At 65.2% G+C, this 56717-nt stretch carries 53 protein-coding genes, 1 tRNA gene and 1 riboswitch (2 of these 55 only partly in view); of the genes, 30 read left to right on the plus strand and 24 right to left on the minus strand.

Going from position 1 to position 56717, the window contains the following annotated elements:
* Positions 1-298: the 3' portion of a retropepsin-like aspartic protease family protein gene (locus G7044_RS14230; RefSeq protein ID WP_166330018.1), read on the plus strand. Its footprint begins 272 nt before the window's first position; only the last 298 of its 570 coding nucleotides appear in the window; the start codon falls outside the window, past its left edge; the stop codon is at positions 296-298.
* Positions 299-310: 12 nt separating this feature from the next.
* Here G7044_RS14230 and G7044_RS14235 read toward each other — a convergent pair whose 3' ends face one another.
* The 3 genes from G7044_RS14235 to G7044_RS14245 form a co-directional block, all read right to left on the minus strand.
* A complete protein-coding gene (locus tag G7044_RS14235) occupies positions 311-757 on the minus strand; it encodes a GNAT family N-acetyltransferase (RefSeq protein ID WP_166330020.1) in 447 nt (148 codons plus the stop codon).
* A gap of 101 nt (positions 758-858) precedes the next feature.
* The gene (locus tag G7044_RS14240; RefSeq protein WP_166330022.1) at positions 859-1311 is read right to left on the minus strand and encodes a DNA polymerase III subunit chi; all 453 of its coding nucleotides are present in this window, start codon (positions 1309-1311) and stop codon (positions 859-861) included.
* A gap of 9 nt (positions 1312-1320) precedes the next feature.
* Entirely contained in the window at positions 1321-2916 is a 1596-nt protein-coding gene (locus tag G7044_RS14245) for a leucyl aminopeptidase (protein ID WP_166330024.1), read from the minus strand.
* A 131-nt stretch (positions 2917-3047) separates the two neighbouring features.
* Here G7044_RS14245 and lptF point away from each other — a divergent pair, with 131 nt between their 5' ends.
* Genes lptF through rsmA form a run of 6 tightly spaced genes read left to right on the plus strand, consistent with a single transcriptional unit; the run spans position 3048 to position 10785 of the window.
* Positions 3048-4229, plus strand: coding sequence for an LPS export ABC transporter permease LptF (lptF, locus tag G7044_RS14250; protein ID WP_166330026.1), 1182 nt, complete (start codon positions 3048-3050; stop codon positions 4227-4229).
* Positions 4226-5323, plus strand: coding sequence for an LPS export ABC transporter permease LptG (gene lptG, locus G7044_RS14255; protein WP_166330029.1), 1098 nt, complete (start codon positions 4226-4228; stop codon positions 5321-5323). Before lptF ends, lptG begins: the two co-directional genes overlap by 4 nt.
* Entirely contained in the window at positions 5323-7668 is a 2346-nt protein-coding gene (locus G7044_RS14260; RefSeq protein ID WP_235931323.1) for an LPS-assembly protein LptD, read from the plus strand. Before lptG ends, G7044_RS14260 begins: the two co-directional genes overlap by 1 nt.
* Positions 7669-7701: 33 nt before the next feature.
* Positions 7702-8970, plus strand: a complete 1269-nt coding sequence (locus tag G7044_RS14265) for a peptidylprolyl isomerase (RefSeq protein WP_166330033.1) — start codon at positions 7702-7704, stop codon at positions 8968-8970.
* Positions 8971-8974: 4 nt separating this feature from the next.
* A complete protein-coding gene (gene pdxA / locus G7044_RS14270) occupies positions 8975-9940 on the plus strand; it encodes a 4-hydroxythreonine-4-phosphate dehydrogenase PdxA (RefSeq protein WP_166330035.1) in 966 nt (321 codons plus the stop codon).
* Positions 9937-10785 carry a 16S rRNA (adenine(1518)-N(6)/adenine(1519)-N(6))-dimethyltransferase RsmA gene (gene rsmA / locus G7044_RS14275; RefSeq protein WP_166330037.1) on the plus strand — a complete coding sequence of 283 codons (849 nt, stop codon included), beginning with the start codon at positions 9937-9939 and terminating at the stop codon, positions 10783-10785. Before pdxA ends, rsmA begins: the two co-directional genes overlap by 4 nt.
* A 168-nt stretch (positions 10786-10953) precedes the next feature.
* Here rsmA and G7044_RS14280 read toward each other — a convergent pair whose 3' ends face one another.
* The 4 genes from G7044_RS14280 to speB form a co-directional block, all read right to left on the minus strand.
* The gene (locus tag G7044_RS14280; protein WP_166330039.1) at positions 10954-11763 is read right to left on the minus strand and encodes a DUF4167 domain-containing protein; all 810 of its coding nucleotides are present in this window, start codon (positions 11761-11763) and stop codon (positions 10954-10956) included.
* Positions 11764-11992: 229 nt separating this feature from the next.
* Positions 11993-12823, minus strand: a complete 831-nt coding sequence (gene prmC, locus G7044_RS14285; protein ID WP_166330041.1) for a peptide chain release factor N(5)-glutamine methyltransferase — start codon at positions 12821-12823, stop codon at positions 11993-11995.
* The gene (gene prfA, locus G7044_RS14290; RefSeq protein ID WP_166330043.1) at positions 12820-13872 is read right to left on the minus strand and encodes a peptide chain release factor 1; all 1053 of its coding nucleotides are present in this window, start codon (positions 13870-13872) and stop codon (positions 12820-12822) included. The genes prmC and prfA overlap by 4 nt, the downstream gene beginning before the upstream one ends.
* 9 nt (positions 13873-13881) lie before the next feature.
* A complete protein-coding gene (speB, locus tag G7044_RS14295) occupies positions 13882-14844 on the minus strand; it encodes an agmatinase (protein WP_166330045.1) in 963 nt (320 codons plus the stop codon).
* 128 nt (positions 14845-14972) lie between these two features.
* On the opposite strand from speB, the gene G7044_RS14300 reads away from it, so the two are divergent.
* Complete coding sequence (locus tag G7044_RS14300; RefSeq protein ID WP_166330206.1) at positions 14973-16055, plus strand: cytochrome-c peroxidase; 1083 nt, start codon at positions 14973-14975, stop codon at positions 16053-16055.
* A 53-nt stretch (positions 16056-16108) separates the two neighbouring features.
* Here the strand turns inward: G7044_RS14300 and G7044_RS14305 are convergent, their stop codons facing one another.
* The gene (locus tag G7044_RS14305; protein ID WP_235931324.1) at positions 16109-16858 is read right to left on the minus strand and encodes a YceI family protein; all 750 of its coding nucleotides are present in this window, start codon (positions 16856-16858) and stop codon (positions 16109-16111) included.
* Positions 16859-17077: 219 nt separating this feature from the next.
* Between G7044_RS14305 and rpsF the strand changes: the two genes are divergently transcribed.
* From rpsF to G7044_RS14360, 11 genes are all read left to right on the plus strand, one after another.
* A complete protein-coding gene (gene rpsF, locus G7044_RS14310) occupies positions 17078-17479 on the plus strand; it encodes a 30S ribosomal protein S6 (protein ID WP_166330047.1) in 402 nt (133 codons plus the stop codon).
* Positions 17480-17491: 12 nt separating this feature from the next.
* Positions 17492-17719 (plus strand): 30S ribosomal protein S18, encoded by a 228-nt coding sequence (rpsR, locus tag G7044_RS14315; RefSeq protein WP_090520233.1) that lies wholly within the window; start codon positions 17492-17494, stop codon positions 17717-17719.
* Between the two features lie 12 nt (positions 17720-17731).
* A complete protein-coding gene (gene rplI / locus G7044_RS14320) occupies positions 17732-18310 on the plus strand; it encodes a 50S ribosomal protein L9 (protein ID WP_166330049.1) in 579 nt (192 codons plus the stop codon).
* Between the two features lie 166 nt (positions 18311-18476).
* Positions 18477-19214, plus strand: a complete 738-nt coding sequence (locus G7044_RS14325; RefSeq protein WP_166330051.1) for a hypothetical protein — start codon at positions 18477-18479, stop codon at positions 19212-19214.
* An 8-nt stretch (positions 19215-19222) separates the two neighbouring features.
* On the plus strand, positions 19223-20287 hold the full coding sequence (locus G7044_RS14330; RefSeq protein WP_166330053.1) for a YihY/virulence factor BrkB family protein: 1065 nt from the start codon (positions 19223-19225) through the stop codon (positions 20285-20287).
* Positions 20288-20531: 244 nt separating this feature from the next.
* Positions 20532-20616, plus strand: a tRNA-Leu gene (locus G7044_RS14335).
* 16 nt (positions 20617-20632) lie between these two features.
* Positions 20633-21967, plus strand: coding sequence for a trigger factor (gene tig / locus G7044_RS14340; protein ID WP_166330055.1), 1335 nt, complete (start codon positions 20633-20635; stop codon positions 21965-21967).
* Between the two features lie 87 nt (positions 21968-22054).
* Positions 22055-22456 carry a nuclear transport factor 2 family protein gene (locus tag G7044_RS14345; RefSeq protein WP_166330057.1) on the plus strand — a complete coding sequence of 134 codons (402 nt, stop codon included), beginning with the start codon at positions 22055-22057 and terminating at the stop codon, positions 22454-22456.
* 149 nt (positions 22457-22605) lie between these two features.
* Positions 22606-22944 (plus strand): P-II family nitrogen regulator, encoded by a 339-nt coding sequence (locus G7044_RS14350; protein ID WP_166330059.1) that lies wholly within the window; start codon positions 22606-22608, stop codon positions 22942-22944.
* 80 nt (positions 22945-23024) lie between these two features.
* Positions 23025-24431 carry a type I glutamate--ammonia ligase gene (gene glnA / locus G7044_RS14355; protein ID WP_166330061.1) on the plus strand — a complete coding sequence of 469 codons (1407 nt, stop codon included), beginning with the start codon at positions 23025-23027 and terminating at the stop codon, positions 24429-24431.
* 268 nt (positions 24432-24699) lie between these two features.
* A complete protein-coding gene (locus G7044_RS14360; protein ID WP_166330063.1) occupies positions 24700-25122 on the plus strand; it encodes a glyoxalase superfamily protein in 423 nt (140 codons plus the stop codon).
* Between the two features lie 83 nt (positions 25123-25205).
* Here the strand turns inward: G7044_RS14360 and G7044_RS14365 are convergent, their stop codons facing one another.
* On the minus strand, positions 25206-25775 hold the full coding sequence (locus tag G7044_RS14365) for a histidine phosphatase family protein (RefSeq protein WP_166330065.1): 570 nt from the start codon (positions 25773-25775) through the stop codon (positions 25206-25208).
* Positions 25776-25778: 3 nt separating this feature from the next.
* Entirely contained in the window at positions 25779-27245 is a 1467-nt protein-coding gene (locus G7044_RS14370) for an inorganic phosphate transporter (protein ID WP_166330067.1), read from the minus strand.
* 154 nt (positions 27246-27399) lie between these two features.
* Between G7044_RS14370 and G7044_RS14375 the strand changes: the two genes are divergently transcribed.
* Positions 27400-28047: a DsbA family protein gene (locus G7044_RS14375; RefSeq protein ID WP_235931325.1), complete on the plus strand. Its 648-nt coding sequence runs from the start codon at positions 27400-27402 to the stop codon at positions 28045-28047.
* Positions 28048-28123: 76 nt separating this feature from the next.
* Here G7044_RS14375 and G7044_RS14380 read toward each other — a convergent pair whose 3' ends face one another.
* The 3 genes from G7044_RS14380 to G7044_RS14390 form a co-directional block, all read right to left on the minus strand.
* On the minus strand, positions 28124-29380 hold the full coding sequence (locus G7044_RS14380; RefSeq protein ID WP_166330069.1) for an MFS transporter: 1257 nt from the start codon (positions 29378-29380) through the stop codon (positions 28124-28126).
* 122 nt (positions 29381-29502) lie between these two features.
* Positions 29503-29949 (minus strand): hypothetical protein, encoded by a 447-nt coding sequence (locus G7044_RS14385; protein ID WP_166330071.1) that lies wholly within the window; start codon positions 29947-29949, stop codon positions 29503-29505.
* A gap of 174 nt (positions 29950-30123) precedes the next feature.
* Entirely contained in the window at positions 30124-31212 is a 1089-nt protein-coding gene (locus G7044_RS14390; protein WP_166330073.1) for an alkene reductase, read from the minus strand.
* 193 nt (positions 31213-31405) lie between these two features.
* Here G7044_RS14390 and G7044_RS14395 point away from each other — a divergent pair, with 193 nt between their 5' ends.
* The 3 genes from G7044_RS14395 (at position 31406) to G7044_RS14405 (ending at position 35714) form a co-directional block, all read left to right on the plus strand.
* Positions 31406-33046, plus strand: a complete 1641-nt coding sequence (locus G7044_RS14395) for an acyl-CoA synthetase (protein WP_166330075.1) — start codon at positions 31406-31408, stop codon at positions 33044-33046.
* 246 nt (positions 33047-33292) lie between these two features.
* Positions 33293-35044, plus strand: coding sequence for a PHA/PHB synthase family protein (locus G7044_RS14400; protein ID WP_166330076.1), 1752 nt, complete (start codon positions 33293-33295; stop codon positions 35042-35044).
* A gap of 139 nt (positions 35045-35183) precedes the next feature.
* Positions 35184-35714, plus strand: coding sequence for a GNAT family N-acetyltransferase (locus G7044_RS14405; RefSeq protein ID WP_166330078.1), 531 nt, complete (start codon positions 35184-35186; stop codon positions 35712-35714).
* Positions 35715-35719: 5 nt separating this feature from the next.
* Here the strand turns inward: G7044_RS14405 and G7044_RS14410 are convergent, their stop codons facing one another.
* On the minus strand, positions 35720-37330 hold the full coding sequence (locus G7044_RS14410; protein WP_166330080.1) for a hypothetical protein: 1611 nt from the start codon (positions 37328-37330) through the stop codon (positions 35720-35722).
* Positions 37331-37494: 164 nt separating this feature from the next.
* Between G7044_RS14410 and G7044_RS14415 the strand changes: the two genes are divergently transcribed.
* Positions 37495-38442: a DUF4123 domain-containing protein gene (locus G7044_RS14415; RefSeq protein ID WP_166330082.1), complete on the plus strand. Its 948-nt coding sequence runs from the start codon at positions 37495-37497 to the stop codon at positions 38440-38442.
* A 31-nt stretch (positions 38443-38473) separates the two neighbouring features.
* Here the strand turns inward: G7044_RS14415 and G7044_RS14420 are convergent, their stop codons facing one another.
* The 3 genes from G7044_RS14420 to G7044_RS14430 are packed head-to-tail and all read right to left on the minus strand — an operon-like array spanning position 38474 to position 41229.
* Positions 38474-39904, minus strand: coding sequence for a T6SS phospholipase effector Tle1-like catalytic domain-containing protein (locus G7044_RS14420; RefSeq protein ID WP_166330084.1), 1431 nt, complete (start codon positions 39902-39904; stop codon positions 38474-38476).
* 3 nt (positions 39905-39907) lie between these two features.
* Positions 39908-40540, minus strand: coding sequence for a hypothetical protein (locus G7044_RS14425; protein ID WP_166330086.1), 633 nt, complete (start codon positions 40538-40540; stop codon positions 39908-39910).
* Complete coding sequence (locus G7044_RS14430; RefSeq protein ID WP_166330088.1) at positions 40537-41229, minus strand: GAD-like domain-containing protein; 693 nt, start codon at positions 41227-41229, stop codon at positions 40537-40539. Before G7044_RS14430 ends, G7044_RS14425 begins: the two co-directional genes overlap by 4 nt.
* Positions 41230-41453: 224 nt before the next feature.
* Positions 41454-41649: riboswitch (cobalamin riboswitch) on the plus strand.
* A 131-nt stretch (positions 41650-41780) separates the two neighbouring features.
* Here G7044_RS14430 and G7044_RS14435 point away from each other — a divergent pair.
* From G7044_RS14435 to G7044_RS14450, 4 genes are read left to right on the plus strand one after another with little or no spacing between them, the layout of a single operon-like run.
* A complete protein-coding gene (locus G7044_RS14435; protein ID WP_235931326.1) occupies positions 41781-43649 on the plus strand; it encodes a TonB-dependent receptor plug domain-containing protein in 1869 nt (622 codons plus the stop codon).
* Positions 43643-44410, plus strand: a complete 768-nt coding sequence (locus tag G7044_RS14440) for an ABC transporter substrate-binding protein (protein WP_166330090.1) — start codon at positions 43643-43645, stop codon at positions 44408-44410. Before G7044_RS14435 ends, G7044_RS14440 begins: the two co-directional genes overlap by 7 nt.
* The gene (locus tag G7044_RS14445) at positions 44407-45381 is read left to right on the plus strand and encodes a FecCD family ABC transporter permease (RefSeq protein WP_166330092.1); all 975 of its coding nucleotides are present in this window, start codon (positions 44407-44409) and stop codon (positions 45379-45381) included. The genes G7044_RS14440 and G7044_RS14445 overlap by 4 nt, the downstream gene beginning before the upstream one ends.
* Positions 45378-46124 carry an ABC transporter ATP-binding protein gene (locus tag G7044_RS14450; RefSeq protein ID WP_166330214.1) on the plus strand — a complete coding sequence of 249 codons (747 nt, stop codon included), beginning with the start codon at positions 45378-45380 and terminating at the stop codon, positions 46122-46124. Before G7044_RS14445 ends, G7044_RS14450 begins: the two co-directional genes overlap by 4 nt.
* Before the next feature lie 46 nt (positions 46125-46170).
* On the opposite strand, the gene katG is transcribed toward G7044_RS14450, so the two are convergent.
* Entirely contained in the window at positions 46171-48348 is a 2178-nt protein-coding gene (gene katG / locus G7044_RS14455; protein ID WP_166330094.1) for a catalase/peroxidase HPI, read from the minus strand.
* Between the two features lie 141 nt (positions 48349-48489).
* Between katG and G7044_RS14460 the strand changes: the two genes are divergently transcribed.
* Positions 48490-49401, plus strand: coding sequence for a hydrogen peroxide-inducible genes activator (locus G7044_RS14460; RefSeq protein ID WP_166330096.1), 912 nt, complete (start codon positions 48490-48492; stop codon positions 49399-49401).
* A gap of 3 nt (positions 49402-49404) precedes the next feature.
* On the opposite strand, the gene G7044_RS14465 is transcribed toward G7044_RS14460, so the two are convergent.
* From G7044_RS14465 to G7044_RS14490, 6 genes are all read right to left on the minus strand, one after another.
* The gene (locus G7044_RS14465) at positions 49405-50202 is read right to left on the minus strand and encodes a siderophore-interacting protein (RefSeq protein ID WP_166330098.1); all 798 of its coding nucleotides are present in this window, start codon (positions 50200-50202) and stop codon (positions 49405-49407) included.
* A gap of 18 nt (positions 50203-50220) precedes the next feature.
* On the minus strand, positions 50221-50961 hold the full coding sequence (locus tag G7044_RS14470; protein WP_166330100.1) for an ABC transporter permease: 741 nt from the start codon (positions 50959-50961) through the stop codon (positions 50221-50223).
* The gene (locus G7044_RS14475) at positions 50958-51923 is read right to left on the minus strand and encodes an ABC transporter ATP-binding protein (RefSeq protein WP_166330101.1); all 966 of its coding nucleotides are present in this window, start codon (positions 51921-51923) and stop codon (positions 50958-50960) included. The genes G7044_RS14470 and G7044_RS14475 overlap by 4 nt, the downstream gene beginning before the upstream one ends.
* Entirely contained in the window at positions 51920-53053 is a 1134-nt protein-coding gene (locus G7044_RS14480) for an ABC transporter permease (protein WP_235931327.1), read from the minus strand. Before G7044_RS14480 ends, G7044_RS14475 begins: the two co-directional genes overlap by 4 nt.
* 118 nt (positions 53054-53171) lie before the next feature.
* Complete coding sequence (gene osmF, locus G7044_RS14485; protein ID WP_166330104.1) at positions 53172-54080, minus strand: glycine betaine ABC transporter substrate-binding protein OsmF; 909 nt, start codon at positions 54078-54080, stop codon at positions 53172-53174.
* A complete protein-coding gene (locus G7044_RS14490) occupies positions 54077-55666 on the minus strand; it encodes an aromatic amino acid lyase (protein ID WP_166330106.1) in 1590 nt (529 codons plus the stop codon). The genes osmF and G7044_RS14490 overlap by 4 nt, the downstream gene beginning before the upstream one ends.
* Positions 55667-55871: 205 nt before the next feature.
* On the opposite strand from G7044_RS14490, the gene G7044_RS14495 reads away from it, so the two are divergent.
* Positions 55872-56717, plus strand: partial view of a siderophore ABC transporter substrate-binding protein gene (locus tag G7044_RS14495; RefSeq protein WP_166330108.1) — the 5' portion only. It continues 54 nt past the right edge of the window; only the first 846 of its 900 coding nucleotides appear in the window; the start codon lies at positions 55872-55874; its stop codon lies beyond the right edge, outside the window.

Here is a 56717-nt window from a genome sequence, read left to right on the forward strand (position 1 = left end):
GGTCGATTTCATGGTCGACACCGGCGCATCCGATATCGCGCTGAACCGCAGCGACGCCGAACGCATCGGACTGGAGTTGGATGCGCTATCCTATACCGGCTTAGCCTCGACCGCGAATGGCACCGTGTCGACCGCGCCGGTGCGCATCAACCTGATCCAGATCGGCGAGATCACCGACGAGAATGTCCGCGCCGATGTGGTCGAGGGCGATCTGGGCATCTCGCTTCTGGGCATGTCCTACCTGCGCCGCTTCACCCGCGTGGGGTTCGAGGGCGAGACGATGGTGCTGGAACGCTAGCCGCCGCCCCTTTCAACCGTCCCAGCGATAGAAGCTGATCGGGTGTCCCGCCCGAGGATGTGCACCGTCACGATCCCAAACCAACCCTTCACGTTCATAGAAATGCCGCGCTCGCGCATTGCGCGACGTTGTGTACAGCGTAAAACCGTCGGGCATCGCGCGCTTCGCAAAGTTCATCAGCGCCGTGCCGATCCCTGCCCCCAGATGGCGGGGGCACACGAATAGCTGGTCCAGATAGCGCTGCTCGGGCTTTATCGCCAGGAAGGCTATAAGGCCGGTATCGCCCTCGGCAACGGTCACCACCCAGCCGGTCGCCATTTCCTCATCCACGCGGGCACGCAAATCGTCGAAGCTGGGCATGGTCGGCGGGCCGACATCGGGCAGGCTTGCGCTGGAATGCCAGATCTTGGCGATGCGATCACGGTCGCCGTCATTTGCTGCACGAAACTGATATGACATCACTGCCCCCCTATCAGATGCGCCCCCTTGCCGCGAAGGCTACCCACGACAGGATGGTGGGACTGCATCCGGCATGGTGGCAGGCACCTCGCGCCCACGTCTCAGCGCTTCTTCTCCCAGCGTCCCCCGGCCTCGGACCAGTATTCTGCCGGGACGCCGCCGCCGGTCAGCGCGCGCCACTGGTCCCGCGCGCGGTCGACGGCCATGGAATCATTGCCGTCGAAGATGATGCAGACGCGGGACAGCGCCTGCGCCTCCTCGGGGGCGACCTCGGTGCCATCCAGCGCCATCAGGCAATCGGGCGTATTGGCTGCGGGCGGCGCATCCGCCGCACGCAAAAGTACCGGCTGGCGCGCGTCATGGGGACCACCGGCAAGGCCGTGGGGCAAGAACCCCTCGGCCTGCCAAAGACCGGCATCCAGCGCCTCCATCCGGGTGGCAGTCGCGCCGCGCAATTCCACCCGCCAGCCCGCAGACAACGCCTTGCCCAGCAATTGCGGGACAAGCGTTTCCGCATTGGAACGCGTCAGGTGATAGAACAGCGCATTGCCCATCGCCCGCGATCAGCCTTCGTAATTGTCGCGGATCATCCGGTTCAGGGTCATCACCCCCCAGCCGGTGGCGCCCTTCGGGGCCAGATCGGTCGCGCCGGGCGGCAGCGCCACACCGGCGATGTCGATATGGACCCACGGCTGACCCTCGCGGATGAAGCGCTGCAGGAACTGCGCCGCCGTGATCGAGCCGGCGGGACGCCCGCCGGTATTCTTCACATCCGCCAGCCGGCTGTCGATCAGCCCGTCATATTCGGGCGACAGAGGCAGACGCCACGCGCCCTCGCCTTCGGCCCCGGCGGCTTTCAGCACCCGGTCCGCCAGCCTGTCGTCATTCGAAAAGATTCCGGCATTTTCATGGCCGAGCGCGATGATGACCGCCCCGGTCAGCGTCGCCAGATCGACCACGGCCGAGGGCTTGAAGCGTTCCTGCGCGTACCAAAGCACATCTGCCAGCACCAAGCGGCCCTCGGCATCGGTATTGATGACCTCGATCGTGTCGCCCTTCATGGATTTAACGATGTCGCCCGGCCGCTGCGCGCGCCCGTCCGGCATGTTTTCGACCAGACCGACCAGACCGACGACATTGGCCTTGGCGCGCCGCAGTGCCAGCGTACGCATGACGCCGGCAACCACGCCCGCGCCGCCCATGTCCATGGTCATCTCCTCCATCCCAGCCGCCGGCTTGATGGAGATCCCGCCGGTGTCGAAGACCACGCCCTTGCCGACAAGCGCCAGCGGTGCGTCCTTCTTCTTGCCGCCGTTCCAGCGCATCACCACCACTTTCGACGGCGATTCGGACCCCTGCCCGACGCCCAGCAGCGCGCGCATGCCCAGCTTGGCAAGCTCGTCTTCCTCCAGCACCTCGACCTCCAGCCCCAACGCCTCCATCGCCTTCAGGCGGTCGGCGAAATCGCTGGTGGTCAGGACGTTGGCGGGTTCGTTCACCAGATCGCGGGTGAAGAACACGCCCTCGGCCACGGCGGCCTGATCGGCGGCGGCGCGGGCCAGTTCCTCGGGCTTGGCGGCCATGAAGGTCACGCGAGCCTTGGCCGGATCGACGGGCTCGGCGGGTTTGTCCTTGCCGCGCTTGCCCTTGCCGCCGGCGGCATCGCCCAGCACCGCGTCGTCGCGGCTGCCTGCCAGCGATTGCGGGGGCACGTCGCCGCCGCCCTCGGCGCCGTCGTCGCCATCCTTGCGGGTCTTGTAGACCGAAAAATCATAGCCGCGCAGCGCCAGCCCCAGCGCCACCTCGGCCGCCATCGGGTGATTGCCGGCCAGCACCAGCGTCTCGCCCTTGCCAAGGGCCGCGCCGATGGTGGCGCCGGCTTTGCGGGCCTGCGTAATCGAGGCCTTGCGCGGCAGCTTGACCAACAGCAGTGATTCGGCAGCCCAGCCCCCCGGCCAGGCAAGCGTCAGCGCCTGCCCCGGCTTAAGCTTCTGAAAATCTTGTGATCCGATCGCCCGGCCCAGCCCTTCGCGCACAGCCTTGGGAAGCTTCGAAGGCAGCTTGGCTGCATCGTCAAGGATCAGCGCGATACGGCCTTCGCGCTTGGTCAGGCCTTCGGTTGCTGTGTCGATGAAACGGATCTCGACCGGATGGGTCATGCCAGAACTCCTGCTTGCGTCGGGCAAGATCGTACCCCCCGCCGCGAGCCTTGACCAGACCAAGCGCAGGCGGGCTTTCCCCAAGCCGCATCAGCGGTTAATCAGGGTCAGCCCCGAGGAAGCGACCGGACATGAAGCGCATCGACCGTTATATCCTGAAGACGATGCTGATCCTCTTCGGCTTCTTCGCCCTGGTGCTGGTGGCCGTCTATTGGGTCAACCGCGCGGTGTCCCTGTTCGAGCGCCTGATCGGCGATGGCCAGACCGCCATGGTGGTGCTGGAATTCACCCTGCTGACCCTGCCGGTGGTGATTTCCATCGTGTTGCCGGTGGCGGCCTTCGCGGCGACGGCTTACGGCACCAATCGGCTGTCGGGCGAATCCGAGCTTGTGGCCATGCAGGCCGCCGGCCTGTCGCCCTGGCGGCTGGCGCGCCCGGTGCTGGTTTTCGGGATCATCATTGCGTTGATGGTGGCGGCGCTGGTTCACGCGTTGGTGCCGATGGCGCGCGATCGGCTGGCCGAACGGCAGGCGCAGATCGCCGAGAATGTGACTGCACAGTTCCTCAATGCCGGGGTGTTCCAATATCCCGCCCCCGGCATCACCCTGTTCATCCGCGAGATCACCCCGCTGGGAGAGCTGGACGGGATGTTTCTGGAAGACGCCCGCAACCCCGCCGATGTCAGCAGCTACAGCGCCGAGCGCGCGCTGCTGGTCAAATCCGATACCGGGCCAAAGCTGGTCATGGTCAACGGGGTGATCCAGTCGCTGCGGCAGACCGAGGGCGCGCCGCGTCTGTCGGTCACCCGCTTCGCCGACATGACCTATGATCTGGGCGCGCTGATGGGCGCGTCATCGGCGCGGGGCCGTGACCTGCGCGACTATTCCACTGCTGCACTGCTGACCCCGGATCAGGCGCTGCTGGATGCGACCGGCGCCACCCCCGCCCGCGCACGGCTGGAGGCCCATTCCCGCATCGCCCAGCCCCTGCTGTCCCCGGTCGCGGCCATGCTGGGCTTTGCGACGCTGCTGGTCGGCGGATTTTCCCGTTTTGGCGTCTGGCGGCAGGTCGGCTGGGCCGTTGTGGCGCTGATCTTCGTGCAATTGCTGACGAACTGGGCCGCGAACCGCGCTGGCGACGACCCGGCCCTGTGGCCGCTGGTATACCTGCCCGCGGCGGTCGGCGCGGCGATCTGCATCGCGCTGCTGGCAATCGCTGCCGCGCCCAATCGGCCACTGCTTTCGCGCCTGCGCGGCGGTTCGAACAAAGCGCCGAGCGACACGGTGCGCAGCACGGATGGGGGCGCGCAATGATCCTCGCCCGCTATGTCGCCATCCGCTATCTTCGTGCCTTCCTGTTGCTGGCAGGCGTCTTTCTGGCCATCCTGTTGCTGATCGACATGGTCGAACAGATCCGCCGCTTTGCCGACAATGGCATCAGCATCGGTGGTGCCGCCCGGCTGTCGGCGCTGTCGGTGGCGGGAAGCTTCTATAACATCCTGCCGCTGATCGGCCTGCTTGCCGGGATCATGCTGTTTCTGAACCTGTCCCGATCCTCGGAAATGGTGGCGATCCGCGCCTCGGGGCGGTCGGGGCTGCGCACGGTGATGGCGCCTGCGGTGATGGCGGCGCTGATCGGTGTTGCCGCGGTGGCGCTTCTCAACCCGATGGTGGCCGCGACCGAGACACATTACTCGGCCGCAGTCGCCCGCATCGAATCGGGGGCCTCGACCGTCAGTCTGGGCGAGGACGCGGTCTGGCTGCGGCAGGGCATGGGCGATGATGGTGGCCAGATGATGATCCGCGCCGCCCGGACCAGCCCGGACGCGACCACGCTTTATGATGCCAGCTTCATCATCTACGACCCAGAGACCGGCCCCAAGACCCGGATCGAGGCACAGCAGGCCACGCTGTCAGGCGGGGAATGGCACCTGACCGAAGTGAAGGAATGGACGCTGGACGCCCCCAACCCCGAAGCCGAGGCGCATCAGCTGGACCAGCTGCAACTGCCGACCGAACTGACTGCCGACCGCATTCGCGACGGTTTCGGCAGCCCGCAGGCCATCCCGATCTGGGAATTGCCGGCCTATATCGCCGGGCTGAAGCGCGCGGGCTTTTCTGCCCTGCGTCATCAGGTCTGGATGCAGATGGAACTGGCGCTGCCGCTGACGCTGGCGGCGATGGTGATGATCGCGTCGGTCTTTACCATGCGCCACATGCGCGGGCGCAAGACCGGCGGTCTGGTACTGGGGGCCTTTGCGGCCGGTCTGGCACTGTTCTTCCTGCGCAACATGGCGCAAGTCCTGGGCGACAATGCGGGCGTCCCCCCTTCCCTCGCCGGCTGGGCACCCCCCATAGTGGGGATACTGTTCGCCGTCGGCATTCTGCTGCAACTTGAGGACGGATGATGAGCCGCCTGACTTTCGCATCGCTCTGCCTGGCGGCAGCGCCGGCCTTCGCGCAGGATATCGGGCAGGGCACCGATACCCGGCCGTTCTGGGAAACCGATCCAGCCTATCAGGATATCGACGGCCCGGCGCTGGCACCGACCGAAAACGCCGGCAGCAACGCGCCCCTGAACGACGGCACCGAACTCAGCCGGCTGACCGGATCGGTCCGCACCCAGCCGCAGACCGTCACCGTGGCCGGTGCCGATGTCCCGGACGAGGGCGGCGCGGCGACGCTGCTGGCCGATTATGTCACCCTGGAAAGCGACCGCACGCTGATCGCCTCGGGCGGGGTGGTGGTGTGGTATCAGGGCGCGCGTCTGGTGGCCGAGCGGGTCCGCTATGACGGCCAGACCGGCGACATGACCATCACCGGGCCGATCCATCTGACCCGCCCCGGCCTTGCCGGGACCAAGGACGACATGACCGCGTTCGCCGATGAAGGGCAACTGTCGCAGGACATGCGCGAGGGGCTGCTGCGCGGCGCCCGGCTGGTCCTTGCGCGCGAGATGCAACTGGCCGCGCGAGAGGTCACGATGACCGGCGGCGGGCGCTATACGACGCTCAACCAGGTGGTCGCGTCCTCCTGCCAGATCTGCGCCGAGGATCCGACACCGCTGTGGGAAATCCGCGCCCGCAGCATCGTGCATGACGACGAGGCCAATCAGCTGATCTTCCAGCACCCGCAGCTGCGCGCCTTCGGCCTGCCAGTTGCCGCCTGGCCGGGTCGGGTCACCGCGCCGGACCCCTCGGTCGAACGCATGTCTGGGTTTCTGGCACCGCGCTTCCGCACCACCTCCAGCCTGGGCTTCGGGGTGATGCTGCCCTATTTCCAGACGCTCGGCGACCATGCCGACCTGACCGTCACGCCCTATATTTCGGGCAGTTACACCCATACGCTGATGCTGCGCTATCGTCAGGCCTTCGCGAATGGCGCGACCGAATGGAACGGTGCCATCACCCGCGACGACATCCGCGAAGGCGAAACCCGCGGCTATCTGTTCGGCGCCGCCGCATGGGAATTGCCGCGCGGCTATACGCTGGGCCTGCAGGTACAGGTGGCATCCGACGACGGCTATTTGCTGGATTACGACATCACCGACGCCGACCGGCTGTGGAGCGGGCTGACCCTGGAACGGGTGACCTCGGACAAGCTGGTCTGGGCGCGCGTCGGCAATTATCACTCGCTGCGCGATGACGAAGACAACTCGACCTCGCCCGCACAGGTGGCCGACCTGATGTGGATCCGCCGCTGGCGCATGGGCGGCGGCGAGGCCGGGCTGGAATGGTCGGCCCATGCACATCGCCGCCCCTCTGACGAGGATGTGATCGGGCGCGACATGGCGCGCGCCTCTTTGGCCTTCGATTGGCAGCGCACGGAAATCCTGCCGGGCGGCATCGTCGGCACCCTGGCGACAGGGATGGGGGCGGATTACTACACCATCCGCGACGACAGCCGCTATTACGGCTCGGTGACACGGACGACGCCCTGGCTTTCGGCCGAGCTGCGCTATCCGCTGACCGGCAGCGATGGCCGCGCCTCCTATGTGCTAGAGCCGGTGGCGCAGCTGGTCTGGTCGCCGAAATACAACGACAATGACGTCGACATCCCGAACGAGGATAGCCGTCAGGTCGAATTCGACGAGGGCAACCTGTTCGCGCTGTCGCGCTATCCGGGCTGGGACGCGCGCGAGATGGGGTATCGTGCCAATCTGGGCGTGACCTGGACGCGTTTCGATCCGGCAGGCTGGCAGATGTCGCTGGCGGCAGGCAGGATCTGGCGCGACGACGACGATTCGGCCACCGACACCCCCATGCTGCTGGACGGAACCCGATCGGACTGGTTGATTGCGGGACACTATTCGGATGTCTCGGGCCTCAGCCTCGCCAACCGGGCGCTGCTGGACGACGACATGCAGATCACCCGCGACGAGTTGCGCATCGGCTGGGCGCGGTCCGACCTGCAACTGAGCCTCGGTTATCTTTGGATGAAGGCGGACCAGTTCGAGGACCGTGACAAGGACCTGTCCGAACTGACCGCCGAAGTCGGCTGGCAGGTCGCCGCTGGCTGGTGGGCCACCGCCCATGCGCGCCACGACATCGAGGAAAGCCAGGCGCAGAAGGTCGGGCTGGGGATGACCTATCAGAACGAATGTATCGCGGTCGAAATGGCGGCCTCGCGCCGCTTCACCGATACCGAGGAAGTCGACCCGGAAACCGATTTCGACCTGTCGATCCGGCTGGGCGGTTTCGGGCAGAAAACAGGCGGCAAGGGCACGGTGGCGCGGCGCGCCTGCATGCGCTAGATTGGCGCAAAATTCAAAAGGGGGCATGGGAACATGCGGCAGCTTCTTCTTTCCGCGGCACTCTGCGCGGCCTTCTCCGGGATCGCCTTCGCGCCCCTGAAGGCACAGGATTTTTCGCCAGTCGTCTACGTCAACAACTCTGTCGTGACGCGCTATGAAATCCAGCAGCGCGCCCGCTTCATGGCTGTGCTGAACGCGCCCGAACAGGGCGAGGCAATGGCCGAAAAGCTGCTGATCGAGGACCGCCTGCGGCTGGAAGCCGCGCGCCAGATCGGCGTCGAGGTCAGCGATGTCGGGCTGGAGGAAGGCCTGGCCGAATTTGCCGGCCGCGCCGGCATGTCCACGGGCCAGTTCATTCAGGCGCTGGAAGGCAGCGGCGTCGACCGCCAGGCCTACCGCGATTTCGTCAAGGCCGGGGTGGCCTGGCGCGAGGTCGTGCGCCAACGTATCGCGCCTGCCGTTTCGGTTTCCGATGCCGAGGTGGATCAGGCGATGAAGCGCATTATCGAAACCCCGATCGTCACCAGCGTGCTGCTGTCGGAACTGATCATCCCGGCCCCGCAAGGCCAGGAACGCGCGGCGATGGAACGCGCCGAAAACATCGCAGCCACCGCCCGCAGCGAGGGCGCATTCGCCGAGGCCGCGCGCCGCTATTCCGCCACGCCGACCGCGGGGCGTGGTGGCCGGCTGGACTGGATGACGGTGGAAAACATGCCGCCCAGCCTGCGCGGGATCGTGCTGGGGCTGAAGCCCGGCCAGATGACGCCGCCGCTGACCGTGCCGGGCGCGGTGGTGCTGTTCTATATGCGCGACACAAGGGGCCAGATGCGCCCCGGTGCGTCCGAACAGATGCTGGACTATCTGGCCGTCACCTATGCCACCCTGCCCGAGGCGCAAAGCGTCGCAGCGCAGGCCCGCAGCTGCGGCGATCTGTACACCTTCGCCAAGGATCTGCCCGACGCGCAGGTCCGCCAGCAAACCGCCAGCCAGGGCGCCATTCCGGGCGATATCGGCGTGCTGCTGGCCAGTCTGGATGAAAACGAGGCGACCGTCTTTAATCGCGGCAATGCGGCCGAGGTCGTGATGCTGTGCGACCGCACGCCCGCGCTGCTGACCGGGCTGGATGGCGGCCCCGTTCCCACCGCCACGACCGACAGCGACGGCGCCACGGCCGAGGCAGATGCCAACGCCCTGCCCGAACGGGCCGCCGTGCGGGACCAGATCTTCAACCGCAAGATCGGCCAGGCCGCCGATGCGTTCCTGGCAGAACAGCGCGCTGATGCCGTGATCCGCCGGCGGTAACGGAATGCGCCCGATCATCGTCACCTGTGGCGAACCGGCCGGCATCGGCCCGGAACTGGCGCCGAAGCTGCTGGCCTCGGGCGTTCCCTTCGTCTGGCTCGGCGATCCGCGCCACCTACCGACAGGCACCGAATGGGCCGAGGTGACAGACCTCTCGACTTTGCCCACCGGCATGTTGCCGGTGCTGCGCCACGACTTTGCCGCCCCCGCCACACCCGGCCAGGCCGAGCCTGCGAATGCGCAGGGCGTGATCGAGGTGATCGAACGCGCCGTCTCGCTGACGACGGCGGGGCAGGCCGCCGGCATCTGCACCCTGCCGATCAACAAGAAGGCGCTGAAGGACGGCGCGGGTTTCGCCTTTCCCGGCCATACCGAATTCCTCGCCCATCTGGCGGGCGGGGTGGATGTGGCGATGATGCTGGCCTCGACCACTGTGCAACCGCCCTGCCGGGTGGTGCCCGCGACCATCCATATCGCGCTGGCAGACGTCCCCTCAGCACTGAGCCCCGCCGCATTGGAAAGCGCCATCCGCATCACCCATGCCGCAATGTTCCGCGATTTCGGGCTGTCCACGCCGCGCCTCGCGGTGGCCGGTCTGAACCCCCATGCCGGCGAGGGCGGCGCCATGGGGACCGAGGAACTGGACTGGATCGCCCCCCTTCTTGACCGGCTGCGGACCGAGGGGCTGGATATCTCCGGTCCGCTCCCCGCCGATACCATGTTCCACGCGCCGGCCCGCAGCCGCTGGGACGCCGCCATCTGCGCCTATCACGATCAGGCGCTGATCCCGATCAAGACGCTGGATTTCGCCGGTGGCGTGAATGTGACGCTGGGGCTGCCCTTCGTGCGCACCTCGCCCGACCATGGCACCGCCTTTGACATCGCGGGCCGCGGCATTGCCGATGCCGACAGCGCCATCGCCGCGCTGCGCATGGCCTGGGACATGGCACAGGCGCGGGGCACCACATGAGCACGATCGACGGCCTGCCCCCCCTGCGCGAGGTGATCGCCACCCACGACCTGCGGGCGAAAAAGCAGCTGGGCCAGAACTTCCTGCTGGACCTGAACCTGACAGCCAAGATTGCCCGGCAGGCGGGCGATCTGACCGGAACCGACGTGCTGGAAATCGGTCCCGGCCCCGGCGGTCTGACCCGTGGCCTGCTGGCCGAGGGCGCGCGCCATGTCCTCGCCATCGAAAAGGACGAACGCGCCCTTCCCGCACTGGCGGAAATCGCCGACGCCTATCCCGGCCGACTGACTGTAATCCACGGCGACGCGTTGCAGGTTGACCCGCTGGCCCATTTGACGCCGCCGATCCGCATCGCCGCCAACCTGCCCTATAATGTCGGGACCGAGTTGCTGGTGCGCTGGCTGACCCCGCCGGAATGGCCGCCCTTCTGGCAGTCTCTGACGCTGATGTTCCAGAAGGAAGTCGCCGAAAGGATCGTCGCCAAGCCCGGCAGCAAGGCCTATGGGCGGCTGGCGCTGCTGGCCCAGTGGCGCACGGATGCGCGGGTGGTGATGAGCCTTCCACCCGAGGCCTTCGTACCGCCGCCAAAGATCCATTCCGCCGTCGTCCACCTGACCGCCCTGCCAGAGCCGCGCTATCCTGCCGACCCGGCCGTGCTGTCGCGGATCACCGCCGCCGCCTTCAATCAGCGGCGCAAGATGCTGCGCAGCTCTCTGAAAGGGCTGCACCCGCAGATCGAGGCGCTGCTGGAACAGGTCGGCATCCCACCCACCGCCCGCGCCGAGGAAATCGGGCTAGAGCAGTTCTGCGCCCTCGCCCGGACGCTGGCGGCCAACCCGTCCTGACGGTTGCGGCGCGGACCCGCTGCGCAAGCGGCGGCGGCGTCCCCGAACCTGCTTGCACGTCTGCTGGACGCCCGCCACGCTTCGCAATTCTGATCCCAGAAAGCGCACCCGACACGCCAAAATGAAAAAGGGCCGCAGTTGCGGCCCTTTCATCAGCTTGTTCAGGCCTTAGCCCTGACCGCCGTTTTCGGCAGCCGGGGCGCTTCCCTCGGCTCCATCCGCTGCTGGTTCCGCACGGGGGCGGCGCGCACGGGGTGTGCTGGCCCGAGGGGCGGCTTCGGTGCGCGGGGCACGCGGTGCGCGTGGGGCACGTTTGGGCTTCGTCTGGTTTTCCGGGGTGTCGACCGGCCCGTCATTGTCGCCAATGGCGTCGGGCAATCCGGTTGCGGCGACCTCGGCATCTGCAGGCGCCGCTGCGGGTGCCGGCGCAGGAGCGGGTTCGGCGCGATTGTCGGGACGATTATCAGGGCGCGGTTCGCGGCGGCGGTCACGCTGTTCGCGCGGCTCTGCCTCGTCACGGTCGCCGCGGTCCTGCCGTTCGCCGCGGTCCTGACGTTCGTTGCGGTCTTGACGCTCTGCCCGATCCTGCCGGTCATCGCGGCGTTGGTTGCGATCGTCGCGTTGGTCGCGGGACTGCTGGTCGCGACCGTTATCGTCGCCTTCGTCCCGGTCGTCATCGCCGCGATTGTTGAAACCTTGGTGGTTGTTCTGCTGTTGCTGGCGTTCAGCCTGTTCGCGCTGCGCCTCGCCCAACATGCGGGTATAGTGTTCAGCGTGCTGCAGAAAGGCCTGTTCGGCGACACGGTCGTTCGACAGCTGGGCATCGCGCGCCAGCGCCAGATATTTTTCTATGATCTGCTGCGGAGTACCGCGGACCTTGCCTTCGGGCCCCGAGGAATCAAATACGCGATTAACAATATTGCCGAGCGAACGCTGACGGTTCGACTTCGAACGCGAACGGGATTTCGATGATCTCATTTGCCTGACTTTATCCAGTCGTCTGGAATTACATCCCGCCACCAACAATTTGCGCTAACCCCGTTCAGCGCGGTTCCCCGCATCCAAGGTCTGGCAATGTCGTGGCTGGTTCATGCGGTGGACCCTGTCCCCGGCACTTGTTTCGAATAAACACGGCTTATCGCCATATACAAGGGAAAAATTTCAGATCCTTTGGCATCCGGCACAGATTCGGCGGATTTCGGTCTTTTCAACCCGGATTTGCGCCGAAATGCGCCCGAACCACACGATCACGGCCACCCAGATCGGGCAGCACGGCGACCTCGGCCCCGACGGCCGAGAAAATAGCGGCCACGTCGCGGCCCTGCTGCCAGCCGATCTCTACCAGCACGTGCCCGCCCGGCGCCAGATGCGCCACCGCCCCCGCCGCAATGGCGCGGTAAGCCGACAGGCCGTCACCAAAATCAGTCAGGGCCGAATGCGGCTCCCAGTCCCGCACCTCTGGGGACAGGTCAGGCATTTCCGACAGCGCGATATAAGGCGGGTTCGAGACGATCAGGTCGAAGGTCCCGGTCACCCCCTGAAACCAGTCGGCGCGTTTAAATGCCGCATCCACGCCGATCTGCGCCGCGTTGTCGCGCGCGACCGCCAGCGCGGGTTCGGACATATCGGTCCCGAGGCCCTGTGCCCCGGGCCGTTCCGCCAGAAGCGAGATCAGGATTGCGCCGGTTCCTGTGCCCAGATCAAGGACGCTGCTCCACGGCAGTTTCAGCGCCGCCTCGACAAGCGCCTCGGTCTCGGGGCGCGGGTCCAGCGTGTCGCGGGTCACCGCGAAATCATGCTTCCAGAAGGCCCGCCGCCCGATGATCTGGCTAAGCGGCTGGCGCGCCGCACGTGCCGCCAGCATTTCGTCCAACGCAGCCCGTTGGTCCTCAGGCATGGGCGCGCCCAGCACGATCCGGTGGCGGGCATTGCTGCCGATCAGGCCGGAAATCAGCGCCCAGGCCTCGCGCCGGGGATCGTCCAGCCCGGCCTCGGCCAGTCGAGCCGACGCCCCGGCCAGCCAGTCCTGCCAGATCATTCCTGCGCCGCCAGTTTCTCGGCCTGATCATGGGCGATCAGCGCGTCAATGATCTCGGTCAGGTCGCCGGCGATGATCCGATCCAGCGCGTAAAGCGTCAGGTTGATCCGGTGGTCGGTCATCCGGCCCTGCGGGAAATTATAGGTGCGGATGCGCTCGCTGCGGTCGCCGCTGCCGACCTGGCTTTTGCGGTCGGCGGCGCGTTCGCTGTCGGCGCGTTCGCGTTCCATGTCATACAGCCGGGCGCGCAGCACGGCCATGGCATTGGCGCGGTTCTGGTGCTGCGATTTCTCGCTGCTGGTGACGATGATGCCGGTGGGCAGGTGGGTGATGCGCACCGCCGAATCGGTGGTGTTGACGTGCTGCCCGCCCGCGCCGGATGACCGATAGGTGTCGATGCGGATGTCGTTTGCCGGGATGTCGATATCGACCTCCTCAGCCTCAGGCAGAACCGCCACGGTCGCCGCCGAGGTGTGGATACGCCCGCCCGATTCGGTTTCGGGCACGCGTTGCACGCGATGCACGCCGGATTCGTATTTCAGCCGGGCAAAAACGCCCTCGCCTTCGATCCGGGCCGAGGCTTCCTTGACCCCGCCCAGCTCGGTCTCGGCCAGTTCCAGCATCTGAAACTGCCACCCCTGCGCTTCGGCATAGCGGCGATACATCGACAGCAGGTCGCCGGCGAAAAGCGAGGCCTCGTCGCCCCCCGTGCCGGGGCGGATTTCGATGATTGCCGGCCGGGCATCGGCGGCGTCCTTGGGCAGAAGTGCGATGCGCAGGGCCTGTTCCAGATCGGGCAGCGCGGCTTTCAGGCGCTGGATCTCTTCCTCGGCCAGTTCGCGCATGTCGGGATCGGCCAGCATGGCCTGCGCCTCGGCCAAGCCATCGCGGGCGGCGCGCCATTCGGCGATCTGGGCCACGATGGGGCGCAGATCGGCATATTCGCGGCTGATCGCGGCGATTTCATCCGGCGACGGGCCGGCATTCAGCTTGGCTTCGAGAAACTCGAAACGCTGGGTGATCTGGGCAAGGCGGTCTTCTGGCAGCATCCGCTGGGCTTAGCGCCGCCGCGTCCAGCCGTAAAGGCAGATCAGTTCTGTCGCGACATGCGCGCCCGCAATCGCCGTGGCCCCGGTGGTGTCATAAGGGGGCGAGACCTCGACCACGTCGCCGCCCAGCAGGTTGACGCCCGCAAGCCCGCGCAGCAGCGCCGCCGCCTGCCAACTGGCCAGCCCACCCCAGACCGGCGTGCCAGTGCCGGGCGCAAATGCCGGGTCGAGCGCGTCGATGTCGAAGGTGATATAGACGGGCCGGTCGCCCACCACTTCGCGGATACGCGACAGCGTGGCATCAATGCCGTCGCGATGGACGGAGGGCGCATCAAGGATCGTTACCCCCAGCGTATCGGGGTTCTCGGTCCTTATGCCGACGCTCACGGACGCGCCGGCATCCACCACCTCCTCGCGGATGGCCTTGTACAGGAACGTGCCGTGGTCGATCCGGTCAGGGTCGTCATCGGCCCAGGTATCGGAATGGGCATCGAACTGGATCAGCGCGATGGGTCCGTGACGTTTGGCATAGGCGCGCAGGATCGGCAGGGTGATGAAGTGATCTCCGCCAAGCGTGATTGTGCCCACGCCCTGATCCAGAAGCCCGCCGATATGGGATTCGATCCGGGCCGGAACCTCGCGGGTATTGGCGTAATCGAAAGCCATGTCCCCGGCATCGGCAATCGCCAGTTCTGTCAGCGGATCATAGCCCCAGCCGTAAGGCGGATCATAGGGTTGCAGGGTCGATGCCTCGCGGATGGCACGCGGCCCGAAGCGGGTGCCGGGACGGTGCGTCACCGCCTGATCGAAGGGAATGCCAGTCACCGCCAGATCGAAACCCGCAAGATCCTTGGTATAGCGCCGCCGCAGGAACGAGGTCGCGCCACCAAAGGCGTTTTCAAAGCTGAGCCCGCGCGGATCGTCGCGCGTGAAGGCCTGATCGACCTGTTTCTTTGCGTCTTCCAGCGCCATGAGCCACCCCGCAGAAATGCGACCTTTCCGTGCCGATATTGATCTGCGTCATGGCCGGCTCGTCAAGAAGCCACATATCGTCCTGACCGGAAACGCGAGCCCCAGGGTAAAACCAAGGAGCCGTAATGATGAAATTCCGCATTTTTCTGCTGACAGCCAGCGCTGTCGCGGCATTGCCCGCATTTGCGCAGGAAAGCCCTGTCACCGATCTGGCTGCGCTGCGCGACGAGGCAGCCTCGCTGTTCGAGCCGATCCCCGAAACCCCGCAATCCATCGCCAATCCCGAGGGTGGTGACAGTCAGGCACTCGATCCCGCCCGGATCGAACTGGGCAGGAAGCTGTTCTTCGATCCGCGCATGTCGGCATCACAGCTTATTTCCTGTCAGACCTGCCACAATGTCGGGTTGGGCGGCGTCGATTCGCTGCCGACCTCGATCGGGCATGGTTGGCAGAAGGGGCCGCGAAATGCGCCGACAGTACTGAACTCTGTCTTCAACATCGCGCAATTCTGGGATGGCCGCGCGCCCGACCTTGCCGAACAGGCCAAGGGGCCATTGCAGGCCTCGGTCGAGATGAACAACACGCCCGAACGCCTGTTGGAAACGCTGAACTCGATGCCCGGCTATGTTGCAGAGTTCTCCGCCGCGTTTCCGGGCAGCGGTGATCCGGTCAGTTTTGAAAACTTCGCCGAGGCCATCGAACAGTTCGAGGCCACGTTGATTACGCCCAACGCGCCATTGGACCGATTCCTTGCGGGCGACGACGCGGCACTGACGAAACAGCAGGCGGCCGGGCTGCGCGCCTTCATTGATACCGGCTGCGTCGGATGCCACGCCGGCCGGAACTTCGGCGGCGATAGCTATCACCCGTTCGGGGTGGTCGAAAGACCCGGCGGCACGATCCTTCCCGAAGGCGACAAGGGTCGTTTTGCCGTTACCGAAACGGCAGATGACGAATATGTGTTCCGCGCCGCGCCACTGCGCAATGTCGCGCTGACTGCGCCCTATTTCCATTCCGGCGCGGTCTGGGATCTGGCCGAGGCGGTGCGGATCATGTCATCGTCCCAGATCGGAACAGAGCTGACCGACGAACAGGCCGGCGATATCGTCGCATTCCTTGGCGCGCTGACAGGGGATCAGCCGTCGATTGAACACCCGGTCCTGCCGCCACGCAGCGACGCCACGCCCGAACCCATTTCGATGGTCAGATGATTTGACATGCAAAGGGGGCGTCCGGGGACGCCCCCCAATATCCCTGTGCGGGTTCAGTCCTGCTGCTTTGACGCCTCGACCTCGATGTCGATCTCCAGTTCGTCATCCACCGCCGGCGCCATGGCCCCGAGGTTGAAGTCAGAACGCTTCAACTCTGTCTCGATGCTGAAACCGACCGTCGGCGCCTGGGTCATCGGGTTTGCACCGGCGCCGTTGAATTCGACCTCCAGCACGACGGGCTTGGTAATGCCGTTCATCGTCAGATCGCCGGTTACACGGGCCTCGTCATCGTCGGTCGCCTCGACACTGGTGGACTTGAACGTGACCAGCGGGGCATCGCCGGTGACGTTGAAGAAGTCGGCCCCCATGACGTGCTTGTCCAGATCGGCGGCGATGGTGCGCAGCGACGATAGCGGGAAAGACGCCTCGACCGAGGATTTCGACGGATCGGCCGGATCCAGCGTGATCGAGCCCTCGATCCCGTTCACGAAACCATGCGAGGTCGAAAAGCCCAGATGGTCATAGCTGAACACCGCCTGGCTGTGCGCCGGATCAAACGCATAGGTGCCGGCATCCGGGATCGTCGCCGATGATCCGGGTTTCAGCATGGTCGCGGGGGGCGCAGCTGCATCTGCCGCAGGAGCTTCAGCCGCAGCCTCGGCAGATCCGGCATCGCCAGCGGGCGCCTCGGCGGCGGGCGCCTCGGCAGGGGCAGCGGCATCCTGCGCGGCCAGGGGCGGGGCGATCACCAGCGCCAGCAGCGAGGCGGCACCGAACATGGTCTTGTCGAATGGCTTGAACATCAGATATCTCCTGCAAAATCGAAACCGGAACGGTCGCGGCGACGCCATGGTTCCGACCCTGACGCAGCCGTGATCCGTTGCGCGAATCGCCTTGCATTGCCGGATTTCACCGCTATAAAGCCGCATCCTTCCGCAATTGCGAAACCGGCGCAGCCTCTCGTGGCGGGGCGTGGAAGGGTTGTCCCGCCGTTGAAGCCGCCTGAAACTGAAAGGTCTGACATGCCGCTTTATGAGCATGTGCTGATCGCCCGCCAGGACCTGTCGAACACGCAGGCCGAAGGGCTGATCGAACATTTTTCCACCGTGCTGGCCGATAACGGCGGCAAGGTGGTCGACAGCGAATACTGGGGTGTCCGCACCCTCGCCTACAAGATCAACAAGAACCGCAAGGGCCACTATGCCTACCTGCGCACCGACGCGCCTTCGGCCGCCGTGCAGGAAATGGAACGCCTGGCCCGTCTGCATGACGACGTCATGCGCGTGATGTCGATCAAGGTCGACGCCCACGAAGAAGGCCCCTCGGTCCAGATGCAGAAGCGCGAAGAGCGTGGTGAGCGCGGCGATCGTGGTGATCGTGCAGACCGTGGCGAGCGCCGTGAGCGCCGCGACCGCGACAACTGAGGAGCTTGAGACATGGCGAACAAACCGTTTTTCCGTCGTCGCAAGGTTGATCCGTTCGGTGGCGACAACGCCCCGAAAATCGACTATAAAGACACCCGCCTGCTGCAGCGCTATATCAGCGAACGCGGCAAGATTGTGCCGTCGCGCATCACCGCCGTTTCGGCAAAGAACCAGCGCAAGCTGGCACAGGCCATCAAGCGCGCGCGCTTCCTGGCACTGCTGCCCTACGTTGTGAAGTAAGGAGGAAGACCGATGCAAGTCATCCTGCTGGAACGTGTCGCCAAGCTGGGCGCCATGGGCGAAGTCGTGAAGGTCAAGGAAGGTTACGCCCGTAACTTCCTGCTGCCGCAAGGCAAGGCGCTGCGCGCCTCGGACGCCAACATCAAGGCATTCGAAGCCCAGAAAGCCGCACTGGTCGCCCGCAACGACGAATCGAAAGCCGAAGCCGCGAAGCTGGCCGAAACGATCAATGGCGAAACCTTCGTCATCATCCGTTCGGCCTCGGACGCAGGCGCGCTGTATGGCTCGGTCACCCCGCGTGACGCCGCCGACGCCGCTGCTGAAGCCGGCCACAAGATCGGCCGCAAGCAGATCGTTCTGGGCGCGCCGATCAAGGATCTGGGCCTGCACACCGTTGCGGTCGTGCTGCACCCGGAAGTTCAGGCTGAAATCGTGCTGAACGTCGCCCGTTCGACCGAAGAAGCCGAGCTGCAGGCCTCGGGCAAGTCGATCCAGGATCTGGCCGCGGAAGAAGAAGCCGCAGCCGAATTCGAGATCGCCGAGCTGTTCGACGATCTGGGCTCGGCCGCTGGCGACGAAGACGACGAATAAGTCGCGAAGCTTTCGCACCTGTTACATGGGCCGCGCCGGGCAACCGGCGCGGCCCTTTCCTTTGTCTGCGCGCAGCCAATTGACATTGATCAAGCCGCCCGCGGGGCCGGAACGAAAACGCCCCAATGTTCGTTTTGTCGTCAAACGAGATGCGAAAGGAATGCCCATGTCGCGCTTTGCCGATGTCACGTCCGACACCCCCCACGGTCCCCGCCCCGTCCCCGACGGGCATATCGACGCTGACGGGATCCGCCATGATAAACCCGCCACCCCCTCGCCGACGCAGAAGCTGCTGGTCCTTGGCGCGGTCGGAGTGGCTGCGGCGGCAACCACGGCACTTGGCGTTATCGCCGTGCGCGCACTCGCCGGTGCAATTGCGGGCGATTCCGAAGACCGTCCCTATCGGCGTACTGAAAGCCGAGATTACATTGAAAGGCGCGACCACCTAGCCCCGCGTTTTGCGGGGATGGAATCGGATGAGCGCGCCCGCGTGCGTTCGCGCGCCCGTTCCGAGTTTCAGGATTACGAGGACCGCGCAGCTGAAGTCCGGTCAGCCGCAATGCAGGAACGTCGCGGGAAGGAACGGGCCGCGCGCCGCCGCCACCGCAGAGACAATCAGGCCAGCTTCGTCGGGGAGTTCGCTGCGAACGCCGTCAAATTCGCGGCAAGCGTTCCGGCGCTGATCACGGCAGCAAACGCGGCGATGGATGGCCTGCAGCAGGTTTCCGGCCGCACCGACGGAATCATGAAGGACTTCACTCAAGCAGCAGACCGCCTGCGCGACTTTCTTGATACGCGCAGCGGCGACGATGTTGCGCATAACAAGGCTGGGGCAGATCAGCACGGTCAGGCCGCTGCCGAGCCCACTGCTGCAGCGGATCATAAGCCGACCAACAGGGCCTAGTTGCGGGGATGCCAAGACCAGTAGACCGATCCGTCACGGACGCCCTGCTCGGCCCCCTGCCAGAGGCAGAGCGCCGCCGCATCTATGGTGACAGCGCCGGTGCGGTACGAAACGCGTCGAAAGCCGCCGGCGCATCAGATCAAGATCGGCAGGAAAGCGCCAAGGAAGGCAACCTTCCCGCCCCAAGGCAGGACGCGCCGTCATCCCCTTGGGGGCTGCGCCCGCGTGAATGGTGGGGCGTGCTCAAGGATACGGTCGCTGAAATCGGGAAGGATCGCGTTACCTCGGTCGCAGGTGGCGTGACATTTTTCGGATTGCTGGCCCTTTTCCCCGCGATTACGGCGCTTGTGTCGATATTCGGCTTGGTCGCCGATCCTGCCCTGATTGAAACGCAACTGGACAAGCTGGGAAGCTTTATCCCGCCCTCTGCCCTGGACATCATCAGTGGGCAGGTCACCGCCATCGTCAATGCGCCCGGTGCGGCGCTGTCCTTCGCGGGGATCGCGGGCCTGCTTGCGACGCTTTGGTCGGCCAATGGTGGCATGAAGGCGTTGATGGACGCGCTGAACGTAGCGCATCTGCAAAGCGAAAGCCGGGGCTTTTTCAAGCTGAATTTCGTGTCGCTGCTGCTGACGCTTGGCGCGATGTCCCTCGTAATCCTGCTGATCGCCGCCATCGCAGTCCTTCCCGCTGTGCTGGACTGGCTTCCACTGCCGGATGACACGCGGGGCATGCTGTCTTCGATCCGCTGGCCGATCATGTTTGCCGTGCTGCTTTTGGCGATTTCGGCGCTGTATCGCTGGGGACCCAGCCGCAGCGACGCGCATTTCAGCTGGGTATCCCCCGGCGCGCTGTTTGCGGCCATTGGGCTTGTCGGCACCTCGGCGCTGTTTTCGTGGTATGCTGGCAACTTCGCCAATTACAACGAAACCTATGGCACGCTGGGTGCGGCGGTTGTGCTGATGATGTGGCTTTGGATCTCGGCTATTGTGGTCATGGTCGGCGCCGAACTTAACGGCGTGCTGGAAGCCCATCTTCGCGCGCTGAGGGGCGAAGCGCAGAAGTCCGAATAGCCGTTCACCCACATCCAGACCGCTGACGCGTGGCTTCCGCGGGCCCTTGATGCAGCATTGCGCGCGGCCCATATCGGCCCAAACGCACGTGCCGCGTCCGAGCGGGCAGGACCACCAGTGATCCTCCTGCGCAGATACCGGCAGCACAGCGGGGCTTTGCGAGATTTTCCCCTCGCGCCTAGCGCCGCGCTTTGCTAGAACGGCGCGGATTTTCGTGGCGGGCCTTGGCCCGCTGCTGGACATTGCGGGTGTGGCGAAATTGGTAGACGCACCAGATTTAGGTTCTGGCGCCGCAAGGCGTGGGGGTTCAAGTCCCTCCACCCGCACCATGACGAAGGATAGGACATGCAGGTCAAAGAGACCCAGAACGACGGCCTCAAGCGCGGCTATACCATGACCCTCCCCGCCGCCGATCTGGCGGCGATGGTGGACCAGAAGCTGAAAGAAGCGCAGCCCGAAGTGGAAATGAAGGGCTTCCGCAAGGGCAAAGTCCCGATGGCGATGCTGAAAAAGCAATTCGGCCCGCGCGTTCTGGGCGATGCCATGCAGGATTCGGTCGATGGTGCGCTGCGCAAGCATCTGGAAGAATCCGGCGACCGTCCGGCCGTCCAGCCCAAGATCGAAATGCAGGATGGCGAGAACTGGAAAGAAGGCGACGATGTCGTCGTCAACGTTTCCTATGAAGTTCTGCCCGCGATCCCGGAAGTCGACCTGTCCAAGCTGAAGCTGGAGCGTCTGGTCGTCAAAGCCGAAGACGCCGCCGTCACCGAAGCGCTGGAGAACCTGGCCAAGAACGCCAAATCCTATGAGGACAAGAAAAAAGGCTCGAAAGCCGCGAAGGACGATCAGATCGTGATCGACTTCAAGGGTTCGGTCGATGGCGAGCTGTTCGAAGGCGGCTCGGCCGAGGATTACCCGCTGGTGCTCGGCTCCGGCAGCTTCATCCCCGGTTTCGAAGACCAGCTGACCGGCGCCAAGGTCGGTGACGAGGTCGAAGTGAAGGTGCAGTTCCCGGCCGATTACGGCCATGCCGCACTGGCCGGCAAGGACGCCGTCTTCGCGACCAGCGTCAAGGCGATCAAGAAGCCGGTCGATGCCAAGCTGGATGACGAGCTGGCCAAGCGCTTCGGTGCCGAATCGCTGGACAAGCTGAAGGAAAACATCACCGAGCGTCTGGAGGCCGAATACAAGGGCGCCAGCCGCGCCGTGATGAAGCGCGCCGTGCTGGACCAGCTGGACGGTCAGGTCAAATTTGACCTGCCCGAAGTTCTGGTCGAGGCAGAAGCCGGCCAGATCGCGCACCAGCTGTACCACGAAGAGCACCCGGACGATCACGGCCATGACCACGGCGAGATCGAGCCGACCGACGAGCACAAGAAGCTGGCCGAGCGCCGCGTGCGTCTGGGCCTGCTGCTGGCCGAAATCGGCCAGAAGGCCGACGTGAAGGTTTCGGATCAGGAATTCACCCAGGCGGTGATGATGCAGGCGCGTCAGTATCCCGGTCAGGAACGCGCCTTCTTCGAGTTCATCCAGCAGAACCAGCAGGCCCAGCAGCAGCTGCGCGCCCCGATCTTCGAAGACAAGGTCATCGACCACATCGCCGAGCAGGCGAAGGTCGCCGACAAGACCGTGTCCAAGGAAGATCTGGAAAAAGCTGTCGAAGCACTCGACGAGCTCTGATCTGACGCTTGCCAATATCTCGGAAAGCCGCGACCTTCTGGCCGCGGCTTTTCTTATTGAAGCAGTCAGTTCTCATTGGAGCAGTCAATGACACCTACTGAAATCGTGCGTGGATTCTGGGATGCCATGCGCGTCAACGACTTTGACGCGGCGGCGCATCGGTGGATGTCGCCGGACTATGTCGGACTTTGGCCACAGACAGCCGAGGTGATCCGCGGCCCAGAAAGCTATGCCCGCGTCAACAACGCCTTTCCCGGAAAGGGCGACTGGAAGTTCGACGAAATGTCGCTGCTGGCCGATGGGCCACGGGTGGTGACCGATATGCGCATCAGCAATGCCACGCTGGAAGTGTCGATTCGCTGCATCACGTTTCACGATATCGCGGATGGCCAGATTGTCCGTCAGACCGAGTTCTGGCCCGACAGCTACCCCGTTCCGGCCTGGCGAATTGGCATTCTGGAGGTAGATCCGCTGACCGCGAAATGGTAAGTCTGCACAATAAATAGGCGTGTTGACTATTTATTGATCTATTTTCAGGCTGCCTCACACCAGACCGCCTGAATATTACGCGCATACGTGGACGCCCTCGTACAAACCCGGCAATCAGGGTTCAGACAAGCGCAGGAAGGATCACCCGGATGAAGAAGATCGAAGCGATCATCAAGCCCTTCAAACTGGACGACGTGAAGGAAGCCCTTCAGGAAGTCGGTGTGCAGGGCCTGACCGTCACCGAAGTGAAGGGCTTCGGTCGCCAGAAGGGACATACGGAACTGTATCGCGGGGCGGAATACGTCGTCGACTTCCTGCCCAAGATCAAGATCGAGATGGTGCTGCCCGACGACCAGATCGACGCCGCGATTGAGGCCATCACCTCGGCCGCGCGGACCGAAAAGATCGGTGACGGCAAGATCTTCGTCTCGCCCGTGGATCAGGCAATCCGCATCCGCACCGGCGAAACCGGTGACGACGCGGTCTGATAGACTGCCTGCCAATTACGCATTACCCATTGCCTGGGACCGGCTTCGGCCGGTTCCGCCATGAAGAAGGAAAAGGCCCAATGAAAATCAAGGACGTCATCGAGTTGATGAAGGACGAGGAGGTCGAATATGTCGACATCCGCTTCACCGATCCGAAAGGCAAGCTGCAGCACGTGACGCTGGTGGTGGATCTGGTCGACGAAGACTTCTTCGAGGAAGGCTTCATGTTCGACGGCAGCTCGATCGCCGGCTGGAAGTCGATCGACCAGTCCGACATGAAGCTGATCCCCGACCCGGCATCGGCCTATATCGACCCCTTCTATGCCGAAAAGACCCTGTGCGTGCATTGCAACGTGGTCGAGCCCGACACCGGCGAGGCCTATTCCCGTGACCCGCGCGGCACCGCCGTCAAGGCCGAGGCCTATCTGAAATCCTCGGGCATCGGCGACGTCTCCTATTTCGGGCCGGAAGCCGAATTCTTCCTGTTCGACGACGTGCGCTATTCGGTGACGCCGCAGAAAGTGGGCTTCGAAATCGACGCCGAAGCGGCGGCCTGGAACACCGACACCCAGTATGAGATGGGCAACCTCGCCCATCGTGCGGCCCACAAGGGCGGCTACTTCCCGGTGAACCCCGTCGACGAGGCCCAGGACATCCGCGGCGAGATGCTGTCGACGATGAAGCGCATGGGCATCAAGGTCGATAAGCACCACCACGAAGTCGCGACCTGCCAGCACGAACTGGGCATGATCTTCGGCGGCCTGACCGAACAGGCCGACAATATCCAGAAATACAAGTATGTCATCCACAACGTCGCCCATGCTTACGGCAAGACCGCGACCTTCATGCCCAAGCCCATGAAGGGCGATAACGGCAGCGGGATGCACGTCAACATGTCCATCTGGAAGGACGGCAAGCCGCTGTTCGCCGGCGACAAATATGCTGACCTGTCGCAGGAAGCGCTGTGGTTCATCGGCGGCATCCTGAAGCATGCCAAGGCGCTGAACGCGCTGACCAACCCCTCGACCAACAGCTACAAGCGCCTGATCCCCGGCTTCGAAGCCCCGGTTCTGCGCGCCTATTCGGCCCGCAACCGCTCTGGCTGCGTGCGTATTCCGTGGACCGAAAGCCCCAAAGCCAAGCGCGTCGAGGCCCGCTTCCCCGACCCGGCCGCCAACCCCTATCTGGCCTTCGCAGCCCTGCTGATGGCGGGTCTGGACGGGATCAAGAACAAGATCGACCCCGGCCCGGCTTCGGACAAGGACCTGTACGATCTGCCGCCGGAAGAACTGGCGGAAATCCCGACCGTTTGCGGCAGCCTGCGCGAAGCGCTGGAAGAGCTGGAAAAGGACATGGACTTCCTGCTGGCGGGCGAGGTCTTCACCCGCGACCAGCTGGAAGGCTATATCAAGCTGAAATGGGAAGAGGTCTATGCCTACGAGCATACCCCCCACCCGATCGAATACGCGATGTATTACTCGGTCTGATCCTGACCCATATCGCCAAGCAAATGCAGGCGCCCCTTGTGGGCGCCTGTTTCATTTTGGCCACCTGCAACCTGCACCCAATCGCGCCCGCCGCGGATCCCTTGACGGAGCACCAGCGCGCACCCATATCGCGATCTCGGGTTCAGACCCCGGCCGTCCGCAGGCGCAAGCCATGGTGAAGTCTGAAACATCTACCGATCTTGGCATCCTGCCAGTCGGCGGCAATGCGGACCCCGTCTTTTACGGCACGATGTGAAAAGGACATGACATGGCACGGATCCATGACGTCAATGAATTGAAGACCCAGGCCAAAAATCTGCGCAAGGCGCTGTCCCATACCGGGACCGAGGTCACCAACGCTCAGGCGTTGGAACTGGTTGCCCAAAGCCATGGCGCGCGCGACTGGAACACCGCCCATGCGGCCGCGGCCGATATGCCCCTGTGGCAGTTCGGCGGCACGGTCAAAGGCCGCTATCTTGGCAAGCCCTTCACCGGGCGCGTCATCGCGGCCAGCGAACGCGGCCCGAAACACCACGCGCTGACCATCGCCTTCGACAAGCCGGTCAACGTGTCGGAATCGGCGCTGATGGAGGTGCCGCGCAAACGCATTAACGCCACCGTCAACACCGGCGGGCGCAGCATCAGCCGCACCTCGGACGGGCAACCGCATCTGGTGCTGGAAGCCGCCTGAGCGGCGCCTGAATATCACAGTAAGAAAAAGGGGGCCTCGCGGCCCCCTTTTTTGCATCGGCGCTGCCATATCCGCCACTGGCTTCAGACCAGCATCTCGTGCCGCCCGTCTCGCATCAGGTGGACGGCGCCCTGACGGACCTCCATCTCCTCCAGCCGGGTATCCGGCCAGCCCAGCACCACCAGCCGCGCCATGCGCAGGGTGATGCCATGGCAGACGATGGCGGTGGGGCCGGTCAGCTCTGACAGCGCCTCGGTCACGCGGACGCGCAGGTCATTCAGCGTCTCGCCGCCCGGGGCACGGTCGTACCAGCCCAGCCAGGTATTGGCGAACAGGTCGGGATAAGCCGCCTCGATATCGCCGCGGGTGCGGCCCTCGAATTCGCCGACCGAGATTTCGCGAAAGCGTGCATCGGTGGTGAAGTCCTGTCCTGCAAAGACGATTTCGGCCGTCTGGACCGCGCGCCCAAGCGGGCTGGAGATTCGCGCGACCTGCTGCCCCGTCGCAAGGATCGGCGCCATGATGTCCGCCTGCCGCGCCGCCTGCTGACGCCCCAGCACGGTCAGCGGCGAATCCTGATGCCCCTGCATGCGTCCGGCGGCGTTCCATTCGGTCTGACCGTGGCGCATCAGGTAAAGGTCGGGAAACCCCATGCCTCAGCCCCAGATGGTGGTGAAGATCCAGAACAGCCCCGCCGACAGCAGCGCCGCCGCAGGTACCGTGATGACCCAGGCGGCCAGAATGGTGGTGAAATGCGACCGGCGCACGACTTTGCGGCGGCGGCGCTGTTCGGGCGTGGATTCGGTATCCACGCGCAGCTCGCCCAACATCCGTTCGTGATACCACTCGCGGAAGAAGCCGACGCCGAAAATGCCGCCGATGGCGATATGGGTAGAGCTGACCGGCAGTCCCAGCCAAGAAGCGATGATGACCGTGACCGCCGCCGACAGCGCCACGCAATAGGCGCGCATGGCATTCAGGCGGGTGATTTCATTGCCGACCAGATTGATCAGCTTGGGACCGAACAGCAACAGCCCCACCGACAGCCCGACGCCGCCGATCAACATCACCCAAAGCGGGATCTGCACCTTATCGTCCATGCCGCCGTCCTGCACCGCATGGACGATGGCCGCCAGCGGGCCGACCGCGTTGGCGACATCATTCGCGCCGTGGGCAAAGGAAAGCAGGGCCGCCGACAGCACCAGCGGGATCGCGAACAGATCCTTCAGCGCTTTCTTGCGGTTCTCCAGCCCCGCGCTTTGGCGCGCGATGACGGGGCGCATGGCAAAAGTGGTCACGACACCGGCGACCAGACCCAGCAGCAGCGCCGTGCCCATCTCGATCTTGATAAGCTTGCTGAAGCCTTTCAGCGCCAGATAGGCGACGAAGGTGCCCGCCATGATCCCGATCAGCACCGGCACCCATTTCCGCGCAGATGCCATCATGTCGGGCGTATAGATGATCCGGGTCTTGATAAAGGCCAGAAAAATCGCCGCAATCACCCCGCCCATCACGGGCGAGATCACCCAGCTGGCCACGATCGCCCCCATCGTCGGCCAGTTCACCGCCGTGAACCCCGCCGCAGCAATCCCTGCGCCCATGACCCCGCCGACAATGGAATGCGTGGTCGAAACCGGCGCGCCGATCCAGGTCGCAAGGTTGATCCACAGCGCGCCCGCCAGCAAGGCCGAGAACATGGCCCAGATGAACACACCCGGCGCCGCCACCGTTTCGGGTGAGATGATGCCCCGCGACACCGTCGACACCACGTCGCCCCCGGCCAGCAGCGCGCCCGCTGTTTCACAGATCGCCGCGACCACCAGCGCCGAGCCGATGGTCATCGCCCGTGCACCCACCGCCGGACCCATATTGTTGGCGACATCGTTGGCGCCGATATTCAGCGCCATATAGGCCCCGACCACCGCCGCCGCGATCACGATCGCCGTGGTCGCGCTGATCCCGGTGAACGAGGCGACAATCAGGCCGACCAACACCATGAAGGCCATGCCGACCCCCGGCGCCACCAGCGGACGCGAGACATAGGCGACCGCCTGTTCAAGCGTCGAGATCCGCTCGAGGTCCTTGTTCAGTGTCTTCCAGGATTTAGGGTCAGATTCGGCCATGTTAGCCCCCGTCAGCTTTTGCTGGGGCTGGTAACAGTTTCATGGCAGTGGGACAATCGCGCGCAAAGCTACAATTCACGTCATTGTTTGCGCGCAACGCTTGCCCTTGCCCGCCCGCACCGCCACCCTGCCACTCAATCGACAGGAGAAGACGATGAGCAACCGGGCCAAGGTGACGCGCAGGGCAATGATCGGGGTGGCGGGCGCAGCTGCCGGGATGGTGCTGGCCTCGCGCCCCGTAATGGCGCAGGGCGAACACCCCAACCCCATGCCGGACGAGCTGCGCCGCGTGCTGGAACGCAATCCCGCCGCGCCTGTGCTGGGCAATCCGCAGGGCGACGTCACTCTGACCGAATTCTTCGATTACAACTGCCCCTTCTGCCGCACCAACATGACCGATGTGCAGCGCCTGATCGGCGAGGATCCGAAACTGCGCGTCGTGTTCCGCGAATGGCCGGTCTTCGGCGAGGGCTCGATGTTCGCGGCCAAGGCCTCGCTGGCTTCGTTGCAGCAGGGGAAATACTGGCCCCTGCACGAGGCGCTGATGACGATGAAGGGCCGCGCCGAGGAAGCGACCGTCCTGCGCGCCGCCCGTCGGGTCGGGCTGGATGTCGACCGGCTGCGGGTGGATATGGAAAAGCGTGCGATCCTTGACCAGATCTATGAAACCATGGACCTCGCCGACACCATGATGCTGACCGGCACGCCGACCTTTATCGCCGGGCACGAGGCCTCGTTCGGGAAACTGAACCTCGCCGATCTTAAAACGCTGGTGGCACAGGCGCGCAGGGACTTGGGCTGACACCGGCCGCATAGCGGGCAGGATTGCGCAAGCGGCCAAATCCGCGCACGACCGCCCGCCTGCCCCCCGGCGGCGATCAGATCTCGGGCTGGTCGCCGGTGGTGATGGTGGCGCGGGCCTCGGCTGCGGGAATTGCGGCCATCGCCGCCTTGCGGGGCAGCAAGATCGTCAGCACCCCCATCAGCGGCATCCAGGCGCACAGGCGATAGACGAACTCGACCCCTTCGCGGTCGGCGATCACGCCCAGCACTGCCGCAGCAATCCCGCCCATACCAAATGCAAAGCCAAAGAAGATCCCGGCGATCAGGCCAACCCGGCCCGGCACCAGCTCTTGCGCGAAAACCACGATGGCCGGAAAGGCCGAGGCCAGCACCACACCGATGATGACGGTCAGAACCCCGGTCGCCGCCAGCCCCGCATAGGGAAGCGCCAGCGTAAAGGGCAGCACGCCCAGGATGGAAATCCAGATCACCGTCAGCGGCCGGAAGCGGTCGCCCAAGGGGCCGCCCAGGATCACGCCCACCGCCATGGCGGCCAGAAACAGGAACAGCATCAGCTGCGATTGCTGCTGTGTCAGGGCGAATTTCTCGATCAGGAAGAAGGTGTAGAAGCTGGTGATCGAGGCCGTGTAGATGTTTTTCGAAAACGTCAGCAGCGCCAGGATGATGATGGCTCGGCGCACCTGCACAGGCGACAATCCATGCTGACGCGCAGGCCCGCGACGCCCCGCCGATGCACGCATATAGGCACCATACCACGCGCCCACCCGCGACAGGATCACGATACCAAGCCCCGCCAGCAGCGTGAACCACAGGATCGAACCGCGCCCCTGCGGCACCACGATGAAGGCCGCCAGCAGCGGCCCCAGCGCCGTACCGGCATTGCCGCCGACCTGAAAGAAAGACTGCGCCGTCCCGTACCGCCCGCCAGAGGCCATGCGCGCGACCCGGCTCGCCTCGGGGTGGAAGATGGCCGAGCCGATGCCGATCAGCATCGCGCCAGTAACCAGCATCCCGTAACTGGGCGCCGTCCCCAGCGCCACCAGCCCCAGCAGCGACGAGGCCATCCCCAGCGGCAGCGACATCGGCATCGGCCGGCGGTCGGTGATCGCCCCCACCGCAGGCTGCAGCAGCGACGCGGTGCCCTGAAAGGCGAAGGTCAAAAATCCGATCTGCCAGAATTGCAGCGAAAATTCGGCCTTCAGCAACGGATAGATCGCCGCCAGCAGCGACTGCATCACGTCGTTGAGCATGTGGCACAGGCTGATCGCAATCAGGATCAGCCAGGTCGTACGCTCTGGCCGGTCGGCCGAAAGGGTGGCGGAATGGGACATGGGGAACCTCTTCGCCCCGTTCTTCTGCCCCTGCCTCGCCTGCGTCAAGAGCGCGCAGGCCGAAAAGAAACGCGGCACGACCAGAAGGCCGCGCCGCGCCAAGGCTGCATCTGCCCCCGCGATCAGTTGAAGGCGTCGATCAGCTCCATCACCGCCAGAATCTTGCGGGTATCGCGGTCGACGCGGTAAGCCCGGTCGCCGTCGCGGTAATAATCCCAACCGTCGCGCTCATCCCAGCCATAGCGGTCGACGTCGCGAATGACGGTGTATTCGCGAACGCGGATCACCTCGCCCACTCGCCGGTAATCCCGGTAATCGTCGCGGTCACGGTCCGCGCGGTGTTTGCGGGCCTGACCGGGGGGCACACAGGCAGGATCCTTTTTGGCCAGACCGGGCGGGCAATGGCCGACGACGACCACGTTGCGATGACGGTCAACCTCGCCCCGACGATGCTCGCCGCCCTTTTGGCGCTTGCCATTTCCCTTGCCGTTGCCGGGATCGGCCAGCACCGGCGCCGCCACGAACGAGGCCATAACCGCCATCGCCGTCACATAAGATCCGAGCTTCATTTCGCGCTCCTCGAAAAACTGCTTCGGTGCCATAACGCAACAGCCACTCCTTCCGAACCGAACGCCCTTCGCATCGGCAGGTTTCCGCCAGATCCCACCCGTTGCCGGTTACCCCGACCCCAATGCGGCACGGCCGCCCCTTTCGGCGCGGCCGTGCCAGCCTTTCAAGCCCGGTCAGTCTGCCGGGGCATGGACCGGATAATCGGTGTAGCCCTCGGCCCCGCCACCATACAGGGTCTCGCGATTCAGCTGCGCGAATGGGATGCCGGCCTTCAGGCGTTCGACCAGATCGGGATTGGCGACATAGTCATGGCCGAAAGCGATCAGATCCGCCGCGCCGCCTGCCAACGCCTGCTCCGCCGTTTCGCCATCATAGCCGTTATTGGCGATATAGGTGCGGCTGAACAGCTTACGCAGCGCGGCAAAATCAAAGGGCGCCACGTCGCGGGGGCCGCCAGTCGCACCTTCGATGACATGCAGATAGACCGGGGCAAGCTTGTCCAGCTCAGCCACGATATGGTCGTAAAGCGCCTGCGGATCGCTGTCGGAAATGCCATTAGCCGGCGACACGGGCGAGATACGGACCCCGGTGCGGTCAGCGCCGATTTCTTCGGTTACGGCGGCCACGACCTCCAGCAGCAGGCGAGCGCGGTTCTGGATGGACCCGCCATATTCGTCCTGCCGCTGGTTTGCGCCGTCCTTGGCAAACTGTTCCAGCAGATAGCCATTGGCGCCATGCACCTCGACCCCGTCAAAGCCCGCGCGGATCGCATTGGCGGCAGCTTTGCGGAAATCGGCGACGATACCCGGAATTTCATCAAGGCGCAGCGCGCGCGGTTCGGACACATCGGCGAAGGTGCCGCCCACGAAGGTCTTGGTTTCGGCCTTGATGGCGGATGGCGCGACCGGGGCCTGACCGCCCGGCTGCACGGCCACGTTCGACACCCGGCCGGTATGCCAGATCTGCAGGAAGATCCGGCCACCCTTGGCGTGGACCGCATCAGTCACCTTGCGCCAGCCCGCGACCTGTTCGTCGGTATAGATGCCGGGCGTGTCCTGATAGCCCTGCGCCTGCGCGGAAACCTGCGTCGCCTCGGCAATGATCAGCCCGGCCGAGGCGCGCTGCGCGTAATATTCCGCCGCAAAGGGGCCGGGAACAAGGCCGGCAGCGGCGCGATTGCGCGTCAGGGGCGCCATGACGACGCGGTTGGTCAGCGTGATCTTGCCAAGCTGATAGGGCTGGAAAAGCAAGGAATCGGACATAACATCACCTTTGGTTTCGGACGGCATTTCAGCCGCATGCACCATTTCAGCTAGGCAGCCGATCCCAGCCCGACAACGCGGCACGCAGGTAAAATCCGCCATGCAATTCGCGCAAGGCTGCCCGCCCCCTTCCCAACCGGGCCCGGTTTGCGACAAGCTAAGCATGAAAGCATCCATCCTAGGGAGGAAACAGATGGCCAGCGGTGCGAATATCTACGACATCGGCCTCGATGCGAATGCGGCGAATTTCGTTCAGCTTTCGCCGCTGTCCTTCCTCGCGCGGACGGCGGCGATCTATCCCGATCTGGATGCGGTCAGCTATGGTACGGTGAGGCGCAACTGGGCGGAAACCTATGCCCGCACCCGGCGGCTCGCCTCGGCCCTTGTGCAGCGCGGGATCGGCAAGGGTGATACCGTGTCCATCATCGCCGCCAATATCCCCGAGATGTTCGAGGCCCATTTCGGCGTCCCCATGTCAGGCGCGGTGCTTAACACCATCAACACCCGTCTGGACCCCGAAGCGGTGGCCTTCATCCTGAACCATGCCGAGGCGCGTGTGCTGCTGGTCGATCCCGAATTCGCCGAGATCGCCGGGCGCGCCGTGCAGATGGCCAACCGCCCCGACCTGCTGGTCGTGGATATCGAAGACCCCAGCTTCGAGGGCGGCACCCGCATCGGCAGCCTGACCTATGACGAATTGCTGGCGACCGGCGACCCTGAATTCAACTGGTCGCTGCCGGCCAGCGAATGGGACGCGATCAGCCTGAACTATACCTCGGGCACGACGGGCGATCCCAAGGGCGTCGTCTATCACCACCGGGGCGCGGCGCTGAACGCGATGTCGAACATCATGACCTGGGGCATGGCCCAGCATTCGCATTACCTGTGGACGCTGCCGATGTTCCATTGCAACGGCTGGTGCTTTCCCTGGACAATCGCCGCCAATGCGGGCCTCTGCGTCTGCCTGCGCGCCGTCCGCCCCGAGGCGATCTTTCCGCTGATCCGGGACGAGAAGGTGACACATTTCTGCGGCGCCCCGATCGTGTTGCAGATGCTGGTCAACGCCCCCGACGATCTGAAGGATTTCACCCATGAGGTGAAGGTGATGACCGCAGGCGCGCCGCCCCCCGCAGCCGTCATCGCCAATATGGAGGCGATGGGGGTCGAGGTGACGCAGGTCTACGGGCTGACCGAAACCTATGGCCCCTCGGTCGTCAGCGCCTGGCAGTCGAAATGGGACGGGGTCGATGCCGATCAGCGCGCCCGGCTGAAATCGCGGCAGGGCGTGGCCAATATCGCGCTGGAAGGGCTGATGGTGGCCGATCCCGATACGCTAAAGCCGCTGCCGGCGGATGGCCAAACGATTGGCGAAATCTTCATGCGCGGCAACAACGTCATGCGCGGCTATCTGAAAAACCCCTCGGCGACGGAAAAATCCTTCAAGGGCGGCTGGTTTGCATCCGGCGATCTCGGCGTGATGCACCCTGACGGCTATGTCGAGATCAAGGACCGCCTCAAGGACATCATCATCTCTGGCGGCGAAAACATCTCCTCGGTCGAGGTCGAGGATGTGCTTTACCGCCACCCCGACGTGCTGGAGGCCGCCGTGGTCGCCCGCCCTGATGAGAAATGGGGCGAAACCCCCTGCGCCTTCGTCACCCTGAAGCCCGGCCGCACCCTGACCGAGGCCGAACTGATCGAGTTCTGCCGCCAGAACATGGCCCGTTTCAAGGTCCCCAAGACCATCGTCTTCCAGGATCTGCCCAAAACCTCGACAGGGAAAATCCAGAAATTCATGCTCCGCGATGCCGCCCGCAATCTGGACAGCCACTGAACCGCTTTCACGCTGGTCCAAATATCCCGGGGGAAAGGCCGCAGGCCTTGGGGGCGGCGCCCCCTTGCCTCCGACCTATGTACAGTCCCGGCAATAAGCGGCTCGACCAAGGCCAGCTTCCGTTGCAGACTGACGCAAGGATCTGGGACGATCCCATGATCGAAGATGCGGCGTCGACAGGGTTAACCCATTAAAAGGCGTTCATTTTCAGGGAACATCTCGGACGCAACCTTACCGGGGGGAATCATGGACCAAAGCAGGATCGCCGCACAGACCAGCGAATTCGCGGGCCTCATGCAACGTGCCCAGTCACTGGCGCAGCGCGCCGGTGCCAATGCGGCGGCCAAGGCCAGCGGACAGGAGTTTTCCGTTCTTGACGCAGGTACCATCGCCCAGGCCTATGCCCGCGCGGGCATGCAACTGGCCACCGACCCCTTCGCGCTGTCGCGCTTTCAGATGCAGGTGATGACCGACACTACCAAGGCATGGATGAATGCCTGGACCGGCGGTGCATCCGAAAAGGGTGACCGCCGCTTTCGCGATGACCGTTGGAATGGCGACCCGCTCAGCCGGGGTCTGCGCGACGTTCATCTGGCCATCGAAAATGCCGCCGAGCAGCTGATCGGCGACCTGCCTGACAACGACAAGGACAGCCTGCGGGTCCGCTTCTACACACGCCAATTGCTCAGCGCGCTGTCGCCGGCCAATTATCTGGCGCTGAACCCTGTCGCCCGCGACCGTTTCCTGGAAACCGAAGGCCGCAGCCTGCTGGACGGGTTCAGCAACTTGCTGGACGATCTGGAACGCGGTGACGGCCGGTTGGACATCAACATGACCGACCGCCAAGCCTTCGAGGTCGGCCGCGATCTGGCCGTCACCGAAGGCCAGGTGATCTGGCAGAACGAGCTGATGCAGCTGATCCACTATGCGCCATTGACCGAAACCCAGTTCAAGCGCCCGCTGCTGTTCGTGCCCCCCTGGATCAACAAATACTACATCTTCGACATGAAGCCCGAAAACAGCATGGTCCGCTATATGCTGGAACAGGGCCATTCGGTTTTCCTGATTTCCTGGGTCAACCCGACCAAGCAACATGCGAGCCTCAGCTTCGAGGATTACATGCGCCTCGGCCCGCTGGAAGCGCTCGACAAGATCACCGAGGCCACGGGCGAGAAGGAATTCGACATCCTCGGCTTCTGCATCGGCGGGATTCTGGTGACGGCCACACTGGCCTATATGGCGGCCAAGGGCGACAAGCGGGTCAAGACCGCGACCACGCTGGCGACCATGGTCGATTTCACCGATGTGGGCGAGATCGGCGTCTTCATAGACCGCGACCGCCTGAAGGTCCTGCGCGAACATATGGCCGAAAAGGGATATCTGGAAAACCACCACCTGCAGGACATGTTTTCCATGATCCGGGAAAACGACCTGATCTGGTCGTTCCACGTGATGAACTACCTGATGGGCAGAAAGCCTCCGGCCTTCGACCTGCTGTTCTGGAACGGCGACAGCACCCGGCTGCCTGCTGCGATGCTGCTGTGGTATCTGGAAAAGATCTATATCGAAAACGGCCTGCGCAAGCCCGGCCACCTGACCATGGACGGCGTGTCCATCGACATCAGCAAGATCAAGATCCCCTTCTACGTGCTGGCCACCAAGGAAGATCACATCGCACCCTGGCAATCCATCTATCCGACGACCGGGCTTCTGGGCGGCAAGACAAGCTTCGTGCTGGGTGGTTCGGGCCATATCGCCGGGGTCATCAACCCACCCGGAAAACGGCCGAAATACGGCTTTTGGAGCGGCGACAGCTATCCCGACAATCCGAACGAATGGCTGGCCGAGGCCGAAAAACACGAGGGGTCTTGGTGGCCGCATTGGGCCGATTGGATCGCCAGCCACAGCCCGGGCAAGAAAGTCGCCGCCTATCACCCCGAAGCAGGCAAGCTGCCTATCATCGAACCCGCCCCGGGCAGCTATGTCCGCGCCGACTAGCGCCAGCTGACGCGCATCTCACGCAGGGTCACATGACACAGACAGCCATGTGACTTGACCGGATCCCCGACCTGCCGCAGCATTTGCCGCAGTGCAGCATCGTCGTCGATCAGGGGAATTACGCGGTCAGGAGCGTCAGATGGCCAGATTCAATTTCGGCAGGAACCTGTTCTGGCGCCGACGCGGGACCGCGCCGCCCAGCGTGGTACTGCGCGGTCTGACCCGGCGCGATCAGGCCCAGCATGCCGCCCATCTGCTGCGCCTTTCGCGCGAGGACAGGCGGTCGCGCTTTCACGTCATGACCAAGGACGAAGCTGTCGAGGCATATTCGCGCGGTCTGGACTGGCAGCATGACCTCATCTTCGGGCTGTTCGTCGACGGCGTTCTGCGCGGGGTAGGCGAGATGATCCGGCAGGGCGACACGGCCGAGATCTCGCTTTCGGTCGAGGCGCCGTGGCAGCATGGTGGCTTTGGCCGGACGCTGGCGCTGGCACTGGTTCTGGCCGCCCGCCGTGTCGGCGTGACCGAAATCAGCATGTCCTTTCTCAGCGACAACCGCTCGATGCGGGCGCTGGCACGCGACCTTGGCGCGGTGTCCGGTCCGCTGGCGCCAGTCATCGAATCGGTAAAGATCATTCCTCCGGCGCAGGGCCAGCCTGCGCCGGACTGACCAACCTATTGCGCCGCGCCGGCCAGCCTGCTGCCCAGCTTGCGCGTGGTCCAGTCGGCCATGGCAGCATCTGCCGCCGCCTCGCGGGCGGTGATCCAGACCTGTTCGCCCCCGAAACGGGCGTTCAGCCGCGCCATCAGCGCCGCCGACGCGCCATCGCCCGCCGCCGCAGCCGAAGCTGCCAGCCGCCATGCCAGCGCATAGCTGCGCGGTACGCCGTCGCCCTGTTCCCGCGCCAGTGCCGCATCACGCAGCGCCTGAACCGAGGCGAAATCCTCGTCCTGAAGCGGCGCATTTCCCGGCCGCTGCGCGCTCAGCAATGCAGCGGTGGGCAGTTTCGCTTCGATCCGGTCCAGCATCGCCGGGGCGCCCGCCGCGCCCAGATTCGCTGCTGCCATCGCATGGGGATAGGCGGCGGCCGGGTCAGCCTCGGCGATCATGGCGGCAAGCGCCAGCGAGACCTCTGCATCGCCTTTCAACGGCGACAGCAGGCCAATGGCGCGGCGGTGGTTCATCGGCACGCCTTCGCCCCGCGCCAGTGCCAGCCCCAGCGACCGCGCGTCCCCGGCCGCGGAAGGATCGGCGATCAACGCCAGCGGCGGGCGCGCCGCTGAATTGGTAAAGCGGGGCGCGAAGAAGGCAATGGCGTCTTCCGGCGCAGTCCAGCCCCGGCTGTCAAATTCGACCGGCGCGTCGGGCCGGATTTCCGCCGTCACCATGCCGGGCTGGGCGACAAATCCCTTCAGCGCGGCGGCCAGCCCTTCCTGTACCGCGCGGAACGGCGTGCCGGGTTCGGCAGTGATCACACCGGCGTCGATGGCTTCGGGGCTGGCGGCCTCGGGCGGCATGATCGGGCTCAGCCGTTCCCAAAGACCCAGATTCTCGACCGAAAGATGCGCCGCCCGCAGCGTACCGCGCAACCCGACTTCCGGCGTGGTCGGACCTTCGTCGAAAGGACTGTCGCCCATGTCCGGATCCATGTCCAATGCGGGATCCTCAAAACCGAACTCTTCGGGATCATAGGGATCGTTGCCCTGCGCCAGCTTCTTCAGCGCGTCGGGGATATACATCGCGACATAGTCGAAATCGACGCTGCCCTCGATCCGGGCGATCTCGGGGCTGACGATTTCAAGGTCCAGCTGCGTGGCGCCACTGCCGGCGACCTGACGCCAATCCACCGCCAGACGGTCCAGCGGGATTGAATCGCTGCCTGTCGCCATGCCGATCATTGCCGCTTGCGGGCCAAAGCAATTGTTCGCGATTTTCAGATCAGAGGCATCGACCCGCCCGCGCATATCCTCGGCTCCCCAGAAGGTGATGCCCGAAATCTGCGCCCGGCCCAGCGTGATCTGGCAGCGCGCCTGATCGCCGATGCCCTGAATCTGCAGGTCGCGCAGCACAATGCCCCCGCGCTGCCCATCCACTTCCAGCGCGCCATAGCGGATATCGGCAACCATGCGGGCGTAAGAAATCCCGGCCCGCAGTAACCCACCGACGATATTGGCGGGCGCGAAGACGCTGGCATCTCCCTGCTGGGCCAAGGCGGGCATCGCGCCGAACAGCGTGGCGGAAATCGCCGCGCTACAGGCGAGGTGGCAGGCAAACGAACGCATCATCTTCTCCAACATACAGGCTTCTGGCACAGGTGAGGGCATGGCCAGAAAAATTGCAACCCGCAGCCGCCCTGAACCAGCGCCAGCCACCCCGGCGGCGCGAAAACCATAGCATTGAAAACCGGAAAATTTTTTGCATAATTCGAAGGGCTATTCCTGTTCCGGGCATGCTGTCTGACTTGGGCCCTTTTGAAACACCTGGTAACGACCTGATCCCCCGTGAGGGGCTGCGCCATGACCTGTTCCGACATCGGACAGTCATCGCGCTGCTGGACGCCGCCTGCCTGCCCGGCCTGCCCGAGCGTCTTGAAAGCCGCGAGATCCCTGCCGTTTCGCTGTTTCAGGGCGATCTGACGCAGAAGCTGCGCGATGTGGCCCCCTATCTGGTTCAGATGGACACGGACGGCGCCCTGATGCGTGATTTCGTCAATGACAGCGACGTGCCTTGGGCGATGTGGCCCAAACGCCCGGGCATTCTGATCCTGGCCGAGCTGGACCTGCCGGCGCTGCAAAAGCACTTTCGCCGCCTGCTGCGGGTGCGTACCGATGGCGGCACCTTCTTCTTCCGCTTCTGGGAACAGGCAAGCGCGCTTGCCTATTTCGACGCCCTCGCCGACAGCGAAGACCGCGGTCGCTGGTTCTATCCGCGCGAAGGCGGCCAGATCGGGGCATTGCTGGTCCCCGATGTCCGGGCCGACGGGCTGCGGGTCTTTTCGGCTGGCGGGCCGCGCCCAGATACACGGCCGTGGGAAAGCCGCCCCTTTACCCTGCATCCGCCGGAACTGGCGGCGCTGCGCGATACCCGCATCCAAGAGAATATCCAGCAGATGATCGCGCTGATGCTGCGCACCTTCCCCGATCGCGCCAGCAGCCTGCCGGCTGGGCAGCTGGAAAAGCGTGTGCGCCGTTCGGTGTCACGCGCGGCAGAGTTCGGCATCCGCCAGCGCGGCAACGCCTTTCGCCTCGCCGCCTGGGACCTGCATTCTGACGATGTGTTCGAAGCCGTCGATCCGGGCAAGGAACTGCGCCGCATTCTTCATGCCGAGATGCTGGAGGAGGACAAGATGCGCCTGCTGGCCGAACGTCTGGCCCAGCTGGGCCCTGCCAACGACTGAACGCGCCGCCCCCCGCAAGGGCCGCGCGCCGTCAGATCGCCTTGCCGGGCTCGTTCGGCGCTTCGCCCCGGACATGGCCGGGGCTGGGGCGGTGGCCCCACCATTCCTTGGTCAGCAGGCTGCCATCCTTCATCGAGACATGGCCAAAGCCGCGCAGCACCGCGCGCCGACGCGCGCCCGCAAGGCTGCCGCTGCGGATTTCTGCCTCGTAGGGGCGCAGGCCGGCCGGGATGACATAATTCGCGTCATTGGTGGGCAGCGGCAGGAAGGCGCCGTTGACATGTTGCTGCGCCGCCTCGTGCATCATGTGCAGCGCGACGCGGGACAGCCCGACCTGCACCCATGGCCGGTTCAACACCAGCTGTTCGTCATAGCTGTAGACCCGCATCACCCCGCCACGCATGCCCGCTGGCGCCAACCCCTCCCTTATCGGGGTCATCTGCCGCATGATGCCGCCTTCGGTTTCATTGGCGTTCAGCCAGCCCTCGGCGACGAAAACGGCCTCGGCGTCGCGATGGGCGCCCGGTGCCATGTCGGCGCGTCGCTTGGCGGCCTGATCGGCCTCGGCCAGGGCGCGAGAGGCCCAGCTGCGCCGCGAGACGCCGCTGAACTGCGCCGCATCGCCGGGATCGCGATAGCCGCCGCCGACATCGGAATGGGCACCGGGCAGAAGCTGGTGATCGCCACCGCCGGGCCAGTTCCGGTTCAGCCGGAAATTCACCCGGTATTCGTCATCGGCAACCAGATGATAGATGCGCCCGGTCACCTGCGCGGTCTTCAGGTGCACATTCACCGGATCGTTGTTGTCATTGCCAGCATTGCCGATGGCCGCAACGGTGTCGAAAATACCCAGAAAGCGGATCTCGACCGTCAGGCCTTCGGGCAGTCTTTCGGTGAAATCGCCCCGTCCCACCGGGTCATAGCGGATCCGGCGAGCGCGAATGCAGTTCACGAAATAACGCGCCGCCGCCGCCCCCCGGCTAAAGCCGAAAACGTCCAGCACGACCTTTTCGATGCTGGGCGGGCCGCCCGCAAGACCGATCTCGCGCAGCAGCCGCTCGAACCCACTGAGGACGCGCGCCTCGACGCCGCTGCGCCGGCCCATGCCGGTCGCATAGCCCATCGAATCGTCCGCTTCGCCCGCGACCGATCCCGGCCCCTCGACATAGATGCTGCGAAAGGCGCGTGCGGTGCCGCCGCAGGAGTTCCTGACATCATGGGTCGCGCCATTTTTGTACCGCGCCCAAAGCAACGCCGGGTTGGACAGCGCATTGTGATAGCTGTCATCGCTGCGGTTGCGCAAAGCCACGTTGAAACGGTTGTTCAGGGTGCCGTCGAAAAACACCCCCACTTCCAGCGTCAGCTTGGGGCAGGTCTGGGCGATATTGCCGGTTTCGCCGGCCATATCGGCGCCGTTCACCGCATCCGCTGCCAGAAGGTCAATATCGACAAGCTTGGTCATGACTTACCTTTGCGGGGCGGGGCAGACGGTGCGCGCCGGGACCGGGCGCATATGGGCGCGCACCTGTGGAAGTTCGGTGAAGCGGCCCGTTTCATTTCCCCATGCACGATCTGCGGCCGGCACCCGGTCGCCGCAGCCGGCGACCAGATCGACCCGGTCGCTGGCCCGGTTGCCCGCCTTGTCGGAACCAAGGATCATCAGCCCGTTCGGCCCGAAGATCACGTTCAGTTCATAAGCGCGGTAAACCTCGGTCAGGGCCGAAACCGGCACCGGCAGCTCAGCCTGATAGGCGCGGTTGGTCTGCAATTCGATCCATTGCGCCCGCACCTGCCATTTGCCGTCCCCGCCCACATCGCGCGGCAAGCTGATCGCGCTGGAACCCGGCGCGCGCGGCATGGCGCTTTCGGCCGAACCCGACACGACCATCTCGGGCGTGGCGGCCAGCGGCGATTCGATCGCGAAATGCGTCAGCAGCACCGGCGAGGACCGATAGGCCCCGAAAGACAGCGCCAGATACTCAGCCGCCAAGGCCCCTTGCCCGCCAAAGGCCAGCAGCGCCAACGCAGCGGCCGCGGCGGTCCGGCCCAAACGAGTTGCGGCGCTGTTCATACCTGCGGGATGTCTGGTCGGTTTCATAACGGCACCTTTTTCTGCCCGGCAGTCAGGCCGGGGGGCCAGGGCGCGCCGATCATGCGCAGCTGGAAGGGGGCGCGCTGATAATCGACCAGCGTCACATTCATTGCCGTGTAGACGGCTTCCAGCCATTCGACGGCATCGGCGACCTCGTAATCCTCGATCGGGGTGCCCGCCACCTGCGGCGGCACCGGTGTCGCGGCATAGATGTCATCCTGTTCCAGCCGACCCAGCCGCGCTTGCAGCCGGTCATGCAGCGGCCGCTGTTCCGGGTCGAAGGCCTCGATCGCGGAATGGGGCATCGCAATCAGCAGATCGGCGATCTGTGTATCCGCCGGTACCGCCGAAGCACTGAGGATAAACGGAATTTCGACCGCTGCCAGCAGTGGTGACAGGAAACCAAAGCCATGCCGTTCGGACCACAGGGCCAGCTCGCCCAAATCGCCAAGACCGATCACATGGGTGTCGCCGGCAAGGTCCGGGTCGCCATGAAAGACATAGGCCATCAGCGGCTCGAACCGGCGCGGATCGACCAGCCGCAGCCGGCCACCCGCCAGACGCACCAGCCCGTAACGGCGCCAGATATCCAGAAGCAGCGGCGGCAGCCTGCCAGACCACAATGCGACGGCATCGGCAGGGGCCGGGCGCCGCTGATCGGAGGCCGCCGACAGCAAGGCTTCAAGCTGCTGCATGGGCTGTCCGTCGCCTTTGGTCAAAACCGCACTCCGATCACATGGCCGCAAAATAACGGCCTAACAGGTTTCAAATCAGGTTTATTTATTCACGCCCGATGCACGGCTATCAAGCAAAATACCACCCGCGCCACACCCGCGCCGCGCGCTGGCGATTGTGCAACACCCTGCGCCCCGTGCCGGGCTGCGGCATCAGGCATGCTTGACCCAGGCGGCAGGGACGCCCATTCAGGCGGCGCTCAGGTTCCGGCGGCATGCTGCCGGTGAAAAGGGAACACGGGAACGGCCCCCGCGCCGCAGCCCGGGCTGCCCCCGCAACTGTAAGCGGAGAGTGACGCCGATATGCCACTGGGAAACCGGGAAGGCCGGCCGAACCGCGACCCGCATAGCCAGGAGACCTGCCCGGGCGATCACCCTTTCCGCGGCGCGGGGCGCGCCACGGAGGCGGCATGATCCGCAGCGGTGACATTCTGCTGTGGGTGCAAGCCCGCAGGCTTCTGTTCACCGGGCCCCTTCACCCGAGGGTCATGCCCACAAGGAAAGACCTGTCGATGCGCATTTCATTGCTGCTGTCCGCCACCCTTCTGCCCGCCGCCGCTTTGGCGCAGGACGCCCCGATCCTGCTGGACCCGATCACCCTTTATGGCGGCCTGACCCCGATCGAGGCGCAGGCTTACGGTCGCGCCAATACCGTGCTGACCGCGCAGGATTTCCGCGAACGCGGCGTCAGCACTGTTGAGCAGGCGCTGCGCCAGGTGCCCGGCGTTTCGGTCGCCGCGTCCGGCGAAAGCAACGCCCAGATCCGCATCCGCGGGGCCGAGGGCAATCACACGCTGGTGCTGATCGACGGCGTGCGCGCCTCGGCCGGGGATCAGGAATATTTCCTGTCCGGCCTGTCCCTTGCCAATGTCGACCGGATCGAAGTGCTGCGCGGCCCGCAATCGGTGTTCTTCGGGGCGGATGCCTCGGCCGGGGTGGTCAATATCATCACCCACAAGGGCGGGGCGGGCACCGAAGCCAGCGCCACGGTCGAGGCCGGCGACGGCTGGGCCGCATCGGCCCATGTCAGCACCCGCGGCGAACGCGGCGGAATCGCGCTGAACGCTGCTGCACGCGAAGACGACGGCTATGACGTCTCGGCCGGCGATGGCGGCGATGATGACGGGCTGAACCGCGAATCGCTGCAACTTTCCGGCGATTATGCGCTGACCGACGACATCCGCGCCGGTGCCATGCTGCGCCGCGCAACCGAGGGTTACGACTTCGACGCCATCAATTTCGCCCCCACCAGCGCCCGCGACTATCTGGTCGACAGCAATGGCCATGCCGACCGCGAGGAAAAGGCCGGCCAGATCTGGCTGGAGGCCGACATGCTGGACGGCCGTCTCAGCAACCGTCTGTCCTATGACCAGACGCGCTATGAATTCGACGACCACCTATGGACGCAGGCCGAGGCCCGCACCGATATCTGGAAATTCCGCAGCATCTACGGCATCGACGGCCGCGTGGCCGAGGCCAGCCAGACCGTCGCCTTCGGGCTGGAGCAGCGGAAGGACGAAAACTCCATCGCCTCGGAAAAGCGGCGGCGGTCGAACTCGGCGGTGCTGGAATATCGCGGTGCCTTCGCCAATGGGCTGGATGTGCAATTCGGCCTGCGCCACGACAATAACGACGTTTTCAACGACGCAACCACCTGGTCGCTGGGCCTGTCCTATCAGATGCCGAACGCGCCGCTGCGGCTTCATGCCTCGGCCGGGACCGGCGTGGTCAATCCCGACTATTCCGAACTGTTCGGCGGCTGGGGCTATGTCGGCAATCCGAACCTGCGCCCCGAGGAAAATCGCGGCTTCGACATGGGCGTCGAGGCGACGCTGCTGGACGGTCGCGCCGTGGTCGACCTGACCTATTTCCACGAGGATCTGGAAGACGAGATCACTTTCTCCGGCACCACGCTGCCTGACGGCACCAACTATTACAATCAGGACGGTACCAGCAAACGCCGGGGCGTGGAAATCGCCGCCAGCCTGCAAGCCACCGACGACCTGCGTTTCGGGGCGAATTACACATATCTTCACGCCAAGGACCCCGACGGCAGTGTCGAGATCCGCCGCCCCCGCCACCAGCTTGGCCTGAACGCGGCCTGGACCTTCGCCGAGGGGCGCGGCACGCTCTCGGGTGATGTGATCTATGCCTCGGGGAGCTATGATGAAGAATTCTGGAATTACGATCCCGCAACCGGCGTGCCGAAGACGGAACTGCCAAGCTATACCGTCGTCAATGCGGCGGCGGGCTATGATCTGACCGACAAGGTGCGGCTGACGGGGCGCGTGGTGAACCTGTTCGACGAAGATTACAGCGATGTCTGGGGCTATTCAGCGCGGGGCCGGACGGCCTATGTGGGGCTGGCCGCAAAATGGTAAGACTGGCCGCCGCGCTTGTGATCACACTTGCAGGCGCGGCAGCCGCAGAACCGCAGCGGGTGGTGTCGGTGAACCTGTGCACCGATCAGCTTGCCATGCTGATCGCTGCGCCCGGCCAGCTGCAATCGGTGTCATGGCTGGCGGCGGATCCTTCCGTCTCGCTGATGCCCGATCAGGCCCGCAGCGTGGGTCTGAACCATGGCAGCGCCGAGGAGGTCTTTCTTCAGGATCCCGATCTGATCCTTGCCGGCACCTACTCGACCGGCCCGGCGACCGAGATGCTGCGCCGCCTTGGCATGCGGGTGGAAACCATGGCCCCCGCGACCTCGGTCGAGGATGTGCGCGCCGCCATCACCCGGATGGGCGCGCTGCTGGGCCAGCCCGCGCGTGCAGCAAAAGTGCTGGCGGATTTCGACGCGGATCTTGCCGCACTGCCGAAGGGCGCGCCGCGCAGGGCCACGACTTACGGCGCGAATGGCTATACCTCGGGGCCAGAAACGCTGTCCGGTGACGTAATGCGCCGCGCCGGGCTGGTGTTGCTGACCGAAGGCGCGGGCCAGATGGCGTTGGAGCAGCTGGTGATGGCCGCGCCCGAATTGATCGTGACCGGCAGCCGCTATCCCACGCCCTCGCGCGCCGAAAGTGTGCTGGACCACCCCGCCCTTGCCGCCATCCCGGCGGACCGCGCAACCGTGCCCGACCGGGACTGGATCTGCGGGTTGCCCGCCATCGTCGGCACCGCCGAAAGGCTGGCGCAATGAAGGTCCTGCTGCCGTTGAGCGCCCTGTGCGCTCTGCTGATGCTGGCCTCGCTGCTGATTGGACCGGCGGGGGCGGGTTTGGGTGGCAGCCTTGCTGCGCTGTGGTCGGGCGAGGGCGCGCTGGGTCTGGTGATGCGCGAAATCCGTGCCCCTCGGGCGGTGTTGGGCCTGCTGGTCGGCGCCTCGCTGGGGCTGTCGGGGGCGGCGATGCAGGGCTATCTGCGCAATCCGCTGGCCGAGCCGGGGCTGATCGGCGTGTCGGCATCTGCCGCGCTTGGCGCGGTGATCGCGCTGCAAACCGGCTTTGCGACGGCCTTCGTGCTGGCGCTGCCCATCGCGGCGCTGGCGGGCGCGGTGCTGGCGGTAGGGCTGATCCTGATCATGGCGGGGCCGGGCGGCGGATCACTGGCGCTGATCCTTGCCGGCGTGGCGATTTCGGCGCTGGCGGGGGCGCTGACCTCGCTGGTGCTGAACCTGTCGCCCAACCCCTTCGCCGCCAATGAAATCGTGTTCTGGATGATGGGCTCGCTGGCCGACCGATCATGGCTGCACGTCGCCATCGCCGCGCCCTTCATGGCGGCGGGCGCGGCGATGCTATGGGGGGCCGGGCGCGGCCTTGATGCGCTGACATTGGGCGAGGACGCCGCCGCATCGCTGGGCATCGACCTGCCCCGCCTGCGCCTGCGGCTGGTGCTGGGCGTGGCGGCGATGGTCGGCGCGGCAACCGCCGTTGCCGGGGCCATCGGCTTTGTCGGGCTGGTGGTGCCGCATCTGCTGCGCGGCGCGGTCGGCGCACGGCCGGGGCGGCTGCTGGCGGCATCCGCGCTTGGCGGCGCGGCGCTGGTGCTGGCCGCCGACATCGCCGTACGGCTGATCCTGCCGGGGCGCGACCTGAAGCTGGGCGTGGTCATGGCGCTGATCGGTGCGCCGGTCTTTCTGCATCTGATCTGGCGACAAAGGCGGGGGCGCTGATGCGGCTGGAATTGCAGGATCTGACCGTTCGGCGCGGCACGCGCGTGACCGTAGACAGGGCCAGCCTGTCGGCAGGCCCCGGCGAATTCATCGGGCTGATCGGCCCCAATGGCGCCGGCAAGACCAGCCTGATGCGGGCGGCGCTTGGCCTGATCGCGGCCAGCGGTTCTTCGTCCCTGACGGCACTGCCCCCCGCCCGCCGGGCACTTGCCGCCGCGTGGCTGCCCCAGACGCGCGAGGCCGCATGGCCCGTCACGGCCGAGGCACTGATCCGCCTTGGCCGCATTCCCCATGCCCGCCCCGATGCCGATCCCGCCCATATCGAGGCCGCAATGGCCCGCATGGGCATCACCCATCTGCGCGCGCGCCCGGTCACCGAACTGTCGGGCGGCGAACAGGCGCGCGTCCTCATCGCCCGCGCGCTGGCACAGGACACCCCGATCCTGATGGCGGACGAACCCATCGCCGGCCTCGACCCGGCCCATCAGATCGGCGCCATGGCCACATTCCGCACGCTGGCGGATGAGGGGCGGCTGGTCATCGCATCCCTGCACGACCTTGGCCTTGCGGCGCGCCATTGCACCCGGCTGGTACTGATGGATCAGGGCCGGATCGCCGCCGACGGCCCGCCCGCAAAGGTTCTGACCCCCGCGCTGCTGGCGCAGGTTTTCGGCGTACAGGGCTATTTCGCCGAGACCCCGGAGGGCCCGGTCTTTCAGCCCTTGCGTCTGACCGCGCCATGAAAAAGGGGCCGGTTTCCCGGCCCCCTGTTCCTCGCGACAAGTCGGATCAGGCGCGCAGATCGAAACGATCCGCGTCCATCACCTTTGCCCATGCGGCGACGAAATCGCGCACGAACTTTTCCTTGTTGTCGTCCTGGCCGTAAACCTCGGCATAGGCGCGCAGGATCGAGTTCGAGCCGAAGACCAGATCGGCGCTGGTAGCAGTCCATTTCACCGCACCGGTCTTGCGGTCGCGGATTTCATAGATGCCACCCTCGGCCGGGGCCCAGACGTTGCTCATATCGGTCAGGTTGACGAAGAAGTCGTTCGTCAGCGCGCCCTCGCGATCAGTGAAAACGCCGTGCTTGGTGCCGCCATGGTTGGTGCCCATGACCCGCATCCCCCCGATCAGCGCCGTCATTTCCGGCGCGGTCAGCCCCAGAAGCTGGGTGCGGTCCAGCAGCATTTCCTCGGGCGAGACGACATATTCCTGCTTCGCCCAGTTGCGATAGCCATCGGCCAGCGGCTCCAGCGGGTCAAAGCTTTCGGCGTCGGTCTGCGCGTCGCTGGCATCGCCGCGACCCGGCGAGAACGGCACATTGACCTCGACGCCCGCGGCCTTCGCCGCCTGCTCGACCCCCAGATTGCCGGCCAGCACGATCACATCCGCCAGCGAGGCCCCGCTGTCGGCCGCGATCGGTTCCAGCACCGACAGGACGCGGGCCAGACGTTCGGGCTCGTTGCCTTCCCAGTCCTTTTGCGGGGCCAGACGGATGCGCGCGCCATTGGCACCGCCCCGCATGTCGGATCCGCGATAGGTCCGCGCGCTGTCCCAGGCGGTCGAAACCATATCCGACAGCGAGAGGCCCGAGGCAGCAATCTTCGCCTTCACCGCTTCGACGTCATAGGCGGTACTGCCCGCCGGAACCGGGTCCTGCCAGATCAGTTCCTCGGCCGGGACATCGGGGCCGATATAGCGCGGCTTCGGCCCCATGTCGCGATGGGTCAGCTTGAACCAGGCGCGGGCGAAGGCGTCGCTGAAGGCGGCGGGATCCTTGTGGAACCGTTCCGCGATCTCGCGATAAATCGGATCGACCTTCATCGCCATGTCGGCATCGGTCATCATCGGATTAACCCGGATCGTCGGATCCTCGGCATCAACCGGCTTGTCTTCCTCGGCGATCGAGACCGGCTCGTACTGCCATGCTCCGGCGGGGCTTTTCTTCAGCTCCCACTCGTGGTTCAGCAGCATGTCGAAGAAGCCGTTATCCCATTTCGTCGGGTTGGTGGTCCATGCGCCTTCGATGCCGCTGACGACGGTGTTGCGGCCAATGCCGCGCTTGCCGGTCTTGTTCAGCCAGCCAAGGCCCTGATCGGCCAGATCGCCGGCTTCGGGGGCCGGGCTCAGATCCTCGGCGCGACCATTGCCGTGGGACTTGCCGATGGTGTGGCCACCAGCGGTCAGGGCCACGGTTTCCTCGTCATTCATGGCCATGCGGGCGAAAGTTTCGCGGATCTGCGCGGCGGTCTTCAGCGGGTCGGGCTTGCCGTTCACGCCTTCGGGGTTCACGTAGATCAGCCCCATCTGCACGGCGGCCAGCGGGTTTTCCATCGTCTCGGGCGCGTCGACATTGTCATAACGCGCATCCGACGGGGCCAGCCATTCCTTTTCGGCACCCCAATAGACGTCCTTTTCAGGCGCCCAGATATCTTCGCGGCCAAAGGCGAAGCCAAACGTCTTCAGGCCCGCCACCTCATAAGCGATGGTCCCCGACAGTGCGATCAGGTCAGCCCAGCTGATCTTGTTGCCGTATTTCTTCTTGATCGGCCACAGCAGGCGGCGGCCCTTGTCGGTGTTGGCGTTGTCCGGCCAGCTGTTCAGCGGCGCGAAACGCTGGTTGCCGGTGCCAGCACCACCGCGGCCATCGGCCAGGCGATACGACCCGGCCGCGTGCCATGCCACCCGTGCGAACATGCCAACATAGCTGCCCCAGTCGGCCGGCCACCAGTCCTGGCTGTCATTCATCAGCGCGCGCAGATCGGCCTTCAGCGCCTCGACATCCAGCGACTTCACCGCGGCGCGATAATCGAAGTCGGGACCCATCGGGTTGGTCTTGCTGTCATGCTGGCTGAGAATGTCCAGATTCAGCGTTTTCGGCCACCAGCTGGTAACCGATTCGCCTGCCTCGGTGTTGCCACCATGCATGACCGGGCATTTGCCGCCCGAAACATTGTTTCCGTCCATTTTCATCTCCTGGCTGGCTGGTGCGGGCCGAAAATGCGGCCCGACCGGCGCGGCTTGCGCCATTTCGTTCGGCGCGCAGACTAGCAGGACAGAACAATAATGAATAATTGCATTTTCTTACGGATACGATAAGCTCCGCTGATGCAATCCTTGACCATGAAGCAGCTGCGTTATTTCGAGGCTCTGGCCCGCACCGGCCAGTTCGGCCGCGCGGCCGAAGATTGCGCGATCACCCAGCCTGCACTGTCCATGCAGATCAAGGAACTGGAAATTCTGGTCGGCGCGCCGCTGGTTGAACGCGGCGCGCGGCAAGTGCGTCTGACCGCGCTTGGCCAGCAATTCGCCGCCCGCGCCCGCGACATCCTGCGCGCCGTTGATGAGCTGGGCGAACTGGCCCGCGCCGATGGCGAAACCCTGTCCGGCCCCTTGCGCATCGGTGTGATCCCGACGGTGGCCCCCTATCTGCTGCCGCGCCTGATCCAGTCCCTGCAACGCCAGTTCCCCGGCCTCGACCCGCAACCGCGCGAAACGGTGACACAGCGCCTGATCGAGGACCTGCTGGAATCGCGGCTGGACATCGCCATCGTGGCCTTGCCGGTGTCTGAACCGGCGCTTGTGGAAACCGCGCTGTTCGACGAGGAATTCGTACTGGTCCGCCCGCTGGCCGATGCCGACAGGCCGGTACCCAATGCCGAAGGCCTGCAACAGATGCGCCTGCTGCTGCTGGAGGAAGGCCATTGCTTCCGCGATCAGGCCCTGTCCTTCTGCAAGCTGCCCGCACCCGCCCGCGGGCTGATGGAGGGCAGTTCGCTGTCAACGCTGGTCCAGATGGTCGGCGCCGGGATCGGCGTCACCCTGATCCCCGAAATGGCGGTCGAGGTCGAAACCCGGATGGCCGGCGTCGCCGTGGCGCGGCTTCCGGTTCCACGCCCCAGCCGCACCATCGGCATGGTCTGGCGCAAGTCGAACCCGCTGGCCGACCGCTTCGCCCAGATCGCCCAGATCGTCCGCGAGATCGGCCAGACCCCGGTCCAGCCGATGCTGCGGAATTAGGGCTCAGTCTTCCCCGGCCGCCTGCCCCAGCGTCCAGTAATTCGACAGATCGACCTGATCCGGGTCCAGATCGGCCCCGTCCAGATGCGCGCGAAGCGCCGTAATGGCCGCCCGCTCGCCCCCCGCCCAGATATAGGTGCCGCGCGGCGGGACGCTGGGGATCAGCCGGGTCATCGCCTCGGCATCGGTCTCGTCATAGGGGTGCCACTGGATCTGCGCCGCCTTCGGTGCCGTCAGCGGGATCTGCGCGTCGGGCGATCCGATCAGGATATGGGCGGTGACGGCGGCATCTTCGGGCAACATTTCCAGCCAGTTGGCGATGGCCGGCAGCGCGGTTTCGTCGCCGATCAGCAGATAGCTGTCGGCCTGCGGCAGCAAGACCGATACGCGCGGCCCGCCCAAGTGCAACTGCTGCCCCACCTGCACCTGCGCGGCCCAGCCCCCCGCAGGTCCATGGCCATGCAGCACAAAGTCGATATGCAACTGGCCCGAGGCCGGATCGAAGCCGCGCGGCGTATATTCGCGCGACACCACCGGCGGATCCTGCGGCCAATGCAGCCGGCCATCGCCCTGCACCGGCAGGCTCAGCACACCAGTGTCAGGGTCGCGCAAGAACAGCTTGATGTGATCGTCGGGGCCGGGGCTTTCAAAGCCGGGATGGCTGCGGCCATCGGCTTCGAAGGCAGACAGCTGCGGCCCGGCCAGCGTCACGCGGCGCATCCGGGGCGACAGATCGGTGACGGCCACCACTTCCAGCGCGCGCAAGGTGATGGGAAAACGGCGTTTTTCGGGGGCAGTCATCAATCTCTCCGCAGATAATCAGCCTTGCGCCAATCCGATGCGGCGCGACAGACGGCCTTCAAGGGCCTGGAAGCCCTCATAGATGAGAATTGCCAGAAGGCCCACAACCAGACCGCCCTGAACGACGAATGCAGTGTTAGAGGATAAAAGCCCCGCGATAATGACCTCGCCCAAGGTTTTCGCCGCAACGGTGGACCCGATGGTCGCCGTGGCAAGCGAGATCACCGCCGACAGCCGCACGCCCGCAAGGATCAAGGGCATCGCCAACGGCAACTCGACCTGCCACAGGCGCTGACGCGGGGTCATGCCCATGGCGCGGGCGGCCTCGGTCACCTCGGGGCGTTGGTTGGTCAGCCCGGTCAGCGTGTTTTCGAAGATCGGCAGCAGTCCATACAGAAACAGCGCCACCAGCGTCGGCCCGGCACCGAAGCCCATCATCGGCACCGCCAGCGCCAGCACCGCGACCGGCGGAAAGGTTTGCCCGACCGACGTGACCGTCCGCGCCAATGGCAGAAATTCGCGCCCCGCAGGCCGGGTGACCAGCACCCCCAGCGCCACCGCCACCAGCGTTGAGGCCGCCACCGCCAGCGCCACCAATCCCAGATGCGACAAGGTCAGGCTCAGCAGGCTGGTCTGGGTATAGATCGCGGGGGCGTTGTTCTTCGTCAGCGGCTGGAACAGCCCGGCAAAACTGTCGGGGCTGATCAGAAACGCCAGCAGGAACAGCACCGCCAGCCCCAGAAGCAGCCGCGCGATCATCGGGCAGGACTTCCGGCAGAGGCCCGCGCCGCAGACCCGATGTCGGCGCCGGCGGCACGTTCGCGCAGGGCGGCCAGCGTGACCACGCCACCGCCATCGACCGGCAGGCGATCGCGCCCGGTCCACAGGCAATCGGCAAGGGCGTCGCGAAGGCTCGCCTCGGCCGAGATGGGCGCCCCCGGCGCCTCGCCCGGCTGGACCAGATCGGCCACGCGCGACAGTGACAGCAGGCGGAATGGCCGCTCACCCGTGCCGATCAGCTCTTGCACGAAGGGGGTTGCGGGGCGGGTCAGGATCTCGGCCGGGGGGGCATATTGCAGCAGCCGCCCCTTATCCATGACCGCGATCCGGTCGCCAAGTGCGACGGCCTCCTCCATGTCATGGGTGACGATCACCAGCGTGGTGCCCAACCTGCGTTGCAGGGCGCGCAGATCCTCCTGCGCCTTGGCGCGGATCACCGGATCCAGCGCGCCAAAGGGTTCGTCCATCAGCAACAGTTCGGGCCGCGCCGCCAGCGCTCGGGCAACGCCGACGCGCTGCTGTTGGCCGCCGGACAATTCATGCGGCATGCGGTCGCGGAACTGGGTGGGGTCCAACTGGAACATCGCCAGCAGCTCATCAACGCGGGCGCGGATCTCGGCCTCGGGCCAGTTCAGCAGGCGCGGCACGGTGGCGATGTTCTGCGCAACGGTGCGATGCGGAAACAGCCCGTGGCCCTGAATGGCATAGCCGATACGCCGACGCAGCAGATAGGGCGCGATCGCGGCGGTGTCCTGCCCGTCGATCAGCACCCGGCCGGCACTGGGTTCGACCAGCCGATTAATCATCCGCAACAGTGTCGTCTTGCCAGAGCCTGAGGTGCCGACAAGCGCCGCGATCTGCCCGGTTTCCACCGTCAGGCTGACATCGTCGACCACGGTATTGCCGTCATAGCGCTTGGTCAGGTTCTGGATCTCGATCATGCGTCGGTCCTTTCGGTTCGGGCGGGCTCCAGCGTCTCGACCAGCAGATCAAGCGCGATGCCGGCAACCAGCGCCAGTGCAATGGTCGGCAGCGCGCCCAGCAAGACGAGGTCCATCGCCGTCTGGTTCAGGCCCTGAAAGACAAAGGTGCCAAAGCCGCCGCCGCCGATCAGCCCGGCGATCACGGCAAGGCCGATATTCTGCACCAGCACGATCCGCACTGCGGTGAGGATCACCGGAAGCGCCAGCGGGAACAGCACGCCGCGCAGCACCTGGCCTTCGGTCATGCCCAGCCCGTAAGCCGCATCGCGCGCCGCCGCAGGCACCCCGCGCAAGCCCACCAGCGTGTTCGACACCACCGGCAGCAGCGAATACAGAAACAGCGCTACCAGCGCCGGAAAGATGCCGATCCCGGCGATCCCCAGCTCGGCGGCACCGGGCAGGTTCGCCGCGATCCAGCCGAAGATCGGGATCATGATCCCGAACAGCGCCAGCGACGGGATCGTTTGCAGGATGTTCAGCACGCCCAGCACCGCCCGGCGCAGGCGCGGCAGCAGGTAGATGCCGGTGCCGATGGGCAGCCCGACCAGCAGCGCGCCCCCCAACGAGCCGAAGGCCAGCACCAGATGCCGCCCGGCCTCGCGCCAGAACAGGTCCTTGCGGGCCTCGTATTCGCGCATGACCGACACGCCGTCCAGCCAGCCCGACCACAGCACCCCGCCAATCACCACGATCGCTGCCGCCAGCAGCAGCCAGCGCCGCGCAAGGGTCAGCCGCAGCCGCGACAGCGCATCGGTGGCCATCAGCGCAAAAGCCAGCAGCAGCAGCCAGAACCCCGCTGCTGGCGCGACCCGCGCCATGGTGTTGCCTTCCGGCGTCAGAAACCGGGCGGCCGCACCCAGCGCCAGCAGCACCGCCACCACGCCGCCAGCGCCAAGCGCCAGCCGCAGCGTCATTGGCAACCGGCCAGAGATGCCCGCGATCAGCGCCAATGCCAGCAGGGCCATCGCCCCCCAGCCAAGCGGACCGATCGCCGCGCCCAGCAAAACGCCCTCGCCCAGCACGATGCGGTTGGCCTTGAACTGCACCAGCGGCAGCGCCAGCCCCGCAACGCCGATCAAGGCGAACAAAAGCCCCGGCCGGCTAAGTGGCCGGGACGCGGGCCGCGCAGATGGGATCGGCATATCGGTCATCGTGTCGCGATCAGCGAAACGCGCGGGCGGCGCGCAGCACGCCGCCCCGCCGGCATCACTTCAGGATGCCCTTCTGGGTCAGGTAGTCCTTGGCGACCGCATTGGCGGGCTCACCGCCGACCTGGATACGACCGTTCAGCTCCTGCAGGGTGACCAGATCCAGGCCCTCGAAAATCGGGTTCAGCACCTCGGCGATCTGGGGGTGTTCGGCCAGCACCTCATCACGGACGACGGCGGCGGGCTGATAGACCGGCTCGACCGCCTTGTCGTCTTCCATCACCACCAGACCAGCGGGCGCGATGCCGCCATCGGTGCCGTACACCATGGCCGCGTTCACGCCCGAGGTCTGCTGCGCCGCCGCCGCGATGGTCGCCGCCGTGTCACCGCCGGACAGCTGCACCAGCTGATCCGGCGTCAGTTCAAAGCCGTAGGTCGACTGAAATGCCGGCAGCGCGGCGGGCGAGGTCACGAACTCGGTCGAGGCGGCCAGCTTCACCTCGCCGCCATCGGCCACATATTTGCCGAAATCCGACATGGTTTTCAGGCTGCCGCCATCGGCCATGTCCTGCCGCACGGCAATGGCCCATGTATTGTTGGCGGGCGAAGGCGCCAGCCATGTCAGCCCGGCGGGCTTGTCCAGTTCGGCCGCGCGGGCATAGCCTTCGGCGGCGTTTTTCCAGACGGGACTGTCGGCCTCATTATGAAAGAACGCCGCGTTGCCGGTATATTCCGGGTAGATGTCGATCTGGCCCGAGGTCAGCGCGTCACGCACGATCGGCGTGCCGCCCAGTTGCAGCTTGTCCTGCACCGGCAGACCGGCATTTTGCAGCGCCAGGAAAATGATGTTGCCCAGCAGGCCGCCTTCGGTGTCGATCTTCGAGGAGACAACGATATCCTTGGCAGAGGCGGCACCAGCGGCCAGCCCGATCAGGGCGGCGGCGGCCAGGGTAGTGATGCGCGTCATAGCATTTGCTCCTGTTGCGGTAGCGTTGCGGCATTGCGTTCAAGTTCCGATCCCGGCGCAATCCCCAGAATGTCATCAAATGGCGAGAACGGCGCAAGATCAAGCAAATCCGCCTGCAAACCGGGCTGGCACAGTGCTTCCCTGATCGCCGTGATCCCCGCCGATTGCGGAATATCCCGCGTCAACGTCGGGACATGCTTTCGGGTTTCGCCGTAAAGGCGTGCGACCACACCCGGCGCCGGTGTCGCGCCGCACAGATCCAGCGCCTGCGCCGACAGGATCGCCTCGACCGCCTGCAGCCAGTCGAGCGCATCCAGTTGTTCGGCCAGCCGCCACGCGGTTAGCGATATGAATGCGGCCTCATCCTCCAATCCGGCGGCAACAGCTTGATTCAGGACAGAAACCGGAGCCGAGGCGTCCGTGACCCGCACAACCTGTTCCAGCGCCAGCTTCATGATCGGGCCATAGCCGGTCGCGATCACGCCGGGCGGCACCAGATTGACGGGCAGCCCGTCCAGTTGGCCATTCACCATCAGCAGGCAACGGTTGAACGCATTGCGCGCCAGATGCGCCAGCGCAAGCTGGACTGACGACAGCCGCATCGACAGCGACAAAAGCAGGCTTCCGCCCGAGGTGACGACACGCCCCGCGACGACGATGGGGTTATCGTCGACATGCGCCGTTTCGGCGCGAACGGCATTGCCAGCTTCCAGTAAGGCATTGGCCGAGGCCCCGAAAATCTGCGCGATCATGCGGGCCGAAAGCGGGTCATGAACACGCTGCGAGACCGGCCAGTCACAGCCGGCGGAATTGGTCGTCAGCCAGCGCGCGACCCAGCGTTCTTGCGGCAGGCCGTTATATTCGGCGGCCAGCCAGACATCGCGGTTCTGACCCATCGCCTGCGCCGCTGTCAGCGCCAGTGCCATCTCGCGGCGCAGGGTGCGGCCGGCGCGGATGATGTACAGCGCGGCTTTTGCCAGCCCGAATGAATTCGTGGCAACTGCCGCCAGCCCTTCGCGCGGCTGCATCGTATAGGGGGCCATCCCGGCTTGCGCGAAAGCCTCGGCGGCGGGCATCGCGCGCCCCTTCAGCCGCGCCATCCCCTCGCCCGCCATGACGGTGGCCAATTGCCCCATCTGGCCCAGATCGGCTGCCCCCGCAGTTCCCCGCACATTCATCACCGGCATCAGGTCGCGGTCCAGCATCTGTTGCAGAAAGCGCACGAAACCGACCGTGACCCCGACCTGCCCGGTCAGCAGCGAGTTCAGCCGCAGCACCATCGTCAGCCGCACGATCCCCGCGTGCACCTCTTCGCCGACGGCGACCTGATGGGCAAATGGCAGCGAGCGGGTGTATTCCAGCATCTCGCGCCCTTGCTGTTCAACGTCCTTCAGCGCACCGACGCCCGTGGTCGAGCCATAGATTCGCTGCCCATCCTTCAGCGCCGCAAGAAAACTGTCGCGCCCCGCCTGCACGCGATCAATCGCGGCGTCTGAAATGGTGATCCGCCCTTCGCCCGCAGCGATCCGCGACAGCGTCGCAAGGTCGATTTCCGCCCCATCCAGGACGATCTGGTCAGCACTCACATTTGCCTCGTAAGAATTTGCGCCATGTTGGCGCGCCCGGCCGAGCTGTCAACCAGTGCGGCACGCCGCAATATCACACGATCCTGACACAGGTAATATCACAGAAATTTACTCGGACACTGGACCACCCGGCGGCGCGGGTCTAGAACCGGCCCGTCGCGTGAAGCCAGCGCCCAGCCACACGCAAACCGCAAAAGGAAACGCCATGCGCCGTTTTGCCGTCTCATTGCTTGCCGCCGCCTCGATGGTGACCGCTGCCCTCGCCGAGGAGGTCGCGATCACCACCGCACAGGGCGAGGTGACCGTCAACGCACCGCCCGCGAAGGTCGTGGCCTTCGACGTCGCCGCCATCGACACGCTGACCGCTTTGCAGGTGCCGCTGGCGGGCGTGCCGGACAATCTTTACATCCCGGCGCTGAAGAACAATCCGGCGCTGAAGGTGGACACCGTCGGCACCCTGTTCGAACCCGATCTGGAAAAGCTGGCCGGGCTGGCGCCTGATCTGATCGTGGTCGGCAGCCGCTCGGCCGCGCAGAAGGGCGCGGTGGAACAGGTTTCGCCAACGATCGACATGACCATCGGCCCGGACATGATCCCCGAGGCAGAGGCCCGTCTGGCCGCCTATGGCACCCTGTTCGACAAAACCGCCGAGGCAGACGCCCTGAAAGCCGCGCTGGATGAAAAGCTGGCCACGCTGAAGACCGCCGCCGAAGGCAAGGGCACGGCGCTGATCGTGATGACCAACGGACCGAAGCTGGCGGCCTATGGCACCGGCTCGCGCTTTGGCTGGCTGCATGACCAGACCGGGCTGCCCCCCGCCATCGCCGATCTGAACGCAGAGGAAGGTCATGGCAACGTCCTGACGCACGAAGCCATCGCCCAGGCCAACCCTGACTGGCTGCTGGTGCTGGATCGCGGCGCCGCCGTGGGCGAAGACGGCCAAAGCGCCGAGGCGACCCTGAAATCGCCGCTGGTCGAGGGCACAAATGCCTGGAAAAACGGCAATGTCGTCTATCTGCCCGCGGCAGAGCTGTATATCGGCGGCGGCGGC

It is taken from the genome of Paracoccus xiamenensis, assembly GCF_011308835.1.
Classification (GTDB): domain Bacteria; phylum Pseudomonadota; class Alphaproteobacteria; order Rhodobacterales; family Rhodobacteraceae; genus Paracoccus; species Paracoccus xiamenensis.

Bases quoted from the DNA above. Each gene is read 5' to 3' on its own strand.
- G7044_RS14235 (WP_166330020.1), bottom strand. From the start codon at position 757: ATGTCATATCAGTTTCGTGCAGCAAATGACGGCGACCGTGATCGCATC.
- G7044_RS14240 (WP_166330022.1), bottom strand. From the start codon at position 1,311: ATGGGCAATGCGCTGTTCTATCACCTGACGCGTTCCAATGCGGAAACG.
- G7044_RS14245 (WP_166330024.1), bottom strand. From the start codon at position 2,916: ATGACCCATCCGGTCGAGATCCGTTTCATCGACACAGCAACCGAAGGC.
- lptF (WP_166330026.1), top strand. From the start codon at position 3,048: ATGAAGCGCATCGACCGTTATATCCTGAAGACGATGCTGATCCTCTTC.
- lptG (WP_166330029.1), top strand. From the start codon at position 4,226: ATGATCCTCGCCCGCTATGTCGCCATCCGCTATCTTCGTGCCTTCCTG.
- G7044_RS14260 (WP_235931323.1), top strand. From the start codon at position 5,323: ATGAGCCGCCTGACTTTCGCATCGCTCTGCCTGGCGGCAGCGCCGGCC.
- G7044_RS14265 (WP_166330033.1), top strand. From the start codon at position 7,702: ATGCGGCAGCTTCTTCTTTCCGCGGCACTCTGCGCGGCCTTCTCCGGG.
- pdxA (WP_166330035.1), top strand. From the start codon at position 8,975: ATGCGCCCGATCATCGTCACCTGTGGCGAACCGGCCGGCATCGGCCCG.
- rsmA (WP_166330037.1), top strand. From the start codon at position 9,937: ATGAGCACGATCGACGGCCTGCCCCCCCTGCGCGAGGTGATCGCCACC.
- G7044_RS14280 (WP_166330039.1), bottom strand. From the start codon at position 11,763: ATGAGATCATCGAAATCCCGTTCGCGTTCGAAGTCGAACCGTCAGCGT.
- prmC (WP_166330041.1), bottom strand. From the start codon at position 12,823: ATGATCTGGCAGGACTGGCTGGCCGGGGCGTCGGCTCGACTGGCCGAG.
- prfA (WP_166330043.1), bottom strand. From the start codon at position 13,872: ATGCTGCCAGAAGACCGCCTTGCCCAGATCACCCAGCGTTTCGAGTTT.
- speB (WP_166330045.1), bottom strand. From the start codon at position 14,844: ATGGCGCTGGAAGACGCAAAGAAACAGGTCGATCAGGCCTTCACGCGC.
- G7044_RS14300 (WP_166330206.1), top strand. From the start codon at position 14,973: ATGAAATTCCGCATTTTTCTGCTGACAGCCAGCGCTGTCGCGGCATTG.
- G7044_RS14305 (WP_235931324.1), bottom strand. From the start codon at position 16,858: ATGTTCAAGCCATTCGACAAGACCATGTTCGGTGCCGCCTCGCTGCTG.
- rpsF (WP_166330047.1), top strand. From the start codon at position 17,078: ATGCCGCTTTATGAGCATGTGCTGATCGCCCGCCAGGACCTGTCGAAC.
- rpsR (WP_090520233.1), top strand. From the start codon at position 17,492: ATGGCGAACAAACCGTTTTTCCGTCGTCGCAAGGTTGATCCGTTCGGT.
- rplI (WP_166330049.1), top strand. From the start codon at position 17,732: ATGCAAGTCATCCTGCTGGAACGTGTCGCCAAGCTGGGCGCCATGGGC.
- G7044_RS14325 (WP_166330051.1), top strand. From the start codon at position 18,477: ATGTCGCGCTTTGCCGATGTCACGTCCGACACCCCCCACGGTCCCCGC.
- G7044_RS14330 (WP_166330053.1), top strand. From the start codon at position 19,223: ATGCCAAGACCAGTAGACCGATCCGTCACGGACGCCCTGCTCGGCCCC.
- tig (WP_166330055.1), top strand. From the start codon at position 20,633: ATGCAGGTCAAAGAGACCCAGAACGACGGCCTCAAGCGCGGCTATACC.
- G7044_RS14345 (WP_166330057.1), top strand. From the start codon at position 22,055: ATGACACCTACTGAAATCGTGCGTGGATTCTGGGATGCCATGCGCGTC.
- G7044_RS14350 (WP_166330059.1), top strand. From the start codon at position 22,606: ATGAAGAAGATCGAAGCGATCATCAAGCCCTTCAAACTGGACGACGTG.
- glnA (WP_166330061.1), top strand. From the start codon at position 23,025: ATGAAAATCAAGGACGTCATCGAGTTGATGAAGGACGAGGAGGTCGAA.
- G7044_RS14360 (WP_166330063.1), top strand. From the start codon at position 24,700: ATGGCACGGATCCATGACGTCAATGAATTGAAGACCCAGGCCAAAAAT.
- G7044_RS14365 (WP_166330065.1), bottom strand. From the start codon at position 25,775: ATGGGGTTTCCCGACCTTTACCTGATGCGCCACGGTCAGACCGAATGG.
- G7044_RS14370 (WP_166330067.1), bottom strand. From the start codon at position 27,245: ATGGCCGAATCTGACCCTAAATCCTGGAAGACACTGAACAAGGACCTC.
- G7044_RS14375 (WP_235931325.1), top strand. From the start codon at position 27,400: ATGAGCAACCGGGCCAAGGTGACGCGCAGGGCAATGATCGGGGTGGCG.
- G7044_RS14380 (WP_166330069.1), bottom strand. From the start codon at position 29,380: ATGTCCCATTCCGCCACCCTTTCGGCCGACCGGCCAGAGCGTACGACC.
- G7044_RS14385 (WP_166330071.1), bottom strand. From the start codon at position 29,949: ATGAAGCTCGGATCTTATGTGACGGCGATGGCGGTTATGGCCTCGTTC.
- G7044_RS14390 (WP_166330073.1), bottom strand. From the start codon at position 31,212: ATGTCCGATTCCTTGCTTTTCCAGCCCTATCAGCTTGGCAAGATCACG.
- G7044_RS14395 (WP_166330075.1), top strand. From the start codon at position 31,406: ATGGCCAGCGGTGCGAATATCTACGACATCGGCCTCGATGCGAATGCG.
- G7044_RS14400 (WP_166330076.1), top strand. From the start codon at position 33,293: ATGGACCAAAGCAGGATCGCCGCACAGACCAGCGAATTCGCGGGCCTC.
- G7044_RS14405 (WP_166330078.1), top strand. From the start codon at position 35,184: ATGGCCAGATTCAATTTCGGCAGGAACCTGTTCTGGCGCCGACGCGGG.
- G7044_RS14410 (WP_166330080.1), bottom strand. From the start codon at position 37,330: ATGATGCGTTCGTTTGCCTGCCACCTCGCCTGTAGCGCGGCGATTTCC.
- G7044_RS14415 (WP_166330082.1), top strand. From the start codon at position 37,495: ATGCTGTCTGACTTGGGCCCTTTTGAAACACCTGGTAACGACCTGATC.
- G7044_RS14420 (WP_166330084.1), bottom strand. From the start codon at position 39,904: ATGACCAAGCTTGTCGATATTGACCTTCTGGCAGCGGATGCGGTGAAC.
- G7044_RS14425 (WP_166330086.1), bottom strand. From the start codon at position 40,540: ATGAAACCGACCAGACATCCCGCAGGTATGAACAGCGCCGCAACTCGT.
- G7044_RS14430 (WP_166330088.1), bottom strand. From the start codon at position 41,229: ATGCAGCAGCTTGAAGCCTTGCTGTCGGCGGCCTCCGATCAGCGGCGC.
- G7044_RS14435 (WP_235931326.1), top strand. From the start codon at position 41,781: ATGCGCATTTCATTGCTGCTGTCCGCCACCCTTCTGCCCGCCGCCGCT.
- G7044_RS14440 (WP_166330090.1), top strand. From the start codon at position 43,643: ATGGTAAGACTGGCCGCCGCGCTTGTGATCACACTTGCAGGCGCGGCA.
- G7044_RS14445 (WP_166330092.1), top strand. From the start codon at position 44,407: ATGAAGGTCCTGCTGCCGTTGAGCGCCCTGTGCGCTCTGCTGATGCTG.
- katG (WP_166330094.1), bottom strand. From the start codon at position 48,348: ATGGACGGAAACAATGTTTCGGGCGGCAAATGCCCGGTCATGCATGGT.
- G7044_RS14460 (WP_166330096.1), top strand. From the start codon at position 48,490: ATGCAATCCTTGACCATGAAGCAGCTGCGTTATTTCGAGGCTCTGGCC.
- G7044_RS14465 (WP_166330098.1), bottom strand. From the start codon at position 50,202: ATGACTGCCCCCGAAAAACGCCGTTTTCCCATCACCTTGCGCGCGCTG.
- G7044_RS14470 (WP_166330100.1), bottom strand. From the start codon at position 50,961: ATGATCGCGCGGCTGCTTCTGGGGCTGGCGGTGCTGTTCCTGCTGGCG.
- G7044_RS14475 (WP_166330101.1), bottom strand. From the start codon at position 51,923: ATGATCGAGATCCAGAACCTGACCAAGCGCTATGACGGCAATACCGTG.
- osmF (WP_166330104.1), bottom strand. From the start codon at position 54,080: ATGACGCGCATCACTACCCTGGCCGCCGCCGCCCTGATCGGGCTGGCC.